The sequence below is a fragment of the Actinopolymorpha sp. B11F2 genome (assembly GCF_040195635.1).
In the GTDB taxonomy this organism is placed as follows: Bacteria; Actinomycetota; Actinomycetes; order Propionibacteriales; family Actinopolymorphaceae; genus Thermasporomyces.
In genome coordinates this window covers 111,341-169,011 of the sequence record NZ_JBEFTX010000015.1, presented here as the reverse complement: position 1 = coordinate 169,011, position 57,671 = coordinate 111,341, and the positions used below count along the sequence as shown (strand labels likewise).

Genomic DNA, 57,671 nt, shown 5'->3' with positions numbered 1-57,671 from the left:
GGTGTGCCGTACATCGACCGCGCGGTGCGGGCGCCCGACTCCGCGACCTCGTGGATCATGTCGAAGAGTGGCTCGTAGCATTCGAGCAGGTTGGCGGGTCCCGCCGGCCAGTAGTTCATCTCGCAGTTGATGTTGAGCGTGTACTTCGACTGCCAGGGCGCGAGCATGTCCTGGTTCCACAGCCCTTGCAGGTTGGCGGCCTGCCCTGGCGTGCGCGACGACGAGATCAGCAGGTAGCGACCGAACTGGAAATAGAGCGCGGAAAACTGCGGATCGTTGCCGTTCTTGACCAGCTCGAGGCGTTCGTCGGTGGGCAGGTTGATCGAGTCCGAGGTGCCAAGGTCGATGTGGGTCCGGCCGAACAGCCGGCGGTAGTCGGCGACATGGGCGCTGCGGAGCAGGCCGTACGCCTTGGCGCTCGCGGCTTCGAGGGGTTCGGCCGCCCGCGCCTTCTCGTCTGCACTGACGTCGAGGTAGGTGCGGTAGCTGCTGCCCATCGAGATGAGCAGTGTCACCGCGTCCGCGCCGTCGACCGTGAGCTCACCGTTCGCGACACTGACCCGGCCGCCCTCAGGGAGGGCGCGTACCAGTGCCCGGAACCGCACGGCGCCACTGATGCCCTCGGCGTCGCCGGTCACGCCGTCCAGGGCGATGGTGCGTTCGTCGACGTCGACGAGCGACGACTTCTGAGGGGTGGTGAACGTCGCGGAGAACGACACCGCTCCAGGCTGGTCCGCTCCCAGACGCAGCACGATCACCTGGTCGGGGTGGCTGGCGAACATCTCGCGGGTGCGGCGTACGCCGGCACTGACGTACGTCACGCGTGTCACGGCATCGGTGAGGTCGAGCTCGCGATAGTAGTCGGTGGGCGTGCCCGGATCTGGGAACGTCAACGACAGGTCGCCCACCGGTTGGTACGACTGTTGTTCGGTGGGCGTCCCCATGAAACGGGCCTGGGCGAGGTCCTGGGCCTCCTTCCACTTCTCCTCGAAGATCAGCCGGCGAATGTCGTCGATCACCTCCAGGCCACCGGGATCGGCGTAGTCGTGCGGGCCGCCGGCCCAGACCGTGTCCTCGTTCAGCTGGAGGCGTTCGACAGGGACGCCACCGAACACCATGGCGCCGATCCGGCCGTTGCCGACCGGCAGGGCCTGGAGCCACTCCTCAGCCGGCCTCTGGTACCACAGTTTCATCGGATTGGGATCTTCTGGTGGCGTCGCCGCCTCAGCACCAGGCATCCGGAGTGGAACCACTCCGAGCGATCCGGCGGCGACAGCGGCGCTCGCCTTGAGGACTCCGCGACGGGACATGTGGGTCTCTGCCATGGCTGTCAACCTTTCGTTGCACCGGCCGTCAGGCCGCCGACGATGGAGCGCTGCATGACGACGAAGAAGAGCAGGATGGGAGCAATAGCCAACAAGAGCGTGGGAAAGACGACGGTGTAGTCGGTGGTGTACTGCCCGACCGCGGCGTAGATCCCGGTGGTGATGGTGTAGAGCCCACTGCCGGGTCCGAGGATCACCTGTGGGTTGACGAAGTCGTTCCACACCGAGAACGTGTTGAGGATGACCATCGTGGCGACGACCGGTCTCATCAGCGGGAAGATCACCTGCCAGAACGTCCGCAGCCGGCCGGCCCCGTCGAGTGCGGCGGCCTCGTCCAGGTCGGCCGGGATGGTCCGGATGTAGGCGGTGTAGAGAAAGATCGAGAACGGCAGGGTGAGCGTGGTCTCGAACAGCACAAAGCCGCGCACCGTTCCCATGAGCCCCAGCAGCTTCAGGACGTAGACGACGGGGATGACGAGCACCTGGCTGGGGATGAACGTGCCCGCGACGAAGAACACCAGCAGCAGGTGGTGCCGGACCGACCCGCCGCGGGCGATGACGTACGACACCGGACCGGCGAGCAGCACCGAGAGCGCATTGACGCACACCACGAAGAACACGGTCACCGCATAACCACGCACGATGCTGAAGTCCGGGTTGTGCCACGCCTGCTCCAGATAGCGGAGCGTCAGCTGGTCGAACGCGGGAGAGAACGGGCGAGCGGCAATCTCCTGCTGTGGCTTGAACGCGTTGACCACCAGCACGTACATCGGAGCGAGCATCACCACCGCAAGGGCCGTGAGCGCCGTCGCCCGTACCGCCGACCACGGCCTCATCGGTACGCCGCCATGTCACTGCGGGCCCGCAGCCGCATGACCGACAGGGCGAGCGCCGCGGTCACCACCATGAGGAGCACCGACTGGGCGGAGCCGAAGCCGAGCTCGCTTGCGTGGAAGGAGTCCCACAGGATGAGGTAGGCAACCGTCTGCGTGGCGCCCGCCGGCCCACCTCCGGTGAGCGAGACCACCAGGTCGTACGTCTTGAGCAGGGTGATGAGGCAGAGCACGAGGTTGAGCGTGACGACCGGACGCAGGGCCGGCAGCGTGACGTTGCGGAACACCTGCCAGCGATCGGCGCCGTCGATCCGCGCCGCCTCGACCAGCTCGGCCGGCACCGACTGGAGCCCGGCGAGGTAGAGCACGACGTTGACGCCGAACCCGGCCCAGACCAGGACCGCGATCATGGTGCCGACCGCCCACTCCGGATCGGACAGAAAGGGCAGCACCTCCGCGCCGCGAGATGTCAGGTAGGAGTTGACGGCACCGTTCGTCCCGAGGATCGCGCTCCACAGGAAACCGACGGCAAGCACACTCAGCACGTGCGGGTAGAAGAACACGAGCCGCAGGAACGTGTGGAACCGGCTCGCCGCAGCGACCAGGACGGCGAGTGCCAGCCCGAGCAGGTTGAGGGCCGCGGTCCCGGCGGCAGCGACGACAAACGTCACTGCCGCCGCGCGGACCACCTCGGGGTCGGCGAAGACGCGTACGTAGTTCGCGAGACCCACGAGTCCCGGATCGGCACTGTAGCCGTCCCAGTCGGTGAGGCTGAGATATCCCGCGACACCGATCGGGACGACGAGCAGGGCCGTGTAGGCCGTGACCGCCGGTACGGTCATCAGCCAGGTGGCGAGTACGGTGCCGGCCGGCTCCCGCGATGGCGCTCTAGGCATTCGCCCGCATCCACGCGTCGAGGTCGCCGGCCACCTTCTCCGGCGTACGACCGACGTAGAGACCCTGGACGGCCTTGCCGAACTCGGTGTTGAAGCCGACTGGCAGCGTTTGGCTGCCGTAGCCCTCTCCCTGCGGCGTGGTGGACGGCGCCTCGGCCAGGAGTGTGCTGACGGCCGATCCGACGCCGCCACCGCTCCAGTCGTAGCCGGCCCGGAAGTTGCCGTCCTGCTCGAGCTGGGTGAGGATCGCCTTCTTGTCGGTGGCGAGCCATTTGACCAGCTCGATCGCCTGGTCGCGGTTCGGGCTGTTCTTGAAGACCATGTAGGGCATCGCCATGGTGGCGCCCATCGGTCCGGGATACGGCTGCCCGGCCTGGGTGGGCGCGGAGAAGACGCCGACCTCGAAGTCCTTCTCGGTCGTCGCCTCCGTGGAGACCAGCCAGCTCCCCATGATGTACATCGCGGACTTCCCGGAGAAGAACGCGGTCTGTGCGTCGACGTCCTTCAGGCCGAGGGCGTTCTTGTCGAGATATCCGCGGTCCAGCCAGCTTGCGTACAGCTCGAGGTACGGCAGCAGGCTCTCGCCCGCCTGGATCTTTCCGGCCGCGACGTCGGCGTACCAGCTGGGGTTGCCGCCGATCACCGAGGGCCAGGCGAGCTGCAGCAGTTGCAAGCCGGTGACGTAGTCGCCCGCGGTCTGCAGCGGGAGATACCCCGCCTCTTCGAGTTTCCCCATCACCTGGGTCAGCTCGTCGAAGTGCTCGGGAGTGCCGGTGACGCCAGCTTTGGCGAAGGCCGCCTTGTTGTAGAAGACGAGCGACTGCGCCTGCATGCCGACGCCGACCGTGTAGACGGAGCCGTCCAAGGCGGCCTGCTCGACGAGGGGGGTGTCGGCCACCCACGTCTCACCGGTGAGCTCATGCATGTGCGGGGCGAGCGTCGCGTCCGCCATCAGCGTCTCGACGACGTCGGGCGGGTTCCCGGCGGCGAGCAGCTGCGGCAAGGTGTCCTTGACGCCCTCCCCCGTGGGCGCCTCGATCGTCACGGTTACGTTGTTGGCCTTCTCGAACGGCGCCACCAGCTCGCGCCAGAACGTCTTCGTGAGGTTGGGGGTGATGTTGACCAGCATCCGGAGCGTCGGCTTCGCGGTCGCGCCGGATCCCGATCCCCGCTTGTTGTCGGACTCGGCGGAGGTGAAGCCGCCGCCTCCGCAGCCGGCCGCTGCGAGGGTGGCGCCGGCAGCGGCGAGGAGCGCCCGCCGCGACATGGTGGAAGATGCCATGACCCTTCGACCTTCACTCGTGTGGTCTCAATGGAACGGGGGAGGACGTGTTGCGCCGGTGCGGGCGCGCGGCGACAACTTGGTGACGCGACGCCCGCACCGACGGCCATCTGTTACTCGGGAAGGGGATAGGGGAAGTCGGCGGAGACGCCGATCTTGTCGTACTCCATCTTGGATTTGTCGAAGCCGGGGTCCCAGCTGTTGTTCTCCAGGGTGTTGCAGTTTCGGCTGCCCTTGAACGTCCGGCCCTGCACGTTCGTCACTTCGATGTTGGCGAAGTGGAAGCTGCAGCCGCCGAAGTCCATGTGCACCCCGTGGCCCGCCGGGTCGAACATCTCCGGATCTGTGGGGTTCACATCGTCGATGGTGATCTGGTTCATCACGTTCGTCGTGGGCAGCGTCGGATCGTGGTTGCGCACGCCGTAGGCGTAGAGCGCGCCCATGTCGTTGCTGTCCTTGCCCACGTGAGCGATCCGGAGGTATTCCAGCCGGTTGTGATGGGTGTAGTTGTCCTCGTTGGTCACTTCGGGCCGGGTTTCGAGGCTGACGCCATAGCGCGCGCTGTGTTCGATGACGCTGTGGCTGACCTCGTTGTGGCCGCTGCTGAGGATCTCCACGCCGGCGGCGTCGCCCGGAACGAGTTCGCCGTAGTGGTGGATGTAGTTGTTAGTGAAGGTGTTGTGGTGTGCCACGTCGCCCTCACCGGGGTATGGTCCTTCGACCTTGATCCCGTCACCGCCGAGGTTTTCCAGCAGGCTGTCGGAGACCCGGTTGTGGTCGTTGGCGAACAGCATGTAGACGGCGGTGTAGCCGGTGTTGGAGATGTGCATCCGGCGCAGTTCGATGTTGCGCGAGTTGGTCATCGTAATGGTGCCGAACCGGTTCCTCGGCAGCTCGATCTGCCGGTCGTACTGCGGGTACTTGTGCACCTCACCGGAGTCGCCGTCCTGGTTCCATGCGTAGCGGTACCAGTCGACGAAGTCGGAGTACTCCACCGCGAGACCGCGAGGTGCACATCGTGCACACGGTCCGCCGGTGAGTCCCCGGAGAAGTCGAAGACCGTCTTCACGGTGGGCGCCCAGACCGTGGAGTTGGAAAGTGATCCCGAACGCGGCCAGTAGTAGAGCGACCCGTCCTTCCAGTCCAGGTAGTACTCGCCCGGCTGGTCGAGGAAGTGCAGGGAGTTCTGGATGAAGTAGCGCGACCCACCCTCGTCGGATGTCATGGGATACCTCGTCGCGTACCGCAGCGTGGTCATGTTGTTGCCCCACGACATGTTCTGGATCGGCACGGTGTCGGTGAACCACACCCAGTCGTTGCCAGACCAGACGACGACCTGTGCATCAGACAGATCGCCCCACTCTGGTTCCCACTCCGGGTCCCAGTCGCCGGGCTCGAAGGTCAACCACTTGGGCGTGTTCCATCGCGCCGGGTCGGGATTGGTGGAGACGAAGTACGGCGCCCACTCGTCCTCGGCCTGCCGGTTGGGTGTCCGTGCTGTCGTCGCCCGTTGGTGGTCTTCGAAGAGCGTGTAGAACAACTCGTCCTTGTCTACCTGGGTTCGGTAGATGTTGCCGTCGTACTTCTTCCAGCCAGTGACCGGCTTGGCCCCGAGGAACCGGGCTTCGCCGGGACCGTCGTAGCTGCGGTAGACGATCGAGTGTCCGCCAGTGCCGGAGTCGGCCGCGCCGAACTCGATGGTCTCCTCTACGACGTAATCACCGGCCCGCAGGTTCACGGTGATGTCGCAGAGCATCCGTCCGTGGTTCAGACCCTCCTCCCTGATGTGGTCACGCGCCCGTTCGATTGTCTGCCACGGATCGCGTTCTGTGCCGGAGGCTTGGTCGTCACCAGCTGGCGACACGAAGAACTCCTGGCATCCGGGCCCACCAGTGTCGGCGAGCGAGTTCGTCGCAGCGGTCGTGGCGATAAGCGCCAGGACCGAGCCGGCAGTCACCCCCACGAGCCGTCGACGCGATGTGCCGAACATGCATCCCTCCTTCATCGACGACCACCCCTCGGCAACGCGGGGTCGTCAAGCGCTTCGGACCGTAGACTCACGCGATCCCAGTGGTCAAGAGGTTCATCCGATGAAGGCCAATGTTCATCAGATGAAGATGTGGCCCTGGTTCAGGAGGCTCCGGTACGCTGCGGTGGCGGAAGCCCCGGGCTAGCCCGCGGGAGCATCATGAGGAGGAGCTTTGGTCACGCGCGCATTCGCCGAGAGCGCCCGGCACAGCCAGGTCGTCCAGACGCTGGGCGAGCAGATCGTCCGTGGTCGCCGCGAGCCTGGCAGTCCGGTGCCCACTGAGGAACGCCTCGTCGCCGAGCTCGGCGTCGGCCGGTCCGCCGTACGGGAGGGCGTCAAGGTCCTGGTGGGCAAGGGCCTCCTCGAGACCCGCACCAGCGCTGGCACCCTGGTCCGCGCCCCGGACTCGTGGAGCCTGCTCGACCCCGACGTCCTCCGCTGGCGGTTCCTGCCGGACCCCGAGCCGCGGGACATCCAGCTCCTCGCCGACCTGCGGGTCGCGCTCGAGCCGGGCGCCGCCAGGGTCGCCGCCGAACGCGCGGACGCGTCCGGCAACCAACGGATCGCCGAGGCACTGGCCGCCCTGCACGCGACCGCCGACGACCTCCAGGCGTTCATCGAGGCCGACCTGGCGTTCCACCGGGCAATCTTCGCGGCGAGCGGCAACGACCTGCTGCTCTATCTCTACGAGGTGATCAGCATCGCGCTGCGATCCGTACGCCAGGTCCACACCGGCTCCATCGACCACAACAAGGAGACCCTGCCCAACCACGAGCGGGTGGCCGTGGCGATCCGGCGAGGTCACCATCGCCGCGCCGAGGACGTGATGCGCGAGATCGTCGAGGTGGCGCGCACCGACGCCGAGAGCCAGCTGTTCTGCTGCGGTGGGTCGGCTGACCCGGCCACTCGCGGGCGAAAGGCGAGCGTCAATGACCGGCGACGGTGAGATCCTGGTGGAGCGGCACGGTCAGGTAGCGGTCGTCCGGGTGTACCGGCCCGAGAAGTTAAACGCCGTCACCCCGCACATGGCGTCCCGGCTCCGCGACCATGTGTGCCGCCTGGACACCGACCCGGAGGTCCGCGCGCTCGTCCTCACCGGAACGGGCGACCGGGCGTTCTGCGTGGGTAGCGACATCGAGTCGCTCCGCGACTATGACACGCCGTGGGACTTCCGCAACCGCGACGACTATGCCGATGCGATCCGCCACGTGCGTACGCCTGTCGTCGCGGCCGTCAACGGCTATTCCTACGGTGGAGGGCTCGAGCTTGCCCTGGCCTGTGACATCCGGCTGGCGGCCGCCACCGCGACGTTCGCCGCACCGGAGATCAAGCTGGGTTGGATCGGTGGAGCAGGGCAGGCGGTGGGGCTGGCGCACAGCATCGGTCCGAGCAACGCCGCGCTGATGCTCCTCACAGGCGACCCGATCGACGCGCGCACCGCACTGGAGTGGGGCTTGGTGAGCCAGGTGGTCCCACCGGCGGAGCTACTGTCGACGGCAATCGAGCTGGCTGGACGGATCGCCGCCCGTGCACCGATCGCGGCCGAGACCGCGAAGGTCAACCTGCGAGCTGCGTACGCCATGGCACCGGAGCAGGCGGTGCGCTACGAACGCGACCTTCAGGCTGTCTGCATGGCGACGGAGGACGCGAGGGAAGGACGGCGGGCGTTCTCCGAACGGCGCGAGCCGAAGTTCCACGGCCGGTGATCCCCATCGACGATCCCGGCAAGAGTGGTAGAGGGTGGAGGGCAAGCGTGGGTGTACTCGACGGTTATCGGGTTGTGGACTGCTCGGTGGCGATGGCCGGGCCGCTCGCGGCCATGCGGTTGGGCGACCTCGGCGCCGATGTGATCAAGGTGGAGCCGATCACCGGCGAATGGCAGCGACACGCCCCCGCCGGGGGTGCGGTGGGGCGCGAGGTCAACGCGTCGTTCCTCGCTCTGAACCGCAACAAGCGCAGCCTTGCCGTCGACCTCAAGTCCGAGAAGGGGCGCGACATCGTCCACCGGCTGGTGGCGACCGCGGATGTGTTCTTGCAGAACTACCGGCCCGGCGTGGCGGCCCGCCTCGGCGTCGACTACGACTCCATCCGGGGCCTCAACCCACGCATCGTGTACGTCTCGATGTCCGGCTACGGCGAGACCGGGCCGTACGCCAGCCGGGCCGGACAGGATCTGCTACTGCAGGCGATGAGCGGGGCGATGTTCAGCGTGGGTCGCGAATCGGACCCGCCGGTGCCATCCGGCACGTACGCCATTGACGCCGTCGCCGCGTACTCCGCGTTCGAGGGGGCGCTCGCCGCCCTCCTGCACCGCGCGCGCACGGGCGAGGGCCAGCTGGTGACGGTGAACATGCTCGACGCGGCCGTTGCCGTCCAGATGCAGGAACTGTCCATCTACACCGTGGGCGGGGTGCCCCAGAAGCGCAGTGGCGAGCCGCACGCGCACGTTTACATCCGCGCCCCGTACGGCGTTTTCGCCACCAGCGACGGGTACCTCGCCTTGGCCATGCCGCCGCTCGAGGCGCTCGCGCAGGCATTGCAGGTTCCCGAACTCGCCGATTTCGACACCGACGTCGACGGTCACCGCCAGCGCGACCGGATCACCGCACTGGTCCAGGACCGGCTGCCTCATCGCACCACGGCGGAGTGGCTGGAGGTGTTCGAGGAGCACGGGATCTGGTCCGGTCCGGTGTATTCGTACGCCGACCTCCTCGACGACCCACAGGTCAAGCACAACGGGTCGTTCGTTACCTACGACCACCCCTCGGAGGGGACGGTGACCACGCCGGGATTCCCGTTCCGGCTCAGCGCCACACCGCCCGAGGTACGCCGACCCGCGCCCCGGGCGGGCGAACAGACTCGGGAGGTCCTGGCCGATCTCGGTTACTCGAACGACGACCAGGCTGCCCTTGTGGAGGCTGGAGTGGTGGCGCCTTACCAGGAGAGGGAGGAGCCGGCATGACGACCGCTCTGGTGACCGGCGCGGCTGGAGCTCTCGGCAGGGCGATCGCACTCCGACTCGCCGCCGACGGCCACCCGGTAGCTGCCGTCGACGTCGACAAGGTGGGGTTGACAGACACCTGCGGCATGGTCACGTCGGCCGGTGGGCAGTGTGCCGCGCTTGCCTGCGATCTGCGCGAAGCGTCTGCGGTGACTGCCGCTTTCGACCAGGCGGCGGCCGGCTTGGGACCGGTCCGGATCCTCGTCAACAACGCCGCGATCTACCCGAGCCGACCGTTTCTCGACGTGCCGGTGGACGAGTACGACGATGTCGTCGCCGTCAACCAGCGGGCTTACTGGCTCGCCGCACAGGCGGCCGCCCGGCAGATGACCACCTCGGGGGGCGGGTCGATCGTCAACATCGCCTCCATCACCATGCATGGCGGGTGGGCCGATCTCGCGGCGTACGTCTCGACCAAGGGCGCGGCGCTCGCCCTCACCCGGTCCCTCGCCCGCGAGCTCGGCCCTCACAACGTCCGTGTCAATTGCGTGTCGCCAGGCGCGTTTCCCACCGCGGCGGAGGCGATCCACCCCGACCCAGGGGCGTACAACGCCTTTGTCCTCGAACGCCAGGCCCTGAAACGCCGAGGCACACCCGAGGAGCTCGCGGCCGTGGTGGCGTTCCTGGTGGGCGAGGACGCGTCGTTCGTCACCGGGCAGTGCATCGAGGTGAACGGCGGATGGGTGATGACGTGAGGGCTCTGAGCCTTTCGGGCACGCAAGGAGTGAGGGCATGAGACTGCACGGACAACCGATGTCGGCAGCGCGAATTGCGCGCGTCGCCGGTGACCTGTCGGCCGCTGGTGGGGTGCGCGCAGTCGTGCTCGATGATGGTGCCGAGCGTGGCGTGCGAGCGCTCGAGTTCCGCACGGGCAGTGGCCTCGCCTTTGATGTCCTGGTCGACCGGGCTATGGACATAGGGCCGGCGGAGTACCGCGGCGCGAGCTTCGGCTGGCGGTCCGCGACGGGGTTTCGCCATCCGGGCCTTCATGAGTACGCCGACGAGGGCGGGCTGTCGTGGCTCCGCAGCTTCTCCGGCCTGCTGGTGACCGCCGGACTTGACCACACGTTGTTCACCGCCGAGCAGGATGCCGCGCACTTCCACTATCCGCACCGGCGTACGACCTGGAACGGACTGCACGGCCGCGTCGCCAACATCCCCGCACGGTTACTGGGCTACGGCGAACGCCTCGATGACGACGGTGAGACCTGTGTTCTGTGGGCCGAGGGCGAGGTCCGCCAGGCGGCCGTGTTCGGCGAGCACCTGCGGCTCCGGCGGCGGATCGAGGCCAACCTTGGTGGCGAGGAGATCCGGCTGATCGACACCGTGACCAACGCCGGTTTCGACCGGACGCCGCACATGTACCTCTACCACATCAACATCGGCTGGCCGTTCCTTGACGAGGGCACGCGGTTCGAGGCGCCAGTCGACCGAACACTCTGGCAGTCCGACAGCGTGGCGGAGCAGGGCGTGTCGAACGTCGTACTGCCAGGACCTCAGCAGGCCTTCGTGGAGCAGGTCTACGAGCACGAGCTCCGGCCGGACGCCGAAGGTCTAGTCAAGGTTCGCTTGACGAACGACCGACTGGGCGTCTACTTCGAGATGGCGTACCGCAGCGAGGAGTTCCCGGCGTTCTTCCAGTGGCTGCACCTCCGCGAAGGTGCGTACGCCGTCGGCCTGGAACCCTCGACGAACCACGTCGCCGGCGCTCCGGCCGCCCGTGAGGACGGATCGCTGGTCTGGCTCGACGCGGGAGAGTCGCGCAGTTACCACACGACATTCGCCGTTGGCCAGGTCGCCGCGCGACGAGACACCTAGGGGTGTCACTCGTCCCGCATGTGACTCCCGCATAGTCGCGGCGGTCGAGGCCGCCCCTCACTCGGCCCGACCGCCGTGATGTCCTGTCATGCCTTGATGGCGTACTGCTCCGGGCTCGTCGGACCGGGTAGGGGATAGACCCAGCCGTACAGCAGTTCGTCAGGCACGTTGTGGAAGTGGTTCTTCACCAAGCCGTAAGCGCCTGCCGGCAGCACGGTGCCGATGACGTAGAACTGCTCCGCGGAAATCTCCAGAAGCTGCCGGAAGAGTTCGTCGCGCCCCGCCGGCGACACCGTACGCATGAGCTCGGTGTAGAGGTCCATCTGCTCCCGCACCGGCGCGGGCGGCTCCTCGCCTTCGGCTCCGCCGGTTTCGTACCACGCGCCCCAAGCAGGTGCGAACCCGGTGTCGCCCCTCGAGGGGAAGTACCAGTTCGGGTACAGCACACCGTCCTTCATGCCGTAGAACGCGGTGTCGACCATCGCGTCGTACTCGTTGGCCTGCTGGCGAGTGATCTTGAGGTCGCCACTGACGTTGGAGATCTGCAGGTCGACGCCGACCTCCCGCCACTGTCCCTTGATCAGTTCGATGGTCGACACCGACTCCGGAGAGTCCGGAGTGACCAGGATGCCGAACGACAGGTTCTCGCCGTTCGCCAGCAGCCGGATACCCGAGGAGTCCCGCTCGCCCAGACCGGCCCGGTCGAGGTGGTCGTTCGCCAGTGCCGTGTCGTACGCGGTGTACTGCGTACCGAACGTCGGAACATCGAAGCCGGACTCCCTGCGGGGGGCGACCTGCCAGGGCTCGCCCTGCCGCTGGAACACCGCATCGATGATCTCCTGGCGGTTGATCGCGTGGGAGAGACCGATCCGGAAGTCCTTGTTCTGGAACAGCTCCCGCAGCACGGGCTCGCGATGGTTGAGGTTCAGCTGGATGACGACCCAGTTGCTGCGGCTGTCGATGACGTCGACGAAGTCGTAGTCGCCGCGGTCACGGTTGCGGGCGAGAACGGGCTTGTTCCGCAAGGACACGAAGTTGTACGGGTTGGCGTCGAAATCGACCTCGCCGTTGGTGGCCTTGAGCAGCATAGTCTCCGGGTTGTTGACCAGATCGAAGGTCACCCTGTCGATGTAGGGCAGCTGCCGCCCGTCGGAGTCGACTTTCCAGTAGTACGGATTGCGTTCCAGCTCAAGCTGGCCCTTGCTCGTAAGCGGTGAGACGACCCGCCAGGGAAATAGCGTGGGAATCTCAGGATTGCTCCAGTACTCCACGGCGATCGTCCCGCCGCCGCCCTTGGACAGGAAGTAGTCACGCCAGTCGTCGAAGCCTTCGCTCCGGGCGGTTTCCCCGACGCCGGAGGTGTACTTCGGGTGGAATTGGTCGAAGTAGTGGCGCGGCATGATGATGCGGGACGTCGCGAACCCCGGAGAGGCGAGCCGGTCCATGAAGAGACCGTTGGGTTCGGCGAACGTGAACTTCACCGTGTGGTCGTCGATCTGCTCGAACTCCGCCAGCGAGTCGCCGGTGACGAACTCTTTGGTCGACACGGGTGTCAGGTCCGTATCGGCGATGATGCCCTCGTAGGCGAAGGCGATGTCGTCGGCGGTGAACGGATGGCCGTCGGACCACTTGATGCCCTTGCGCAGATGGAAGGTGTACTCCGTGCCGTCGGCATTGACATCCCAAGACGCTGCGACGTTTGGAATCACCTTGCGCCACTGGACGTCCCATCGCACCAGGGTGTCATAGGCCAGATGACGGTAGAGGTCCGTGCCGTTCTGACCGAACAGCAGGGCGCGCCAGGTCCCGCCGTAGGTCGTGACACCGTCGACGGGCTCGAGGGTCAGAGGGTCGTCGGGCAGCCGTTTCGCTAACGGTGGCAGCCTTCCGGCCTTGACCTGCGTAGTGAGCATCGGCGCTTCGCGAGCGGCTGCATCGCCAGGGCGTGACTTGGCGTCTCCACCCGGGTCGGTGGAAAGCAGCTCGCACGAGGTGACGGCGAAAAGGCCGGCCGCGGCCGCGCCACCTAGAACGAAGTCACGCCGAGAAGGATGGGTGCCTGCCGAGTGCTTAGAAGGGCGTGGAGTGCGGTTCATCGTTGCCTCGTTCACCGGGACCTGGCATGGCGCCGGGGGAAGTCCGGGCATGCTTGAGCGGGGTGGTTGGATTCGCCGAATCGAGGAGCGCCGATGTTCGAACGAACAATTAGTTCGAGACTAGATGTGCCGTTGGTACGTGTCAAGGATCCTGCCTACGTTGGCTGTAGGTCAGCACAGGCGTACGGGCGCATCAAGAAAGTGGTCTAGGCGGAAAGCATGAAGGCGTTCGACCGAACAGCTCCTTACCGGGTGGCGCGTCCGCGACCATGGACCTCAACTATGCCGGCACGGAGAGCGTCCTGATAGACCCAGAGATCGCCGCCGTAGGCAATCAAGGAGAAGCCGCGTTCGACAAGCATGTGCGCCTCCGCAGGGCTGCCAGCCATGAATCCGGCGTACTTCCCGTGAGAGTTCGCGGCCGCTGCCACCTGATCGAGGGCTGCACGATAGTCGGGATGGTCGAACTGGCCGGGGATTCCCATGCTGTTGGTCAAGTCATAGTGGCCAACCCAGAGCACGTCGACGCCAGCGACCGCGGCGATCGCATCAACTGCGGCTAGTCCGCGTGTGGTTTCGATCTGGGTGAGGATGAGCGGCTCGGTGTTGGCCCAGCGCATGTACGCGATGTTGTCGGACCGCACATATCCGTCGTGCGCCATGCCGAAGGCAGCCCCGCGGACGCCATCCGGCGGGTACTTCGCCCAGGAGACGATCGCTTCGGCCTGCTCGGTCGATTCGACCATGGGCACCATGATTCCCCGCGCACCAATATCCAGAGCTCGGGAAATCGCCGATCGGCCGGTCTCTGGAACCCTGACGTAGGGTTCCGCCCCGTGGGTGGTGGCGACGAGAGTCCGGAGCGTCTCATAGCTCCAGCCGGTGTGCTCGGCGTCGTAGATGACGAACTCGGCTCCAGCGCCCGAGGCGAGACGGCCGATGCCCGGAGTAGCGAACTCGAAGACAAAGGTCCCCACCACGAGCTTGCCACGCTCCATTGCCTGTCTGACAGGGCTCCGGTCGCGTGGTGGCTGGTCATGACTGGTGATGCTCATTAGCGGACCTCGCTTTCAACATGGACAGCTTCGGATGCCGGAGGGCCCCCGGATTGACCGGGTATGCCGGGACCACCCCGGTCGCCACGTCGAGGACGGCACGGATAGCGCTACTGCCGTTCCCGAACGCGAGTTGATCTGTCCAGGCGATTGCATGCGGCGCGAGCAGGACGTTGTCGAGGCCCAGAAGCGGGTGGTTTGGATCTGGAGGTTCGGACTCGAAGACGTCAAGTGCCGCGCCTGCGATGTGACGGTTGGCGAGCACGGCGGTGAGGGCCTCCTCGTCGACGATGGGGCCTCGGGCGACGTTGACCAGGAAGGCTGAACGCTTCATGGCGGCGAGCCGGTCGGCATTCACCAGGTGATGGGTCTCTGGAGTCAGGGCACAGGTGACGATGATGATGTCGGACTCTGCGAACAGTCGGTCGATGCTGCAGAGCTGCACCGCTGCTGCTGCCGCCGTGGTGGGGTCGGCATACGGGTCCGTCGCGAGCTGTCGCATGCCCAGAGGGGCGCATAGGGTGGTGATTTCGCGGCCGATGTTGCCCCATCCGAGGAGCCCCAGGGCACGCCCAGTTGGACTCGTCCCCATGTAGTCGAGTTTGTCGTGCCACCGGCCGTTGCGTACGAGCAGGTCCTTGTTGCGGATGCGGTGCGTGAGGGCAAGCATCATGCTCACGGCGGCGACCGCGACAGGGCGGCGAACGCCATCCGGGGTGATGGTGAGGAGGACGCCGGCCGTCGTGCAGGCCGCTACGTCGATGTTGTCGTAGCCGACTCCGAATCGCGCAACGACCTTCAATCGGTCCGCTGCGCTGAGGGTCGTCGCACTGACAGTCGGAGACAATACGATGAGCGCGTCGTAGTCCATCCCGACACTTGGTGGCAACTCCGTGGTCTCGGAAGTGAGGAACTCCCAGCTCACTCCTGTAGTCGAGGTGAGGGCGTCAAGGCCGATCTCGCCCCAACCAATCCGGCCATCCGCGGTCAAGAAGTCTCGGGTTAGCGCCACTCGAAACGCGCCAGCCATATCGGTACCTCCTGGAGGTCGCTGCCTCAGATGGACGACCGCAATGCCTCATGGCAGCACGATCTGTACGTTGTGACGGTCACACGCCTCGCGGATCGGCTCCGGTGGCCGTCGATCGGTCACGAGGATGTCCACCTCGGCCAACGGCGCGAGCACGACGGTCTCGTTGTGGTCGAACTTGGAGTGATCCATCACGACGACGATGCGATCGGCGATATCCAGCATCGCCCGCCGCACCTCTGTCTCCTCGATGTCGAAGAAGGTGAGCCCGCGGTCGGGGGTGAGTCCGCCGCAGCCGAGGATCAAGGTGGTCAGGTGGAGCCGCCGCAGCGCTGCCGTCGCGAAGGAACCCACCGTGCAAAGTTCGCCGCCGAGGAAGCCACCGAGCAACAACACCTTGTTGGAGGTTCCCCGGAACTCCACCGCGACGTTGACCGAGTTTGTCACCACGACCAGGGACCGGTCGCGTATTGCGCGTGCCACCGCGTGCGCGGTGGTGCCGATGTCGATGCCGACAGTCTCGTTGTCGCCGATGAGTCCGGCGGCCCGCTGCGCGATGCGGCGCTTTTCCTCGGCGTGGTGGACGGTCCGCGTTTCGAACGGCGAACGCTCCGCGCGGACGGCACCTCCGTGGATACGACGGAGAACGCCTTCTTCAGCCAACTTCGCCAGGTCTCGACGGATCGTCATCTCCGAAACGTCGAACCGTTCCCTCAGTTCGGCGACGTCAAGCCTGTCCGACTCCGCGAGCAGCCTGAGGATCGCGTGTCGCCGCTGCACCCCACTGTCGGTTCCTGAGGTCATTGCGTCATCACCGACTTTTTCCACGTCCACGCGAGGCGGACATCCTCCGTCATGTCCCGCACGGCGGCGCCGGTGCGTACCCTTTCGAACAGATCCGGCGGCCCTATCTGGCCACCTTTCAGCAGGATCGTCATGCCGTTGATCATTGGATCTGGTGACTGGAGCCTGCACAGCACAGCACCGGGGCCGAGGATGTGCTGGACTTCTGCCGCCTGAGCGTCGATCTGACGCATGACACGTCCGGAGGTGTCGCCACCTGCAGAGATGATCCGCCGAACCCCGGCGTGCGCGACTGCCTCCTGAACGGCGTGACCCAGGACCGTCCCGATCGATGCGAGTTGATCGACAGCTCTGCTGACGCCATCGACGGCGGGCCTCGGGGTAGGTGCTCGGGCGTAGACCACGACCCCGCGACCGGGCCGCAGTGCGGCCAGCAGACGATCGCGTAGCCGTCTGAGAGCGGGTCGGCTGGTGTCGGCCCCACGGGCGCTGTCGACTTCGATCCGGATCTCCTGCCAGCCTCGTGCGACGGCATGAGAGATCTGCGTGCCCGTCATCCCGGAGCAGCTGCCTGAGACGGCGAGGGTTGCGGCCTCATCAGTGAGCCCAGTCGGGTCGGCCTGATCAGGGGGGTGTCGAGTGCTCAGCTGGCAGCCCAGAGCGTAGCTCAGACCGCCTGAACCGAGTGCGTAGAGGGGGTCGACGCCAGCAGTCGAGATCATCAGGTCGGCGGCCTGCGACAGATGGTGTTTCGTGACTGCGTCGAAGATGATGACGCCCGGCTTCTGATCGACAAGTTGGCGGTACCGGGCCAGTGCCTGCTCACTTGGCAGTTCGTAGGCGGTCACGTCTACCCCGACCACAGGCAGTGACGTCTGGTGTTGCACGTGGATCCGCAGGTCCGATTCAGTCATGGGTGTGGTGGGGTGGTGTGACATCGTGGGTTGCCGGTCCAGACGATGGACGACGCCATCCTCCACAGCGAAGTGGTGCCCGAAGACGGTGTAGCGACCCAGCTCCGGTTGGGCGGCGAGTACCGGAACCGGCCGCGCACCGAAGATGGTGCGGCCGACCTCGACGGCCCGTCCCAGACTGCCAACCTGTGACGAGGAGTCCGCGGTGGAGCACATCTTGTATTGCACCACGCGTGGACTTGCTGCAGAGAGTGCCTCGAGAGCAGGGCCGATCTCAGCGTCCATACGCTTCGTGGGAAGGGACCGTGCCACCCCGGCAATCCCGATGACGTCGTAGTTGTCGGCCAACCCACGAACCTTGGAGGCGTCCGGGATGTCGAAGAGTAGGACGGTACGCAAGCCGCAGCGGTGGAACTGTCCGAGGGCATCACTCGCGCCGGTGAAGTCGTCACCGTAAAAGGCCGCAATCAGATGGTCAGCCACGAGACCCGTATCCGAAGGTGTCGAGCGATCGCCGCAATGGGCCGTTTTGTACGGCAGCCTCGGCAAGATCGCTCCCGCGGATGGCGCAGGACCAGGCCTCGCGCATCGCCTCGACGCCCGCCGCAGGTCCGTCGGGATGGCCGTGGATACCGCCACCTGCCAGGATCAGGAGGTCGGTCGTACCGAGAAGTTCGAACGTCTGTGGCGCGAGCCCGGGCACCTGCCCGGACGACAGGACGGGAAGCGTGAAATACCCACCCCACAGAGGCTGCTGCACGGCCTGGATCGAGGTCATGACGTCCTGATCGCTTTCGTAGAACTTGTTACCGATGCCATTGGTATGTAGGTGATCCACTCCAGCAAGCCGGGCCAGCTTCTGGAAGGCTACGAAGTCGATGCCCAGTTGTGGGTCACGAGTGTAGAGGCCGACCATTGCTCTGTGTCCGTGGATCGGTAGCTCGCTGTGGCGACGTAGGTGGGCCAGCCCCGCCAGGCCAATGAGGTTCACGCAGACCATGACAGCGGTTCCGCCCGAGTTCGCGACGAGGTCGTGGTTGGCGACCAGCCGGTCTATGTCGTCGGTGATGTTGAACGCATACATGGCTTTGCGGCCGGTGTGCTGCGCGACCCGGTCGAGCTCCTCACTGACGGCAGCCACCCGTGCTGCAAACGGTGCGTGCGGCGGGTTGGCCGTCAACTCATCGTCCTTGATGAAGTCGATATCGGCGAGCGCGAGCTCCCGCACGACGGCGCGCAGCCGGTCCAGAGGCAATCCGATGCTCGGCTTGATGATCGTGCCCAGCAGTACTCCAGACGCCCTGCCCATCAACTGCCTAGTGCCGCTGATTCCGAACTGCGGGCCGGGGTAGCGTTCGGCGAAGGCGCTCGGAAGGTCGAGATCGAGGAGGCGTACGGCAGCGAGTTCGCGCAACTCGAAGAGGTTGCCCGCGACCGCCGCCAGGAGGTTCGGCAGGGATGGCCCGAAGTTGTGGAGGGGAAATGCAATTCGGACGATGCCGCGCGACGGACGGTCTGTCGGGCTCGTGGAGTAGCCGGCGCCCGGCAGCGGGGGTCGGTCACCGGGCGGCAGCGACTGGACGTCAAGGACGCGCGCGGCGAAGGACTGCCGCAGGGCGTGGGTCTCGTTGGCGAGGGGCACGAACGTACCCGTCGATTGTTCGTTCGCGAGCGCCTCGGCGGCCTTCCGGATCGGGAGGAAGCTTTCGATGAGGTAGCTGGCGACCACGACCTCGTCCATGTACCTCCTTGCTGACGTAAGAATTAACCTGCGGGATCGATCACCATCTTGCCAACAGAGGCGTCGGACTCCAACAGCTCGAACGCCGCCTGGGTTCGGTCCAGCGGTACGACGTCCTCCAGAAGAGGTCGCACGTCCAGCTCCCGGCGAGCGATCAGATCAACCGCGGCGCGGAAGTCGGACGGCAGATAGATCGTCGAGCCGCGTATCACCACCTCCCGGAGGACAGCAGGATTGAGGTTCACCGCCAGCGGTCGTTCGAACATCGGCAGCACGACGATCGTGCCGCGCGGTCGACACAGGGCAAGAGCTTCGTTCATGCACGAATCGTGTCCTGAGGCGATGACCACGGTGTCGAAACCGGTGCCGCATGTGAGCTCCATGCCCTCACTGACCACGTCGGTGCGCGAAGTGTTGCAGGTATGCGCTCTCGTGAGGTCGCGAGCTGTGCGAAGGTTGGCGTCTTTCACATCGCTGACCAGGAGCGTGCCGACGTGGTGGAGTCGGCCGACGCACGCCACCAGTGTGCCGATCGAACCTGCTCCGAGCACGGCCAGCGACTGGCCATGCGACACACCGCCGATACCGATCGTGTGCCAGGCGACCGCCACCGGTTCTATCATTGCTCCCTCGCCATAGCTGATCTCAGGTGCGAGTGGAAACAGCACGCGCTCCGGTGCTACGAGGTATTCCGCGAGCATTCCCTGCCACCCCATGCCCGGGACCCGCTTCCGCTCACACAAGTGCGGTAGGCCTCCTTCGCAGTGGCAGCACTCCCAGCACGAGAGGACGGGCATGATCGCTACCCGGTCACCTTTGCGAAGCCGCCCTCCTGGCCCCGCCTGGGCAACAATCCTTCCTGCGCCTTCGTGCCCCAGGACGACGGGAGGATGGCGGAACGGATGTACTCCGCGGAAGGCGTGCCGGTCAGAGCCGCAGATACCGACGGCGCGCATCTGCACAAGCACTTCGTCGGGGCCGGCTGAGGGTGTGGGGACGTCCGTGATTCGGATCTGGCCAACGCTGTCCAAGACTGCCGCTCGCACGTCTCTGTCCTCCCGTGAGCCTGGCGCTCGTTCGTTCGTACGCATGCTGGCCTGATCCACGCTCCTGTTCGATCGAACATGAGTGTGCAGGTGTCGGGCTCACAGCGTCAAGATGAGCGCGTGCGTTATGGTCAGGTGCCGGCCATGGACGGATCTTGACCAGGGCTGAAGGCTCGCCCTAACCTCGAGACGAGAAGCGTTCGATCGAACATCTCCCTACCGCGGAGGATAGCGTGGGCCCAAGGTTGGCAGCGATCACCGGTGCCAGCAGCGGCATTGGTGCGGCTACGGCGCGTCGCCTGGACGCGCTGGGGTTCGATGTTCTGATCGGCGCGAGGCGTCTGGACCGGCTCCGGCAGCTGAGTGAGGCGCTGTCCGACCGTGCTCGCAGCCAGGCGCTCGATGTCACCGAGGAGTCCTCCGTCGCGGCGTTCGCCAAGGCGGCACCGGACTGCTCCACGCTCGTGTGCTGTGCCGGCGGTGCGATTGGGGCCGACCCGGTCGCGGAGGCGAACCCGGACGAGTGGCGGTGGATGTGGGAGACGAACGTTCTGGGCGTTGTCCGCACGGTTCGGCATTTCCTTCCCGCCCTCATCCGCTCCGGCAATGGCAGTGTCGTGGTCGTCACGAGTCTGGCGGCGCATCAGACCTACCCAGGCGGTGCTGGATACTCCTCAGCCAAGCATGCGGCCGCCGCGGTCATGGACACCCTCCGGTTGGAGCTGGTTGGTCAACCGGTGCGGGTCTGTGAAGTCGCTCCCGGAATGGTGGAGTCGGAGTTCTCGCTCGTGCGGTTCGGCGGGGACACGGCACGGGCCGAAGCGGTATATCGGGGCATGAAGCCCCTGTCGCCGGCCGATGTGGCGGAGGCCGTCGCCTGGGTCGTGTCGCGCCCCGCACATGTCAACGTTCCGCGCCTCGACATCTACCCCGCCGACCAGGCGACCGCGACGGCTGTCCATCGGCACTAGCAGCGGAATCCCGCGGCCCATCGAGGAGGAGGATCGGCGAGCGTGACCACTATTCCCACGACACTACTGCTCGAGGAGCGAGCGGCACTAGCCATGAACGCTGTCGTCGGTCTGGCTGACGTCGAGCATGGCCACCTGCCCTTCTTTAGCGCGAACCTGCTCGCCAAACCGGCGTACCTGCGTTACGGCGACTGGGCATATGGCTCCAGCCACGGGCGCCTTCTCGACGCCGCCATCCTCGCTCGGCACATGACTGGCCAGAGCCGATGGAGGCAGACCGAGGAGCAGTACAAGAAGGGATTGTTGAGCTTCTTCGGCGAAGACGGCCTGAGCTATCGCCAGAGACATCCCAAGGGATCCTGGGAGCCCAACGCCAACCTCATTGACCAGCGTGCGGTCATCCTGGCCTTAACGACGTCGTACCTCGACACGCAGGATCCCGCCGTGAAGGCAGCCGCTGACCGACACGTCGCGGCCCTGCGGAGAATCGCTGTGAAGGAACGCGACGCGTGGTTCTATCCGGCCTCGGAGTACACGCCGCGAGGCTGGCCGTCTGCGAACGCCGCCAAGCTGCATCTGGCTCCCGATCCGGCGTCGTTCAGCGGACGCCTCATCATGCCGCTCCTGCGCTATCACCAGGCCACTGGGAACTCCGACGCGCTCGAGCTGTGTGAGTGGTTCACCAAACTCCTTGTGGATAAGAGCGGCGTCTTCAACTCGGACGGCAGCTTCAACGCCGCACTGGCGTACCGCAACGGGCACCTGCACACCCGGCTGGGGACACTTGACGGCATCGCCAAGTTTGCCGAACACACCGGAAACCACGCATTGACAGCGTTCGTCGAGCGTGGATTCACGTGGGCGCTCACCCAGGCAACCGCGTTCGGCTGGACGCCAGGCGACTTGACCGAGCAGCGGTTTGAGCACGAAACGTGTTCCCTTGTAGACCTCATCGGGATTGCGGTCACCCTGGCCCGCATGGGCTACACAGACAACTGGACGGTCGTTGAGCGATTCGTACGCAATCACCTGGTGGAGTCCCAGCTCGACGACCTCGAGTGGGTGGAATCGGCGCCGGACCGCTCCCGCGACGAGCCGGGATGGGTGACCTACTATGACGTCGGTCGACGGGTCCGAGGAGCGTTCGCAGGTTACGGTGCTCCGAACGACTACGTTGCCGACGTGGCGCTCGGCCGCGGCCACACCGCCGACGTTCAGGCCTGTTGTGTCGGTTCCGGTGTACGCGGGCTGTTCACCGCCTGGAACGCGATCGTCACCGGCGCCGAAGATCTCATTCGGGTGAACCTCCTGCTCACTCGACGAGCCCGGTTGGTGGAAGTCGTGAGCCATTTGCCGTACCAAGGTCGCGTCGATCTCACCATCCGTGGTGACTGTCGGGAGCTCCGGGTCCGGACACCGCCGTGGGCTGGCTACGCGAAGTTGACCGTCGAGCGTACGACACCTGCGGGCGAAACGGCGACGACGTCTGGACACACGCCAGAGCTGTGGGCTCCCGATGGCTACCTCAGGATCCTCACGCCGAGGGTCGGTGAGCGGATCAGTATCTCTTTCCCCATGTCCGTACGGAATAGTGTGGAACGTGCGGCGGGCCAGGAATTCCTGACCACGTGGCGCGGCGACGACGTCACGGCTATCCGGCCCCGTGGTACGTTCCGCCCGATGTATGAGGACAGACCGACCGGTGGCGCTGCGCCGTTGCGTCAGTGCGATCTGGCTTGCGCCACGGCTGACTGGGTTTGGTGACCGTTCGGCGCATCCAATGGCTCGGAGCTTCTTCGATGGTGCCGTGGTGTTCAGCGCTGTGTTGGCGTTCCGATCTCGAAGGTCGGATCGCCGGTCAGAAGGCGCCACAGGTGCGTCCGGCTGATCAGTTCATGGCGTGCCGGGGCGAGTTCGTACCAGTCGAACCGTTGGCCGAGAATCTTTGCTACCTCAGGATCGTCGATGTCGTCGATATCCCACAGTCGTACCTGTGCAACGGTGGGGTGAATCCTTACCCGGAACATGTAGCGGGGCTGGTCACCGTCGTTGCGACGGCCACAGTGCCAGATGCCATGGTGGAGCATCATGACCGTGCCGGCGGGGCACACCGTGGGCACTTGGCCGACGAGATTCTGGTAACGGCCGATGTCCGCGCCCTGGATGCGACGGAGGTGACTCCCGGGCACGACCAGCGTGCCGCCCATGTCCAGCGTCACCTCGTTGGGGTAGTACATCACCGTGAGGTCGAAGCCGCTGTGTCCATCACGGGATGGGCGCAGGTCGGCAATCTGGTCGGCGTGGAGGGGCTGTGCTCTCCCTTGGTCGGGCGGCCGTACGTGCGTGTCGTGGTTGTGCGCGAACGCGTCTCGGCCGACGAGGCTGCGAATCGCGCCCGCGACGACCGGCGTAGCCAACATGTGGCGGAATGGGGAGCTATCGGGATAGACGTCATCGAACGGACGGCCCGCCGCAGGTAGCGGTCGACCGCTGTCGAGTTCACGTGTTGCTGCTTCACACACAGCGGGGTCGACGACCCCGTCGAATCGTAGGAACCCTGCCGCGACGAACTGAGCCATCTGCTTCGAGTTCAGAAGTGGTGCCTGATCAGCCATCGTCTCGTCTCCCGCTGTGGTGGGACTCGGCAGGTGTTCGTTCGAACATCGTAGGCAGATCAGGCGTCTCCGGGAAGTGGCGAGTGAGCGCCTAAGCGCGGTGCAGCGCCGGTGGCGGGCAGAGGTTGGCCGTCGATACGTACTGGACTGCGGGTGGTCCTGAAGGTGCGGTCCGTTTCGCCGCAGGTGACGACGACGCTCAGGGTGTCGAGGGCACCCGACTTTTCGAGAGCTGGCCAGTCCAGGACCTCTGCGCACCAGTAGCCCGCTGGTTCTAAGATCGCGGTCCACTCCTGCGTTGTACGCCCGATCAGGACGTCGGCGAGCCGGCGTTTGATGTCGTCCCGGTCCGTGAATGGCGTCCCTGCGATTTCCATCGGGTCACCGGGGATGCCGACGAGTTGGACGAGTTGGTGGAGTGGACCCATAGCGAGGGCGAGCCAGCCATCGCTGGTCTGGTAGATGCCATAGGGCGCTCCAATGTCGGGATGCCCGGCCGAGACAGCGCTGCGATGCGGTGTTCCACCGTGGTTGAGGTAGCCGGTGAAGACCTCGAACTGCAGGTCCATGGCTGCCTCAAGCAGACTGACTTGGACCAGGCCGCCTTTGTCAGTGGTGTTGCGGCGAAAGAGGCAGGCAAGGATGCCCTGGACGAGCAACGCGCCGGCAAGGTGGTCGACAACGGACAGCGCCATTGGTGCGGGAGGGTCGTCGCTGCGACCGTTCAGCCAGGTCAGCCCGGTGCGGGCCTGCACGAGAAGATCCTGCCCAGGGTTCTGGGCCCAGCGTCCTTGCTCGCCGTATCCGGTGACGTGAGCGTAGACGAGGCGAGGATTGATCGCGGCCGCCGTGTCATAGTCCAGCGAGTAGCGCTCCAGCGCACCAGGGCGGAAGCTGTGGATGAGGACATCAGTGTGGCGGATCAGGTCGACCAAGCGTGCATGGTCCTTCGGGTCACGAAGGTCGATCGTCAAGCTTTCCTTGCCACGGTTGATGGTGTGGAACAACAGGCTGTCGCCATCCAATTGACGATCGCGCAGGCGCATCTGTCGAGACCCGTCGCCGCTGCCTGGTCGTTCAACCTTGATGACGCGGGCGCCAAGGTCGGCCAGTCGGAGGGCGGCCGACGGCCCGGCGAGGTACTGCGCGAGGTCGAGGACGACGAGGCCGTCGAGTGGAAGCATCATACGTTCACCTCCGAGCCGGCAGTGAATGGTGAGGCGACTTCGGTGACCGCGACACGCCGGCCCTCCTCAGCCGACCGGTATGCCGCCAGGACCGCTCGAAGCGTCTTCAGGTTGTCGCGGCCGCTTGTCAGCGGTGCCCTGCCTTCGGCCACGGCCGACTGGAGGTCCACCATGGGCCCGACGAACGCATCCGGAATCCAGCGCTCGGTGAAAGTCCGCTGGAACGTGTGATCGGGATGGGCACTCCGCGACCAGAACTCGAAGGTATCCGGGCGCCCCACGGGGTAGTCGTACAGCACACCGAGGGTGCCTTCGGACTGGCCCTCAGTCCCCTGGCAGCGCACCAGCGCACGCGGCCGGTGTGACCAGTTGTTGTGGTTGGCGAGTACGGTGACGGAGAGCTCGTTGGAAAACTCGTAGACGGTACAGGTCCGGGTCTCCCCGGCAGCCGCCTGGCCCGGGTAGCGCGTGGTCGAGGCAACGATGCTCGCGGGTTCGCCGAAGACGTGGCGGATCGCGTCGACGTAGTGGATCGAGTGGTAGAAGTATTCCAGTCGCGGCTTGTCGAGCATCCACGGCCACAGGCTCCAGTCGGTACGAACGTCGACATCAAACAGACCGGAGGTGAGCTGGCCGTACCAGCCGCTTTCCACCAGCGCTCGCATGCAGGCGATCACCTGGTCCCACCGCATCTGCTGGTTGACGGCAAGCAGGGTGCCTGCCCGCTCGGCCGCCTCAGTGCGGTGATCAGATCCATCTCCGGTGCGGCCACGTGGCGAAGGAAGTTCCAGGCCAGCTCGGGCTGGCGACAACCGCTGGGAATCGTGAGTACCCAGTAGACCGACAGCGACACGTGGCGCCCGCGAGGTCCATCCCCTCGGGGGATGAGGCTCAGCCGGTTGCGGCCGCGGATCGCCGAGTCCGGCATGTCGGCCACGACCGCGAAGCCGCTCCAGTTCCACATCATGGCGCCGCGCCCGCTGGCGTAGTAGTCGCCAGAGCGTACGCTCTCGTACCCGCGAGGGTCGGGTTGGGTGACCTGGTGCACGCAGACCAGCTCGTGAAGGAACTGCAACGCCTGGTGGCCTTTCCCGGCGAAGGCCGCACGCCGCCCGTCGAGCAATTGGCCGCCCCGGCTCCAGAGTTGAATGAGGAAGTCGTACACGCTGTTGTGACCGTCCGGCAGGGCGGCAAGTACGCAGCCGGAGAGCTCGTCGTCCGGTCGGGTGAAGAACCTCGCGACGTCCAGGAACTGCGACCAGGTCTCGGGCGGAGCCAGGGGATAGCCGTAGGTCGTTGCGAACCTCGCCTGCTCGACTGGCTCGTCGAACAGGTCGCCGCGATACATGAACATTTCGGGACCGTCGTGGTATGGAATTCCGTAACAGGCACCATCGGGACCGGTCTGCAGACCGCGCAGCGAGGGGCTCCATCCATCCGGCCAGTCCGCCGGTGGACGCTTCCGCAGGAATGGCTCGAGGGACAGCAGATCGCCACGCCGCAACAGAGGTGGCAGCCAGTCGGTATTGCACAAGAAGAGGTCCCATTCACCCGACGTGCAACCGCCGGCCTCCACCATCCCGCGGTAGAGCGTGGGCAGGTCATAGGCGACAATCTCGATGTCGACGTCGGAATGGGCTTCGCGAAACGCCGAGATCTGCCGCCGGAAGGCGCTCTCGAATCCACTGAACTCCCGATAGGCAAGGCGAAGCTTCGTCGACACGACTACCTCCGATCCATGGGTTGGCAGTTGCGGCCCTATCGCTTACTCATGCGGGGCTCATGGCGGGCTGGTTGCTGCGGACTCGAAGGTCTGCCGATACCCGCGGTCGAGGTGGTCGATCGCCGCACCAGGTGGCACGGAGCCGAGCAGCGTGTCGCGAAGAACGTGTGCGGCGTTGGTCTGGAATTCGGGGAAGGATGGATGCCTGGGCCGCAGGTAGGCTGCGTCAATCGTGGCCCGGGTGGACCGGAAGAAGTCTCCAGTCAACGCGTTGGCGAGCGGGTCGTCCCACGCCGCCGCAGCCGCCGGCTGGCCACCTGCGCACACATACTCCGTACGTTGTGTCGTTGCATTGGAAACCCACTGGGCATACGCGAGGGCGAGATCCCGCTGCCCTGATGAGGCCGACACCGCGATGCCGGCCCCACCCAGGCACGACCCGCGGGGACCTTCGCCCTCAATGGACGGGATGTCGTGGAAGCTGAGCCGGCGGGGTGCGTACCCCTCCCTGCTGTAGTTGGTGTAGCCGAAGAGGAGCGGGCAGTAGAGGATCTCGTCGGTCGTGACCATCCGGTTCAGCGTGGCGATGGGGTTGGCCGAGCGGCACGGCTCATCGACCAGGCCCGCGAGTTCCCGCAACATCGACAGGGCGTCCAGCCCGGTCTCGCGACAAAGGCCGTCCGGCTCGTGGCGCAGCGGTCCGCCCAGGTGTGCACACAGTGTCAGGAACGCACTGAGCACGTCGATCGGGTTCAGTGGGAGCGCGACTCGACGGGTTCGGCGAGCTAGATCGACTACGGCGCTCCACGTGGTGGGCACATCCTCGCCGGCGGCATCGAGCAGGTCCGGCCGCGCGACGGCGACCTGACACGCGGCGTCGACCGCAAGCGCGTAGTCATGCCCGTCGTAGTGGTACGACTCCTGCGAACGGCCGACCGCGCCCTCTCGAATCCGCGCCATGACAGCGGGCGGGAGCTGTTCGTCCAGGGGCAGCAGTGCGCCGGCCTGCACAGCCGTCCCGATCATGGGATGGTCAATCACCAGCAGGTCGTACGCCGCCACCAGCGCATCGAGAGACTCCTCTCCGAACGCCCACAGAGAGCGCCGATCCCACTCGATCCGTACGTCAGGTAGCCGATCGGCGAAGATCTGGGCGGTGACCGCCATCGGCGCGTAGCCGCGAGTGTGGTTCCAGGTGATCCCACGCAAGACTCCCATTCGCCGCTCCTTGAATGTGCTTGTCGCGTCCCCGCTAGCTGGCCGTTCGCCTGGGCCCCCGGTGGCGGTGCCGCTTCGGCGTGGACGGTGCTGGGGCCGTTGAACCCCGTTCGACGAGTTGGGGCATCGGATCGGTGATGGCGATGTCGACCGGGCCCGTCGGCTGCTCGTCACACACAAGCAGGTCGGCAGCCCGCTCACCCATGGTAATCAGCGGCAGTCGCACCACGGTCAGCGCAGGCATCAGGCGTTCGGCAAACCACAAGTCATGGATCGCCACGACGGACAGTTCATCCGGGACCCGCACGCCGGCTTCGTACGCCGCAGTCACCACCCCCGTGGCAACGAGCGCGTTGGTCGCAAGGACGGCAGTGGGCCTGGTATCCCGACGCAGAAGTCCGGCGGCCGCCCTATGCCCGCTCCCGGAGTCCCATCCGCCCTCGACCTCCCAAGCAGCGCGCCGGCGGATGCCCGCCTCGGCAAGGCTCGCGCGGTACGCCGCCCGGCGACGCTCGGACACGTCGGAGCCGGGCGCTCCTGAGACGAACCCGATCCGCTCATGGCCAAGATCGAACAGGTGACCCATCGCCATCCGAGTCGCACCCTCGTCGTCCAGATGTACGCCGGGTAGATCATGTTCGGCACGCGAGTTCACCAGAACGACCGGAACATACCGGGCCGCGACATGTACCGCATGGTCGAGACCCGCGTGCCCGGCCATCTGCCAGAGCAAGCCGTCCACCCGACCGCCACCGGCGACGCCGAGCAGCGCCACCTCATCGGTGACCACCTCCGCGTCAATCAACAGAAGGACACTGCCGGCACGGGTCACAGCCTTCTGCGCACCCCGGATGATCTCGGCGTAGATCGGATTGCTGATCTCGTGCACGATGAGCCCGATCGCACCCGCGCGCGACATCCGCAGGTGACGGGCAAGCAGATGCGGGACATAACCCACCTCTTCCGCCACCGCAAGCACCCGCCGGCGAGTCTCCTCACGTACCCGGACACTGTCATCGCCGCGCAACAACCGCGACACCAGGGATGGCGAGACACGAGCGCGCTCGGCGACGTCGGCGAGACTGGGAGAGCGGCTCCGCGAACGCGATCTCGGCATGATCAATCCCCGCCCGGCGGTGGCGTGTCGTCCGGCGGGGCTGGCGACTTTCGCTCGACGAGATAGATGTGCACCAGGGAGAGCACAACGTCTCCACGCTGGTTGGTCACCATCACCTGCTCATCAACGAAGCCCTGATTCGCACGGCGCGGGTGATCGCGTGTGCCCGCGATTCTCGCCGTCACCGTGATCGTGTCGCCGATGAAGATCGGTCGGATGAAGCGGATTCGGTCGTAACCGTAGCTGAACGCCACAGGATTGATCTCGCTGGCTGTCATTCCGATCGCGACCGAGAGAATGAGTGTGCCGTGTGCGATGCGCTGGCCGAAGTCCTGGGTAGCGCACCACTCGGCGTCCACATGATGCGGGAACCAGTCACCCGTCTGGCCAGCGTGCAGAACGATGTCGGCCTCGGTGAGCGTACGTCCGGTCGTCCGGCGTTCGGCGCCAACGATGTAGTCCTCGAAGTACCGCGAAACCTTCAGCACTCGCGCCGCCGTTCATTCGTACTCAATCGATTTACCAGAATATAGCGGCGCTCCATGATTCGGTCAAAGGGTTCGCGTTTGCAGCTCGGCCATGGTGCCTCCTCACCAGCACCGTGGAAAGCTCGCAGCGTAGACCGTTTCCGGAAGCAGTGCGTGGGCGGCCAGCTCGCAGCGTCGTAGTATCGCGGCATGGCCGTGCAAGGGTGCTTCGACCCGGCGATCATGAACGCGCGATCGACTTGACATGGCCAAGATCACAAATGTCCGGCTGACGCCGATCAACGTTCCACGGACGAGTGGCCTTGTGTGCGGGCATGTGATCGTCGAACTCCACACAGATGCCGACGGTCTCGTCGGTCTCGGCGAGATGTCGGACTTCCAGCATCTTCCTCGATACCACGTCGATGTCGTCGACCTGGAACTCACGCTAACCGCAATGCTCGGCGACCTAGTCCCCTTGAACCTCAACGAGGTTGTCCGGCGACTGGAGGGAAGTTTCCCACCGGCGGGCACGTTGTACGACAAGGGCGGCGTCATCAGGTGCGGTGTCGACATCGCCATCTGGGATCTCATCGGCAAGGTTTTGGGTCGCAGCGTCAGCGACCTGCTGGGTGGGCGCGTGAGGGAGCGAGTACCTATCGCGTATCCGATATTTCGACAGCGTACGGCGCAGGATGTGGAGGAGAACCTCGAGCTGATGGCCGCGAAGCTGGCGGCAGGCTTCTCCCGTTTCCGGGTCTATGTGGGTCATGACCTCCGCCTCGACGAGCAGCTTCTGCTTCGGGCGCGGGATCGGTTCAGCGACGCGTTGACCATCAAGTCCCTGGACTTCTCCAACCTTCTGGATGCGCGCGAGGCGTGCGCCTTCATCGAACGGACCCGAGACGTTGGCTATGAGCTGGTCGAGGCGCCAGCACGATCCGGCGATGCTGCTGGGCTGGCGTACGTGCGGGATCGCGCCGTCCTCCCGGTGTCCGAGCACGTCTACAGCGGCCCCTGGGCACTCGAGTTGGTGACGTCCCACGCCGTTGACGTCCTCAACATCGGGTTGTTCGCTCTGGGTGGGATAACGCCGGCACGTCGAGTTCTCGCCATCGCGGAGGCGGCTGGGCTGTGCTGCCTCATGGGTACGACACAGGAGTTGTCCATCGGCACCGCTGCGGCCGCGCACGTGGGAGCGTCTGCCCCTGTTGCGACGGTGGCGAGTGATCCGGTTGGTCCGCTGCTGTACCTCGACGATGTTGTTCGTGAGAGTGTGAGCTACGACGGTGGCGAGATGGTCGTTCCCACCGGTCCCGGCCTGGGCGTCGAGCTCGACCGCACGCGCCTTGATGCGGTGACCGGTCCGCTGTCCTGGTCGGGTGACCGTGTCATGGACGTCATCGACCGGATCGGAGCACCCGCCCATGAATAGCGGACTCTGGCCCAGCCGGTTCGTCGAGGAAGGCGCGAAGGTCGTGGTCGACGGCATAGTGCTGGCGCGGCTCTCACTCTCGTTGGTCCGGTGAGGACTCAGGGTCCCGGTGTCAGATCCGGGGTCGCCAGGGTGGAATTCAGCTCGCGGTACTGGCTGGGCGTCATACCCTCGAGACGACGGAAGGCGCGGCTGAAGTATGCGGGGTCGGCGAAACCTACGCGGCGACCTACGTGAGCAACCACGAGGTCGGTAGTCTCCAGAAGGTTCCTGGCACGCCGCATCCGGTAGCGCTGGAGATACTGGAACGGAGATAGCCCGACGGCGTCGCGGAAGAGGTGGCAGAGGTGCGTCGGGGTCACTCCGGCGACCAACCCAAGCTCAGCCAGGGTGATCGGGCTGGAGAAGTGATCCGCGATGTAGGCGAGAACTGGCGACAATCTGGTATGTCCGGGCAACGTTGGTGAGCCATCTCCACGACGGCGGAGCGCCGACTCCACCGACCACAGGAGGCCAAACAACCGCGTGATGGCCGCATTCGCGAGGAGAACGTGGTTTGGAGAACGCTGGCCCACCTCGTAACACATTGTGGCTGCGGCCGCTAGGAGTTCCTTCATGACCTCCGGTTCCGGCCACAGCAGCGGCGGGAGCGCCGCCAGGGCGCCTGGCGCGTGTGCTCCGAGCACTCTGGCCTCGAAATGCAGCACGTAGCACTGAAGTGGCGACCGAGGGTCGTGTTCTGCCCAGTGAGGTACGGCTTGGGGTACCAATGCGACGGCTCCGCTCTGCAAGAGGTGATCGGTACCTGCGACGGTGAGGCAGCCGGATCCGGACACGATGAGCCAGACTTGATGGTTCGGCCGGACACGTGGCTCGAGGCGCCACGTCGGATCGCACACGTGGAGACTGCCGCGGAGCGCGACCAAGGCGATATCGGACCAGAAGTCCTCTCCACTGTTGGTGTCGATTGCCCTCGACGCACCGCGGACCAGTGAACTATGCATTCCCCTTCAAGACCTTCCGTGTGGCGCCCTCCTCGGCGTCTGGCGCACTCCGCGGAGAAGACGACGCAAGATTGTCCTAGCACGTAGCAAAGCAGTCTCTGGCCGGTGTGTGAGCAGCTTTCCTAATGTGGCAACACGTCGCGTACGTCCGTTCGGGCACGGCTCGGAACTAGCTCCGGCCCGGCTGGCAGACCGCGAGATCTCGTGAGGAGGACAAGCATGGTGTCATTGTCTCGATCGACCCGGCGCGCCTTCCTTGTATCGACGGGAACGCTTCTCGCCGCCTCAGGTGTGACGGGTTGCCAGATGCTCGACACCCGCCCGTCTGACCGGCCCGCGCAGCGCACCGATGGTGCAAGCAAGGAAGCGCCGGTGCTGGCCAAGCGCGTCAAGAAGGGCACATTGCCCCACCTGCGGGAGAGGCTGCCGGGGAGTCCTCTTGTCGTGCGTACGACCGAGCGGCCAGGTGTGTATGGAGGCACCTGGAACTCCGCCATTCTGGGACCCGATGACCAGACGTGGCTTGACCGAACTGTGGGCTACCAGCCGCTCGTCCGGTGGGATCTGGAGTTCACGAAGGTTGTTCCTAACGTTGCGGAAGGCTTCGAGGTCAACTCGGATGCGACCGCGTATGTCTTCCACTTGCGACGTGGCCTTCGATGGTCCGATGGCGAGCCGTTCACCGCAGACGACATCGTTTTCGCTCAGAACGATCTGCTCGCCAACGAGGAACTCGGTGGAACAGATCCCATCCGCGCCGAAAGGATCGACGAGCACACGGTGCGTCTCGTACTGCCAAAGTCGAACGCTCTGTTGATCAAGGAACTCGCGTCGAGCTTCGGCATGCGTCTGATCAAGCCTAGGCACTACCTGAGCACATTCCACCTCAAATACAATCCCGAGGCCAACTCGCTCGCTGCCGAAGAAGGGCTCGAGGACTGGGTGGCGCTCATCGGCGAGAAGGACGAAGGGTGGGAGAACCCCGAGCTTCCGACGCTCAATCCGTGGGTCACCGCCGAGTCGACTCAGGATCGGATCGTCCTCGAGCGTAACCCCTACTTCTGGAAGGTAGATCAAGACGGTCGGCAACTGCCGTATATCGATCGTGCCGTCTTCACCATGATCAACAGCGCGGAAGCCATGCTGCTCAAGGCGTTGCACGGCGACATCGACATGCAGGTGCGGACCTTCAACACTCCGAGCAACAAGCCCGTCCTCGCCAGAGAGCGAGAAAGCGGGGACTACCGGTTCTTCGACGCACCCTCGACGTGGATGAACACCCTCATGGTCGCGTTCAACCTCACCGTTGAGGATCCCATCAAGCGTCAGGTCTTCAACAACAGGGACTTCCGCATCGGTATGTCGCACGCCATCGATCGACAGGACATCATCAACGCTGTCTACCAGCGACAGGGCAAGCCGTGGCAGGGCGCTCCTCGCCCGGAGTCGAGCCTCTATCACGAGCAACTCGCCGCGCAGTACACGGAGTACGACCCGGAGCTGGCGGCCCGGCACCTTGACCGCGCCGGGCTGAACCGTCGCGACGGCGCCGGATTCCGACTCGGGCCGGACGGGCAGCGACTCACGGCGACGATCCTGGTCAAGGCGGAGGAGCCGCAGATGGTCAGTGCGTTGAACTTCGCCAAGGACTACTGGAGCGAGGTCGGTGTCGACATCAAGGTGGGTTCCGTCGACGGTGGACTGAAGTTCACCAGGGTCATCTCCAACCAGCATGAAGGGAGCGCGGACTCAGGCGACGGCGGGGCGGAGGACGCGTGGCTGGACCCGCGGTGGTACCTACCCGTCAACGAGAGCGCATCAGCGTTCGCGACTCCGTGGGCGACGTGGTACCTGAATGGCGGCAACGATGGCATGGAGCCCGATGCGTCCACACCCGCGGGGACGGCGGCCAAGCAGCAATTCGCGCTCTACGATCAGATCAAGCGGACGCCGGATGAGTCGGCGCGACGGGCACTCATGAAGCGCATCCTTGACATCGCGGCCGAGACATTCTGGGCAATCGGGATAAGCCTGCCGGTCGGCGGCTACGGGATCGTGAAGAACAACGTTCACAACGTTCCGGACTCCATGCCCGACTCCTTCATCTATCCCACGCCAGGTCCCACAAACCCGGAGCAGTACTTCATGACGTCGTAGCTCGGCGGTCGGCGCAAAGGGAGCTCAGCCATGGCCAACGTGACGATCGGCTATCTATCAGATGCGGCTCCGTGCGTGAGGTTCGGGGTTGAGCTCCTCGCGAAGGCGCTGGTGGATGGTGGACTTAAGGTCAGTATCACGGAGGCGTCCTGGCGGGCAGGAGATCGGATGCCGGGCACGGGCCTTCGAGTCTTCGTCGGCTCACGATCGTCTGGGTTGGTGGCCGAGCTTGAAGCGGACGAGACGCTGCTGTACCACTCCGGAGCGCCGTCGGATGACGGGTACTATCTGGCAGCGTTGCCCGGGCGGATCGTCGCGGTCACGGGCGGCAATGACAGGGGAGTGCTGTACGGTTGCCAGGAGCTGGCGCGGATCGTGCGCGAGCGAGGCGAGATTCCGCGGAACCTGGCGATCGGGGAGACGCCCGACTTCGCGCTTCGTGGGCCCGCAGTGGGATTGCAGAAGATGCTTATCGAGCCGCCTCGCCAAACCTACGAATATCCCGTCACTCGTGAGCGCTTCCCATGGTTCTACGACCGGGCCGGATGGTTGGAGTTTCTCGACATCCTGCTGGAGCATCGTGCCAATGTCCTGTACATCTGGAGCGGCCATCCGTTCTCGTCGTTCGTCAGCCTGCAGGAGTATCCTGAAGCCCTGGAAGTCACTCCTGCTGAGCTGCAGGACAATCGCGCCCACCTGCGCTGGCTGGCTGCGGAGGCCGATCGGCGCGGCATTGGCGTGATACTGAAGTTCTACAACATCCACATTCCGCTACCGTTCGCCGAGCAGCACGGCTTGCCCCTCCTCCAGAACCGGCCGAGCCCGATGGTGAGTGACTATACGAGGAAGTCGCTCGCGGCCTTCGTGAGGGCATTTCCTCAGGTCGGTCTCATGGTGTGTCTCGGGGAAACGCTCCACGGCGATCTCTACGGTGCGGAGTGGTTCGTGGACACGATCCTTGCCGGCATCAACGACGGCTTGGCTGCTGCCGAGATCAACGACCCCCCGCCAATCATTCTGCGCGCGCATGCCATCGATCTCCAGCCAGTTCTGGAGCAGGCACGAAACTTGTATCCTCGCCTGTGGACAATGGCGAAATACAACGGCGAGTCCCTCACCACTTGGACTCCCCGCGGTCGCTGGCAACAGCGGCATCGTGCCCTGAGCGCGAGAACTGACATCCACATCGTCAACGTTCACATTCTCGCCAACCTTGAGCCCTTTCGGTACGGCGCGGTGTCGTTCATTCAGCGCTGCGTGCAGGCGATGCGACATCGTTTGAGTGCACGGGGTCTTCACCTGTATCCGCTGTTCTACTGGGACTGGCCAGATGCTCCTGACCGCGCCGATCCACGGCTACAACAGATCGATCGTGACTGGATCTGGTTTGCCGCGTGGCATCGATACGCATGGAAGTGTGATCGTGACGTTGCGGCGGAACATGCGTACTGGGTTGGCGAGCTCGTCGGACGGTTCGCAGATACGGAAGCCGCCACGGGTGTGCTCGACGCGTTGGAGGCCATCGGGAACATCGCGCCGCTGTTGGTTCGGCGTGTCGGGATTACGGAGGGAAATCGGCAGACGCTCAGCCTTGGCATGACCATGAGCCAGCTGACCAACGCCCGGCGGTACCGTCCGTGGAACGACTTGTGGGAGTCGCATGCGCCAAACGGTGAGCGCGTCGAACACTATGTCGAGCGCGAGCTTCGTGGGGATGAACACTCGGGCGAGACTCCGCTCGATGTGGCTGAGGACGTGGTGTACTACGCCGAGCAGGCGGTGGCATGCATCGACCGCGGAAGTGGACGGTGCGTCAAGGGAACAGCGGAGTATGCGGCGATCTCGCGCGACGTCCGCGCCATCGCGGAGCTCGCGTACTTCTACGCGCACCGAATCCGAGCGGCTGTGCAGGTACGCCTATATCATGAGGCACCTGTTGGCTCCATTTTTAGGAACGTCGATGCACTGCGTTCGGCGGTGGCCGAGGTGAAGGCGAGTGTGGAACGATTTAGGAAACTGGCCGCGATCACCGAGACGACCTACCTGTACGCCAACAGCATGCAGACGCGCGCGCGCAAGGTGCCGTTTCCGGATGGTGCGATGTACCGCCACTGGAGGGACTGCCTGCCGCTGTACGAACGTGAGCTGGCAAACTTTTCCCGTAACGTCGAGCTGCTCGCATCGGGGTCCATCCCTATCGGTCGTGGTGACCGGACGACGACGCCGGAGTGCTTCCGACCGGCGGAGTTCAGGGTCGTATCGACTCATGCCGAAGCCTTCACGGTGGCTGAGAACTCATCGGTCTTCGCGGCCGCCGACACACGAGTGCGGCGTGTCGCCGGGGAGCTACGCGGGCTGTCGGGTATACGCATTGAGCGGGAGGAGGCGATCAAACGCGGCGTCGGCATCGAGGTCGAGCTTCTCGAGCCCGCCCAGGTCCTGATCGCATATTTCCAGTCCTCAGAAGACGTATGGCTCCAGCCACCAAGCCTGGAGGTCGCCAGCCACGCCGATGACAGAGGAGGCGTTGAACCGGTTCTGAGCAACGCTGTTGTTGTCGACTTCCATCCGGGCGTGAACGTCCATGCGATTCGGTTCGATGCAGGCAGGCACTACCTTGATCTGGGCAAGGGTGCCTACTTCATCGCGGGAGTCGTTCGATCGGACCAGCAGTTCGCTCCACGCACGGTTGTGCACGGCGATGACAGCGTGGATACGATGGACTGGTTGTTCGAGGACTTTGAAGAGTGGGGGTCAACTGACGGGTGAGGACTTATCCCCGCTGCACGTCCCTGCCGTCGAGCGATTAGGTCCTTGAAGGGGCAAACCGTCCGCTCGATGCAGGGGACGATCTTCCGACGAGTCGAAGGCCGGAAACACCTGGGCGGTACCGCCAGTGGCCTATGCGTGCCAGAGCACGTGGCTGGGAAGGGGTGGGCATTGCCTGCTGCTGCCAGTTCTGCGCATTGCGCTTGGTCTTCTCTGACGATTTCCCACACTGACCTCGATGTGTGGCAGAGCAGGATGCGAACACGTACCGCCAAGAAGATCGCCGAGCAGGCCGGCGAACCTGACGGATCCGGGAAGCACTTCACGCTCCGGGCGCGGATGCGGCAGCCTGCGGTCCGGTTCTCGGCGTGAGGTTGGCCGCCTGAACCGTCCCGGTTTCCGGCGCGTCTTTCAGCTTGCGAACATCCGTTACGGAATCCTCTTCGAACGAACCACCGGAAGCTCTGGTTCGACCGTACTGACGCCACCCAAAAGGCTCGCCCCTGACTGCGGGTTGATGTCGATGTTTGGATGCCTCGGCTTCGGGCTCACGCAGCGTAATGGCCACGCTGGCATCGTCATGCGCCCGAAGGGCTGATTGCCTGCCGCCCGGAGAGCAAACAGCTAAGCGTGGCGGCGTATGCGCGGCGAAGATCGGACCTCACTGAGGTGCTCGCAGGTCAGACGGCACCTGGCGCCATTCTGTACAACCGCCGCTGCAAGCTACGTTGGTTCGAATCCAACACCTGCCACGATGCGAAAGCCCAGGTCACACCCGGTTTGGTTGGGAGCCATCCCGTCGGAGTGGGCAACGGTGGGCGGACCGTCGCCTTCTGGTCGTTGTTCGGTGTTTGCCCTGGTCAGGGAAGTGTCGCGTAGTGCGTCGCTGGTGCGGTTGGGATCGGGGTGGCGTATATGCGGCGAAGTTCGGAGTGCGTTGGGCAGGAGGCGGGTTCGTGCTCGGTCTCCAGTTCAAGATCTGGGACGCCGTGTGTCACTGGATGCCGCCTCGTGTGCCGGGCTTCCGCACGGCACCGCCTTTTCACCAAGACACGGTCGACAACCTGGGCCGTCAAAGGTCGGTGTCGCGGGCTGTCTCGAGGACGTCGAACAGCACAAGGTGACCCGGATGGGTCACGGCGAACTCGGCAGCGCATCGAGGTTGGGTGTACCGCTGCTGTAGGGCGGCGAAGTCCAGCGGCCGGTCCTGCCATCTCACGATTGCGAACGCCGGGTTGAAGGTCACCTCGCTGGTCGCGAACATGGCCGCTGCGGCGGACAGCATCGATGACATGGCGCTGCTGCGCCACGGTGGCATGGGCCGGGTCTTCGACGGCTGCTATGCGCCGTCGACGCTGGGCTCGTTCCTGCGGGCGTTCGCGTTCGGGCACGTGCGTCAGCTCGACGCGGTCGCCTCGCGGTTGCTGCGTGCGCTGTCGGCTGCGACGCCGCTGCTGGCCGGCGTCGACGATCAGGTACTGCTCGATATCGATGACACAGCCTTGGTCTATTGCACGGGGCGGACCAGGCGCGGAGTGGTGGGAGCCGTACCACGCGGAAGCGCGAATCGCCTCACGGCCGAGCAGCGGGCCCGGCCTGGATGTGTTGGAACAGCAGGAGCGGAGCTGGGACGAGGACGTCGAGTACCGCACGCTGTGCTGGCTACCCGACGACGGCGATCCGTCGAGGGCCGAGGCCTGGGCACGGGCCGCTGCGTCTGTCCCCGTTCGAGATCAGCTGGCGGGCAAACCGGGAACCGATGGGCTCCTCCGGCTGGAAGGGAACCGGCCACCTGCGGGGAGCGGGAGTAAGATGTGCGGCGCTTCGGAGGTTGTCGCTTTCGAGGCGCCCCCATTTTCACGAGAGAAGAGGGCCGTCGCAGCATGAAGATCACGCACGTCGAACAGTTCGCTCCGAAACACCGCACCCGGCTGATCCGCATCGGCACCGACGCGGGAATCGACGGATGGGCGGAGAGCACGCTGGAGGGCAAGCCGAAGTCGGTCCCGGCGGTCATCGACGAATATGCGCAGTACCTGATCGGCAAGGATCCTCTTCGTATCGAGCATCATTGGCAGCAGATCTACAGGTCGGCCTTCTTCAGGGGCGGCGCACACAACATGAGCGCTTTGGCAGCAGTCGATGCAGCGTTGTGGGACATCGCCGGCAAGCACTACGGGGTGCCCAGCTACAAGCTGATGGGCGGCGCCGTGCGGGACAGGATCAGGGTGTATGCGCACTGGGGCATCCGCGACCTGTCCGACGAGGGACTCGAGGCCTCTCGCAAGCGGCTCGACATGCTTCAGAAGAAGGGCTACACGGCGTACAAGGCCGGTCCAGCCGGCGTCTGGCGCGCCCACGAGCCGCCGTCGAGGATCGACCAGTTTGTCGAGGCGGCCTACAAGATGCGTGAGTGGGTCGGCCCGGACGTGGAGCTGTGCTTCGACTTCCACGCCAAGATGACGCCGGCGCTGGCGATCGAAGTGTGCAACGAGATCAAGGGCATGCGGCCGATGTTCGTCGAGGAGCCGGTGCCGCAGGAAAACACCGACGCGTTGAAGCTGGTCTCGGATCACGTCCCGTTCCCGATCGCCACGGGCGAGAGGCTTCTGAGCCGGTGGGAGTTCCGCGAGGTGATCGAGAAGCAGTGCGTCGCGCTGCTGCAACCGGATGTGGCGCACTGCGGCGGACCGAGCGAATTGAAGAAGATCGCCAACTACGCGGAGGTGTACTACCAGCACATCATGCCGCACTGCGCGATCGGCCCGCTTGCACTGGGCGCGTGCATGCTCGTCGATGCCGTCGTCCCGAACTTCCTGATCCAGGAGCAGGTCGACGCCGGGCTCGGCAACGGCCTGCTGAAGAAGGACTGGGAGGTGATCGACGGGCATATCCCCTTGTGGGAGACGCCCGGCCTTGGCGTGGACGTGGACGAGGCGGAGGCCACGAAGGAGTTCACGGGCGAGTCGTACGGGTACCACGCCGAGCTAGGCGGAGAGACGTATCACGAGAACGACGGCTCGGTAGCGGATTGGTAGGCGCGGTTGCCAATCCCACACACACTGTGGCGGGTTTACTCCCCTCTCCCAGCGGGAGAGCGGGTGCCCGCTTGCGTGGCGCGGAGAGGGAGACACTGCCGTTGGGATCGGCTCCACTGCGGGCGACCTCATATCGCCGCCTAAGGACACGTACTGCGGAACCATTGGATATGAGCTCGCACATGTGACCCTAAGGAAAAGAGCTGGCTGCAGCAGGCGATAGAGTCCGGGGGCATTCACCGCAAGTACGACGAGCGATGCAAAGGCCGTCTTGTCTCCGAGGCGCGCACGCGCGACCAACTCGACGTCAGTCCGTCCGTCACCTGTCCGGGAGGTGGCCACACCCTATAGTGCAGGTACGCTCATCACGGGTTAGCTTCCTCGCACCATTCTGCCGATCGGCAGACAAGCAGGATGAGCGCGGGTCTGCGGTCGTCGACTCAGGTGTCCAAACGGTCGCGATTCGAAAGTGCCCTTGCATCGATCACCGGACGCCGCCGATGCGAGGCGTGGTCCGCTGGGCCATGATCAGAACCCCTTGCAAGCGCCACGCCTCAAGGCCGCACGTCGTGGTGTCTCGTTATTAGCCGGTGCTCCTTGCGGAAGGCGTCAAGATATGCCTTCGTGATGCGATCCATCGTCCCCCAGTTCGTCTCCTTGAGACTACAGCCGGAAGTTCGTCTGCGATGGGTTTTGGGGCACACATGGCCCGAGCCACGAAGTTTGGTAAAGCGCGAGACGGCGCTGGCGAGGCGACGGCTACGGCTAGCAGTCGGTCCGAAAAGGACCGCAGTCGGCGGGGCGGTGTGACGCAGGCGCAATCGGTTACGCAGCGAGGGTCTGGGCCGCCTGGCGATAGCTCTACCACCGAGCTTATGCAACATGCCTTGCAGGTCGCGACTTCGCCGCCTTGGGTGTCAAGCGTTCGGCCGCAAGTGTGCACCTGCTGGACCGACTACCCGGCCACTAGTCGACCTGACGGCGGAGCGCTGATACAGAGCGCCGGAGCCACGTGGTGGGGTAATGACGGTGCCAACGCGGGTGAAGCCGAGGTGTTCGTAGTAGCGCTGGAGTTCGCGGTTGTGGCGGTGGACGTCGAGGCGGAGCCAACTGCGTCCGCCGCGCTCGGCCTGGTCGCCAGCCCAGACGACCGCCGGGCCACACGTGGACCCGACGACGCCACTCCAGCCGCCACTACGTGTGAAGGCGGCAGGCAGCGTCGGCTGCTGGCATGGATCCGCCGTCACTGAGCGGTGTAGCCGCCGTCGACGGGGAGAGCGATTCCGGTGACGAAGCTCGCTCCTGGGCTGCATAGCCAGAGGACGGCGGCTGCGATCTCGTCGGGCCGGCCGAGGCGCCCGATGGGCTGGTTCGCGATCGCCTCGTCGTGGTCGAGCTCGCCTTTGGCGATCATGTCGTCGACCATGGGGGTGGCGAAGGTGCCGGGACAGACGGCGTTGATGCGGATGCCGCGGGGCGCGTATTCGAGGGCTGCGCTCGTGGTTAGTCCGATGACCCCGTGCTTGGAGGCGTGGTAGGCAGCACGGCCGGGCAGGCCGACCAGGCCGCCGAGGGATGAGCAGTTGACGATCGCGCCGCTGCCCCGGGTGCGCATCGCGGCCAACTCGTGTTTCATGTACGCCCAGACGCCTCGTAGGTTGACGGCATTGACCCGATCGAAGACCTCGGCCGCCTCGTCGGCAGCGTCGGTGGGCGGTACCTGGATGCCGGCATTGTTGAATGCCATGTCGAGACGCCCGTAGGTGTCGACCGCGGTTCGGACGACGGCGGCGACACTGGCCTCGTCTACGACGTCACACGTCACGGGCAGGACGCGGTGACCGGCAGCGGTGAGGGCGTCGGCGTGCTGGGTCAGTGCGGCGGTGTTGATATCAGCCATCACTACGGCCGCGCCGGCGGCGGCGAAGGCTTGGCTGGTGGCCAGGCCCATGCCGGAGCTGGCGCCGGTGATCAGGGCGACCTGCCCGGCGAAGTCGTACGTCGGATTCACTGCGTCCTCCTGCAAGACGTGATTCTGCTGCTGGGATGGGCCGACGTGTCAGTTGTCGAAAGTTGCGACGGTGGCGGTGATCGGGCCGTCCATGTCCGCGATGCGCTCGGCCGCGTCATCGTGCATGTGGCCCAGGACGACGATGCCGTTGTAGTAGGACTGGTCGCCGTAGTAGAGGACTAGATCGTTGCCGGGGGCGTAGTAGCCGACGTCACCGACATCGGGGTCCGCACCGGCCGGCTGACCCTCCAGGGACAACGGGGAGGGCAGCGGCCCTGTCTTTTCCACCGAACCGTGGTCGGTCATCTCGACGGTGAGCGGCAGTTGCGCAGCCAAATCGCGCACGGCGGCGCTGTCGTCGAGGGTGGCTTGGAAGTGCTGATCACGAATGGTGATTTGAATTCTCATTGCGTCCTCCTGAGTGCGGCGCGTCGGCCGTGAGCTGGGCCTAGCTGTTTCGCGACCGCCTGATGGTCCGGTGGTGGTGGTCGCCGTGGGTTGACCGGTGTGACCTGGGTCGTCGGGGGTGGTGCTTGGTCCACAGGCAGCGAGGATTAGCGCGGCGCACAAGGTCAGCACGACCGTGGCGGTACGGCGGACGGCTTTCATTGGTTCTCTCCGCCAGGTCGAGGTCGGATCGGTCAGACGGTGAGAAGGACTTTGGTGGCGGTGCGCTGGTCCATGGCTTGGTAGCCCTCGGCTGCCCGCTCCAGCGGCAGCGTGAGGTCGAAGACCTTGCCGGGGTCGATCTTGCGGTCCCAGATGAGCTGGATGAGTTCGGGCAGGTACTGCCGCACCGGGGCCGGGCCGCCGTGGACGTGGACTCCGGCCATGAACAGCTCATCACCAGCAATGGTGACGTCGTGAGAGACGCCGACGAACCCGACGTGACCGCCCGGCCTGGTGGAGTGAATGGCCTGCATCATGGCTTCCTGGGTGCCAACGGCTTCGATGACCGAGTGGGCACCGAGGCCATCGGTGAAGTCCTTGACCCGGGCAACACCGGCGTCCCCACGTTCTTCGACGATCTCGGTGGCGCCGAACTCCCGGGCGAGGGCCTGTCTGTCGGCGTGGCGGCTGAAGGCGATGGTCCGCTCGGCGCCGAGCTGCTTGGCTGCAAGAATGCCGAGCAGCCCGACGGCGCCGTCGCCAACGACCGCCACCGTCTTGCCCGGGCCGGCCTCAGCGGCGACGGCGGCGAACCAGCCGGTGCCGAGCACGTCGGATGCCGCCATCAGCGACGGGATCAGGTCGGGGTCGGGCGTTCCGGGGGTGGCGACCAGGGTGCCGTCGGCTAGCGGGATGCGGGCTCGCTCGGACTGGGTGCCGATGGTGCCCATCAGGACGCGGTTCACGCAGTAGGCCTGGTAGCCGGCTCGGCAGATCTCGCAGGTGTTGTCGGAGGCCCAGAAGGAACCGACGACGAAATCGCCGACCTTGATGTTGCGCACCTGTGGACCTACTTCCTCGACGACGCCGACGTACTCGTGGCCCATCACCTGGTGGTCAACGGGCTCGGCGCCTCGGTAGGGCCACAGATCGCTGCCGCAGATGCAGGTCGCCGACAAGCGGATGATCGCGTCGGTCGGCTCGATGATCTTCGGGTCCTCGCGGTCTTCCACCTGCACGTCCCCGGGCTTGTGCATGACTACTTGGTGCATCGTGCGCTCCTCTTAGGCGTGACGTCGTAACCCCGTGATCGGGCTACTGGGGTTGGCTGGCACCGGTGAAGGGCCACGTCTCGAGTGAACGTGGCCGTTCGCCGCGGTGGAAGTCCCTGTCGATGGGTGTACCCACAGGGCACCCTTCGCGATGACCGCCAGCAGACCGGTCGGATGCCTCGACTACGGAGTGGCGCGAGCCTGCGGGGCGATAGCGGTCCAGGAGGCAAGGAGATCGAGGGCGCGGGCAGTGCATGAGGCGGGCTCGGCGACGTAGAGCGTGAGAGTCAGGCCAGGGTCGGAGATCAGGTCGACGCTTTCGTAGGCGAGTTCGAGGTCGCCGACGTCGCGGTGATGGAAGTGTTTGGTGCCGGCGCCGTGGTAGCGGACGTCGTGGCTGCTCCAGCGGCGGCGGAACTCCTCACTGCGGGTAGACAGTTCACCAACGAGGTCGTGGAGATCTTTGTCGTGGGGATCGCGGCCGGACTCGGTGCGCAAGATGGCGACGCAGGTGTCGGCGGCACCGTCCCAGTCGGGGTAGAAGTCGTGGGCGGCATCGAGGTCGAGGAAGGTAAACCGGGCGAAGTTGGGCCGTTCTACTGCACCACGGCCCCCATTGGGACCTGCGACCGTGGTGTCGTAAAGGGAGGCGTGCATGGCGCGGCCGAGGTGGTTGCAGGCGAGCAGATCCATGCGGCCGTTGCGGACGATCGCGGGCGCTGTGAACCTGTCGAGTACCCATTGCAGGCTCGGGCGTGGCGTCCAGCGCTTGCCGGCGCGGCGGCGGGGACGCATCCCGGCGCTGGTGCCGTCGGCGGCGTGGGCCAGGTGGAACAGGTGGGCGCGTTCGGCGTCGTCGAGTTGCAGGGCGCGGGCGATAGCGTCCAGGACGGAGGCGGATACGCCGCCGAGCGCGCCGCGTTCGAGCTTGGCGTAGTACTCGACGCTGACCCCGGCGAGCGCGGCGACCTCGGCGCGGCGTAGACCGGGCACCCGGCGGGTGCCGACGTCGGGCATACCTGCCTGCTGGGGTGTGATCTTGGCTCGCCGCGAGACTAGGAACTCACGGACCTCGGCACGGTTATCCACAGCACCGACCGTACGACGCGCCCCGGCCGGCTGGGATGCCCTATCAGTACGCCCCTCGACAGAGACTCCCTCATCGGTTCCGCGCGGCGTTGACTGTGACCGGTCGAGCCGCCGACGGATCCCGCTCGACCGCCGCTGCCGGCTACCAAGCCATTCGACACCCGACAAAGCGGATTTATCCCTCATCACTCAATACCGTGAAGAAGTAAAGGACCCGACCGTGACGACAAAGTCAAAGATCGCCTCGCTTGCACTAGGACTTGCACTACCGCTTGCCCTCCTGACTTCTGCACCATCGTTCGCCCAGCAGAGCATGGCTTCTCAGGGCACGGCTCCCCTCGTTGGCGCGTGGCGAATGACCTCATTGGAGGTCGGCACCGAAGGGAAGCTCGAACCTGTGCCGTACTCCGGCCAGATCGTCTTCACCAAGTCCGGCACCATGTCGGTTCAGGCCATGAACCCCGAGCCCGACGCTCCGGACACGCCGTACACGTTGAACGGCTACGAAGCCTTCTACGGGACCGTCTCTGTCGACCGATCCGCCGGCACGTTCGCCGTGACTGTCGAGTCGTCACTGGTGCGCGACCTGATCGGGCAGCGCCTGACCCGCGTCTTCGAAGTGTCAGGCGACACCCTGGTCCTCACGCCGCCAGATCCAGCAGAAGGCTGGCGAGCCACATACGAGCGCATCTGACCGGAACGGCGCCGCTCACCAGCGGGCGGCCGACCGGCGCTGCCCTTCCCGATCGCCTGCCCAGAAATGGTCAGGCAAACGCACGCACGAGCAGCCCAACCCGTCACTGTCCCGAATGCGCCCCGAGACGCTGCGTCGTGGAGACGTTCGTGCAGGTCAGGCGTGGTCTGACCGTATCCCTGTAAAACCGTCGGCTTCGCCTACACTGGTTCGAACCCAGTACCTGCCACACCAGCTAAAATGTGCCCTTGACCTGCGGAAACGTGGTCGAGGGCACCTTCTGTTGTGTCCGGTTGTGTTCGACTTGGTGCGGCTCTCTACGCTTGATCGTTCCCAATGCGTTCCCACGGGAACAGTGCCGGGTTGCATCGCCGGATGCGACGTAAGGTTCCCGCTCCGCACGCCGTGCGTAGAGGCGCGCCGACATCGAGGGCGTCACATGTCTGCAGCGTTGCCGCACCGACCACTTGTAGATCAAGGCGCCGCTGACGCGGCGCAACGCCGGGCCGCCCTGCGGGCGGCGCCGGGGCGCCGTCCTCGGGCGCCCCGGCGCACATCAGATGAACATCCGCTCCATCCAGCGGCAGATCACATTGCCTGCCTATCGGTCGCGGTTCATGACCCTAAGGTTGATGCCCTAACTGTCGACGGTTTCACCGAGCCCGTTTGCGCGGGCGGTCGCCTCGACGTCGCGATACAGACTGCGTCGGGTTTCCGGATCGCCGTCGCTCAGGATGCGTTAGACCCGGCCGAGCAGGTGTGCTGCGTCCCATCGTTCGTTGTCGAATGGGTGACGTTCAAGTTCCCAGCGCAGGTACTTGTTCGGCGGCCGTATCCGCTCGTGCATCGCGAAGATCACCCACAGCGCCAAGGCGATACTTCCACGGCGTCGAGGTGAGCCTCTAACGGGCGGCCGTCCCGCCAACTCTTCAGAGAGCGATAAAGAGAGTTCATATACGCGTCGAGAGCGGAGGAGAAGCTCGATAGGCTGCCGATGCTGGTGTGCCCACGCAACGTGGAATCGCCCCATCGGAAAGGGGGCTGTGCTCCAAGTCTTCCAATGTCGGTTGCGTCCTGCAAGTGGTCCGTGTACACCGTTGGATGCTCACCATTCTGCGACGGGAGCCGCCATGACTGAGCATCGGCTTGAGTTCAGGATCTCCGAGAATCCTTGGGCACCCACAGCTGCAGTGGTCGAGATCAACGAGCGCTGCGGGGTCGGACTGGAGCTCGTTGGCTTGGCCGAGCAAGAGGGAGGCGTGAGCAGTGCGGCGTTCGTTCGCTGGCCCGATGGCCGCGAGGGTGTGATCAGCAGGTCCAAGCTGCCGTTGGCCCGGATGCGTCAGACGGCTGAAGCGGTGAACCTTGCCAAGGCGGCTGGGCTGCCGGTTGCTCGACATGAGCTTGTCGTGGAGCTCTCCGACGGCCTTGTGGCCATTGTTCAGGAGCGCCTTCCCGGCAGGCACGCAACTCGGATCGACGCACGTGTGATTGACGCGGTGGTGGAGATGAATGAGCGGTTTGCACATCTGCTTGCGGACCGGCTCGACATACCGACGTCTGCCGCCTTTCCGACGCCGGATGGTGGCGGCGAGCGATGGGAGGAGACGCTCGGCCAGTACAGCGACCGCACGAGACGCGCACTCAAGCGGCTCTATGAGATCGATGGTGGTGAGCTCTACGCCATGACCGGCGAGGATCTCATCCACACCGACTATTCCCTGGGCAACCTGCTCTTCGACGAGCAAGGAGCGATCAGCGCATCGTGGACTGGAACTTCGGAGCAGATCGCGGCGACCGACGTTACGCGCTACTCGGGATGCGCGGCTACCTCGCCGGCGATGGGCGTTGGCACGAGGGACACCACGCGGCGTCCGATCGGCTCGAGGAGGTGCTCGCCACCATGATCGAACCGGCATTGCTACGAACCTACCTTGCGCACAGGGCGGTTCACGGCCTGCACGGATCGATCGAAAACTTCCCACACAGACCCGACCGCATCGAGCGAGATCTCCGCGCCGCAGAGAAGCAGCTTTCATAGGCCCTGCGCCCGGCCGCGCCGTAACGGCTGACGGCCATGGATGCCACGGCAGCCCTTGGCGACCACCGCCGAACTATCGCTGTACCTTCGGGCCACGCGTACCTCCTGACTGCCGGCGGATGGTGGCATCCTTGCCACGTGACGCGCGACCTGATGGCCAGCGATCACCCCGGGTGGGCGGCGGTGGTCGCCGAGACCGTGCCTGGTGCCTCGGTACGCGGGGTCTGCCGCATCGGTGGTGGCATGGCCGCCGAAACCTTCGCGATCGAGACCACCGACGGGTCAGTCGTCGTCAAGCGGTTCCGGCGTCGGCGTCACAATGCAGTTCGGTTCGAGTGGGAGCGGCTTCGCTTCGCGCAGCGGATCGACGCTCCGGTGCCGCGGCCGCTCGCCCTCGACACCGAGGGCCGCTGGCTCGACATGCCGGCACTTGCCATGACCCGCCTCCCTGGGTACCTGAACCTCCGTCCCCAAGACGTCGACGGGTGGCTCCAGCAACTCGCGTACGCACTCGTCGCCATCCACGCCACCGACACCACCGGCGCGGAGGGCCCGCTCCTGCGCCCGTCGTGGGTCCGGACCTGGCGGCCGCCCAAGCTACGGCAGCCGAGCCCGTTGACCGGCCGTACCGTCGCGGCGATCCAGCGCCACCTGCCCGGCGTGTCCTGGCAGCCGGTCCTGATCCACGGCGACTTCCACCCCGGCAACACCCTGTGGTCCCGTGGCCAGCTCACCGGCATCGCGGACTGGTGCGAGTCCCGGCTCGGCCCGGCCTCGTGCGAGCTCGCCACTTCTCGGGTGGACATGGCCCTCCTCCTCGGGCCCGCCGCCGCCGACCGGCTGACCCACCACTACGCCGCCATCGCTGGTGCGGAACCGGCCGACCTCCCAGTCTTCGACCTCATCTTGGGGCTCGACGCCCTCCGCAAAATGACACGGGTGCTCAGGGGCTACCGACAGCAAGGAGTCATCGTCAATCCGGAGCAGTTCACAGACCGCGCGACCGTCTTCCTACACCACGCGCTCGCCGAGCTGGGAGCATCCTGACCGGACGTTCGCTACGTCACACCGCTCCATTGTTTCTGGGCCCTCTGCGGCTCGATCCTGCGCGAAGACGCGCCATTTATCGCAGGAGACACCACCCGAAGCACGTCCGGTAGGGGAAGGTCAACCGTCGACACCATGGGGAGCACGACGGCGACCATGCGGGTGTCCGCAAGGGATCCACAATCGGACGCCTCCAAGTGGTGTTTGGTGCCCGGCGATCACGCGTCAGGGTCGCCTGACCGGGCACCGATTGGGGGAGGTGCGCAGGTCGGCGTTCGTGCGGGTAATGGTTGACACCGCGGTGTGGTCTCTATCAGGATTTGCCGTGGCGTTGACCCGACGCCGAGCCTGCGAGGACTTGCCCCAGCCGGTACCTCGGGATGGCGAAGGGGAATCTGCCCTCACGGTCGTTGCCGGTTCAGGCCTGTTCGAGTGTCACGTTGCTGGGGAACGACGACACGTCGAGGAGGCTTGTCATGACCAAGCAGGGCAGTTTCAAGCGCGCGGCACGGGAGCGAGCCCGCGCAACCGGGCAGCGGTACACCCAGGCACGGGCCGATCTGGAATTGGCGAATCGGCAAGAGTTCATCCATTCCCGCCCGTTCGAAGAGGTGCCGCTGAAGGCCCATCTTGAACAGCAGTACGGGATCGAGATCAACTCGATCCTGCCGATCGATGACGATCCGGCTACGCGTCCAGACGGCTCCTGGCCTGGTCACTATCCCTCGACTCTGGTCGTCAAGCACGTCGACGGTCAGCAGTGGATAGCCCGGATCTTCTCCTCATCAGCCGACCGGGTCAGCCGCGTACAAGGTGACGCCGAGATCCTGCAGTTCCTTGCCGCGCACGACTTCCCGGCCGAACGGATCGCCCGCGATGATCCCGTAACCGTGCTTGACGGCAAGGGGATCATCGTCACCACGTTCATCGACGGCGGACGCCCGAGCGCCGGCTCCCCCGCCGTCTGGCATGAACTTGGTGATCTTTTGGGTCGGCTGCACACGCTTCCCGCGGCTGGTGGCGCTGTCGCCAGGGATGGCGGTGCCGAAGAGACCGACGGCGGCTTCCATGTGGGGCGGCCGAAAGAGGATCTGGCGGCTGCGATGAGCTTCCTGGTCAGCGTCGAGAACGAGGTGAACGCCGCGGCTCGGGAGAAGTTCGAGTGGCTGCGCCTTCAGGTCGAGAACGCCGACGACGCCGAAGGCCTGCCTGAGGCGCTGACCCACGGCAACTATCATCCCTGGGCCGCCGTCGGCACACCCGGCAACCTCTCGATCGTTGGCTGGGCAGGATCCGGGCGCGGCCCCCGCCTGCCCGCACTGGCCTGGCTTCTGCGCACCGCAGCCGAACACAACGCCGCCGAGAATATTGCCGCGGTCATGCATGGCTACTCCAAGCACGTCCGACTCAGCGATGACGAACGCCACCGGCTCCCCGCGATCCTCAACATGCGGGCGCTCTGGCTGGAATGTCTCGGCTTCCGGATGACCGTCAACGACGGTCGCGTCCCGGCCATGGACGAGGGATGGATGCAGCCGAAGAGCCATGAGCATGCCGAACGTGTGGCGGCACAGGCGATCGCCGCAGTGCGGAACTGAACCCCGTGGCCCGGCGACGCAGCCGACCAGCGGCCGGCAAGGCTGGCGTGGTGGACCGCCACGTCCTCGCAGACAGAGCAGTCCAGCGCTCCCGTGGAACGAAGCGGCGCCAGCCGGATCGGACTCTTCGGGTGCAGGGCGCCGCTGAGCACAAGGCGCACCGACGGTTTGTCGAGGCGTTGGCCCTGGGTGGGACCCGGACACGGGTGCCGGCTGCTCAGGTCCGTTGGATCGATGGGCTGGGGCCGGCGGTCGCAGTTGCCCAGAATGTGCTCAACCGGAACCCGGCCTCGACGGTTGCCAGTTCGGTCGGGTTGCATCCGTTCCTGCGGATTCTGTACTCACGGTTTGCCGAGGTCGAATGTCCCCGGTGTCACGTGCCGGTCCGAGCACTCTCCAGCGAGGAACGGCTCACCACGGCACTGGATCTGCTGGCCGGGCCAGGATGAGGTCGAGGTCGCGATCGTCCGCCACCTGTCAGGCAGTCACGACCCGTCCACTCGCGGGTGTCCGCGGCAAGTTCGCTCAGGTGATGGTCGACGGCCGCCGCTGGGCGGCGACGCCGAGGAGTCGTGTCCCTCGCCTCGACCCAGCATTACCGCATGACGTCGTTGTTCGCGTGGGTACCTTGCGGGCTGGCATGTCGGCGGCCGAGGTCCGGGCGGGGTTGGAGCGGGCCGACGGGCTGGGCAGAGCTGAGATCTTGCTCGGCGGCCTTCCGTGGCGAGACCGACACCTCCTCGCACCGGATCGCCGGCGTCACGCTCCAGCGGTTGCTGGGCCGATCGGTGATGGAGGTTCTCGATTTCGTGGAGCGGCTCCCGGTCGGGACGCGTGCTCGCCGGATTCGGGAGGAGTTGTTACGTCGGCTGGGGCTACTGGAGCAGTTGGGTCTTGGCCATCTCACGCTCGACCGGTCGATGCCGACCCTTTCGCGCGGTGAGGCGCAACGTACCCGGCTCGCGGTCGTGCAGTCGGGACGCCCGGAGGATCTGCTGCATGTCCTGGACGAACCGACGATCGGGTTGCATCACGGCGATCTGAGTCGGCTGCTGGATGTGATCGCGACGCTGCCCGGCCCGGTGGCCCGCAGGCCGGCTCCGAGCACGCGGACCGCAGAGCGCGGGTACCACTCTCAGCAACTTGTCGCTTCGGCCCCATCTTCGGGAAGGCGGAGGGCTCGAGTCAGTCGGCCGCACTCCCGGGGACCGTCCGCGAATGCGCCCGTACGCCACAGGTTTCTCACCATCGCAAATCAGTGAGCCGGTCGGAGGGGTACGGCGACGAACGTGGTCACGCTCTGGGCGGGTAGGTCGGCGGTGAAGGTGCCGTCCGGAGCGTCGATGGCGGCTTGGGGTCGGAGGTTCCGGCTCTCGTCGGTCAGCCAGGACGAGACCCGGGACGCGGGGGCGTTCTGAAGGGTGAAGGTCTGACTCACAGATGAGGTCTTCTTGTTGACCGCGACGACTACGACCTTGCCTCGATCGCCGGTGTACGCGGAGGTGAACACCTCGGGCTGGGGGGTGGCGGTGGCGTCGAGCCGCACGTAGCCGGGTCGGACGAACTTCGAGAAGTGCGCCATGTTGTAGCCGCGCTTGCTGATCGTGCCGTCGTCCTTGATCGGGCCGTAGAACCTGCGGATGTACCACCACACGTACGTCTGGAACTCCGCGTCCACCATGGCGTGGTGGATGTGCTGGGCCACGTCGAGCGCCTCGGGCCAGAGGTCGGCCGAGCTGGAGCTGTTGGGGTGGTAGACCTCGGTCATCCAGAGTTCCTCGCCGGATCCCTTCTGCTTGAACAGTGGGTACGGGAAATCCGCGACCTTGGTGCCGTAGAGGTGTGCCCCGAGGATGTCCAGGTTGGCGAGGGCTTCCGGGTCGTTCAGGATCGGGTCGGAGACATCCTTCACGTACTGGAAGGACTCCGGTGCGATCACCCTGGTGTCGATGGATCCCGCGTTCTCCTTCATGAACCGGAGGATCTCCTCGTTACTCCACCACGTCCAGTCGTGGGCGAAGTCCGGCTCGTTCTGGATCGACAGGGCGTAGAGGTCCACCCCCTGACTTCGCATGAACGCGTTGAAGTCGTTCAGATGCCCCGCGTAGGCGTCGTACCTATCGTGTCGAAGCCGCCGCCCGTCAGGGTCCTCGATGAGCCCGGCGGCATTCAGACTGTCGATGTTGGGTCCTCCGGTACCCGTGGTGACCACCTTCACGGTGGCCGTGCCGGCCGTCATGGGCACCTGGATCGACTTCCTGGCCCAGGTCGACCAGCTGCCCGTGGATTCGAACGCGACGTCGCTTTCCACCTTCGCCCCGTCGACGTAGACGTCCAGGTGTCGCGTGCCCGACTCCAGGGAGTAGCGGAACTCGAGGTTCTTCCTCCCGGTGCTGCCGATGATGACGCCGTTCCACTGCAGGCTCGCCCCCGTGGCCGCGTGGAACTCGACGAATCCGCTCCCGGTGAAGCCTTCCGCGGAGGTGGCGACGACGGCATCGGCCAACGTGGTTTCCGTCTCCGCTTCGTACGTGGTGCCGTTGCCCTGCTTTCTGGTCACGGGGACGGTCTCGACCATATCGGTGGGGGGATTCCACGGCGAGGCGAAAACGATTGCACCGTGCTCGATCGCGCGTCTGGCCGTCTCCACTCCACGGCTCCAGTCCGTCCTGTTCTCGCTGATGAAGATGCGCAGGACGGAGAATCCCAACTGATTGAAGCCGTTCCCGAACGCGGTCTCCCGCTGGGAAGGCGTCAGATCGTCGATCCAGACCGGATGGTTGATGCCCCCGAAACCTCGAATCGTCTGCCGCTCCGCCGACAGGTCGACCACGACATCACCAGCAGTGGCGGCGGATGCGACCACGTCCACTGCCGTGGCGGCCAGCATCGGCGCCGCCCCCATCATTGCGAGAAAGGATCTCCGACTCGGAAAGTCCGGACCTGTGAATATCGAACGATGCGGATGTGTCATCCTTCCCCCTTCATCGTGGCTACAGAAGCGCAGACTATAAACACGGACCGCCCTTGTGAATTGATTGCGTACGACCCAATGCGGCCGAAAGTTCCAGAACCCGATGTGCTGTTGGGTTCAGAGTGCGTCGAGGATCCCGCCGCGTTTGGTCGAGCAGGGCTAGGGCGCAGGCTTTGGCCCACGCCTGATAGGGATCCTCTAGCGGACATACGTTGGTCGCTAGTCGGTCGCCTAGCAGCCACCTTCCGTCGTGCCCGCCCGACTTACTCGATCGGGTAGGCGACGTCACACACCTGGTCGTCGAGATGAGCAGTGTTGATGTCCACGCCGGGGATGTAGACCTCTCGGCCGGGTCCTGTGCGGGTCAGTCCGTGGTCGTTGATCCATCGCTGGACGGCTTCATAGGCGGACAGGATCAGTGGCAGGTCGAACTGCGCTTTGGTGATGGTTGTGTACGCCTCGCGGTGGGCGGGTTCGCGACGGGTCGCCGCATCGTGGGCTGCCGCGGCGGGGTGGATCGGGACGCACACTTCGACGGGTCCGTCGCTGTTTTTGGTGACGGGTCCGTGGTAGACGATAAACAGCTCCGCGCTCGGCCCTCCGTAGGCCCACGCCGTGCTGGTCAGCCGCTGCTTGACCTCGTTCGCCCAACCCTCCAGTTCCTCTCGCGGCACCCGGGAGCGCTCGGTGAGTACGAGTTGGTCTGCCACGTGGCGCACGTGGACCTGGTCCCGCGCGAAGCTGCTTTTGCCTCCGAGGAGGCTGGTCCGGAGGAGGTTCACGAGTTCGCGCTGGCCCGCGATGCGCCGTTCGACGCCGTCCCAGTAGGTCTGGAGAATATCCGCGCCATGCTCGCCCGGCGTGGACAGGATCTCTGCGATATCGGTGAGCGGCATGTCGAGCCAGCGCAACATCTCGATCAGCCGTGCCGTGAACAGCTGGCTGGAGTGGTAGCGGCGGTACCCGTTGTTCGGGTCGACGTCGGCGGGCTTGAGCAGCCCACACCGGTCATACAGCCGTAGCGCCCTCATCGACAATCCTGACCGGCGGGCAAACGCTCCGATAGTGAGCAGCTCGTCGCCAGACCTATCAGCAGACCTGTCAGAGCCCCCACGCGCCCGTATGCTCACCCGCCCATCTTCGCCGCGACCGCACGCTCCCGTCCAACCTGTTGATCATCCGGGCACGGCAGGTCGCCGGGAGCTGGACGTCCAGGCTCGGACCGGGCACCGGTCGTTGTCACCGAGAGCACGTGGGTCGACCAGGCGTACGCCTCGACTGCTTGACCTTGTCCCTGGGGCAAGGGCGAGCTTTGGGGTCACCGCTCGCCATCACAGAACGGAGGCCACTGTGCTCACCACGGACCCAGCAACGCTTGACTTCTACCGGAAACCGGGCGTGATGACCTCGCCCGGCCGCTACCAGGAGCTGTTCGACGGGCTGCCTAGCGACATCGGCGCCCTGGCCAAGGTCGGGCACGGCTTGCTTGTCCACGAACACATCGCCCCTGCCTACGGGATCACGCTGACCGATGAACAGCGCAGCCCGGTGCACATTCGACCCGTGGAGCGGCTGGTTGAGCGGCTGCTGACCGACAACGACAGCTTGCTTACCGTCCCACGTCCGCCCGAGAAGCGGCTCGCGGGCAACTGCCGGCACTTTACGGTGCTGATGGTTGCCATGTTGCGCCACCAGGGTGTGCCGGCGCGGGCGCGGTGCGGGTTCGGCGGGTACTTCCCGACTGAGGCGTACGAAGATCATTGGGTGTGCGAGTACTGGCACGTCGCAGACGAGCGGTGGGTGCTAATCGACGCCCAGATCGATGAGCTGCAGCGCGGGGTCTTCTCCATCGACTTCGACGTCACCGACGTGCCACGCGACCGTTTCCTGACCGCGGGTGACGCGTGGGCGAAGTGCCGCGCGGGTGAGGCCGACCCGGGCAGGTTCGGTCTGTCTGGGCTGAGTGAGTTCGGCTCTTGGTGGATCGCGGGCAACCTCGTACGAGACGTCGCGGCCCTGAACAACCTGGAAATGCTGCCCTGGGACGTCTGGGGCGCCATGCCCGAACCGGATGAACAGATCCCGAGCGACTGGATCGCTCTGTACGACCGACTCGCCACACTGACCGGCGCGCCCGATGCCGGGTTCGACGACCTCCTGCCGCTCTATCGAAGCGACGATCGGCTACGGGTCCCGCCGACCGTCCACAACGCCGTCCTGAACCGAAACGAGACGCTGTGAACGGCGCCGCGTGACCAGGGTGGCCCAGAGCTGCAAGATCGGCTGAACCGATCTTGCGCGTGGCTCGTGTGAGTGGGCGATATGCGCCAGATCTGTCAAATGTGGGATCTAGGCGGAGTCCACCTGGATGGTCCGCGGCCTGTGGGCGGATGACCGTGAACGCGTCGAAGCGAGAACAAGTGGAGGGGTCACTCGTGTTTCATCGGCATGCTCTGCGGTCGGTTGTCGGAGCGGTCGCAGCGGCAGGTGCCCTCCTGCTGGTGTCGATCGCCTCGACCGGCTCCCCGGCTGAGTCGGAGATCGATCCGGCCTCCCCGCAGGTATCGGCGGCGGCTGGCAAGCCGCGCGAGGTGGCCACAACAGTCAGTTAGGAAACGGGTCAGACGCGACCGACCAACTCGCGACACCAATACTCACTGTCCGGAAAGTAGGTCCCCGAGCGCAACTTGGGGATCGCCACATCGAGGGCGATACTGGGGCTTTGCGGTCATCGCGTTGATCTCCTTGGACTTGAGCGGGAACTCAGTTCGAAGGATCACGCGATGACCGCTTCCTACGCGTCTGCGACACGCCCATCACCGAGCGCCTGCCGTACACCACTCTGCTGGACGCCATCTTGATGGCCGTCGGCGCGATCTCCGTCGTGGCCACACTCGTCATGCTCACCCAACGCAGACGAAACCAACACCGCTTCCTGGATCGGCGCCCCGACCCCCACTACGACCGGCCCGCCCCCTACCGACCGGCCCGCCCCCTACCCACCCAACCGCTACTAATCAAACGCGCGGAGTGGACGCCGGCCATGCGGCACGTTCGCAGGGGTTCCAGCACTGACTGGAAGGGGGCATCTTGACGTGAACAGAGACCGCTGGCAGTCTCGGGGTGCGGAGGTCATCCTCAGGCGCCACCAGCTCATCGGCAGCCGGCGCCGTTAATCCCTGGGCGTGGGATAGTCACCGTGCGGATGGCTGCGGAAGCGGGCGGCCTTCGCCGCATCCTTATCGGAAATGACCGCAAGATCAGACCGCAAGATCGGGCCACCCTCATCGGACTCGGGAGGCTCGACCAGCCGACCGTTCACCGTGCGGCGGCCGCTTGCCAAGCGTCGCCGCCCGATGATCACCCCCACTGTCGCGATCAGCGTGAGGACGCCTGCGCTGACGAATGCACTTCCGAGTACATAGGCGGCGGCGTGAGGTAACTCGACGCGGACGGCCACGGCCAGTATGGCGCCCGCGGCAATCAACAACAGGCCGATGGTCGTACCCACCTCCGGCCGGTCGACCTTTGTGATCACCGCCATGACGATGACGACAAGGCCGGCCAGCTGCAGTATCAATCCGAGTGCGTCGTCGTTGACGTGGGGCAGATCAACATCGGCGGCATACAGGATCGCACCCAAAACCAGCAGGACAACCCCGATACCGATGCGCATGAGCACCTCCTCGATCCATGCCCGGACCCGGCGAGCCTACCTTCGCCCTATCGTCGGCTAATAGACCCAGATCACACGCCAGACACTACTGCCCGCGTCCGGTAACGATCATTCGCGATACGCCTCGGCGAGCTGAGCGTCTCCGCAGGTGAGCCGTATAACCCACGCCGGGTCCGCGCCTCGTCACGCTGTCGGCGGTTTCCGATCAGGAGGGAGCCCCGTCCGCAAGAGGAACCTCCCGCGCAGGGATAGGGATCCCTCACCGGACACCGTGTTGCCCGCGACGTGATCAGACGAGTCGTCCAACCGACGGTTTCCTGAGCCTCGCCCCTGCCTGGCCTCCGGGCCGGACGAACTCCGAAGCAAACCAGATCGGAACCGTCTCGCGCACGGACGCCCCGACGCCCGTCCAGCGCTGGCTCGCCGTTCCTTGGCTGGTGGGACAGGTCGGGTCGACCGACCCGATGGACAGTGCACGCCCGAGCAACGTCGACGGTGCAGGGGGATACCGCTGCTTGTGCAAACGGTGCTCCACTACGGTTGCCGCCTCACACAACGTCACCAGCAAGCTCGGCGACAAGGGTTCGGCTCCATCGCCTGTCAGCGGACTCGCGATCCGGACCGTGGACTATGAACGGATTGCGCGGCGGAGTCGGGACCCCAGCCGAGCTCATCCGATGCGACAAAAGGCCGAATCTGCATCCCCTGCACCGCACCGCGGGGCATCACGGTCGCCCTCGCGGATGGTGAAGGCGACGTGTCCGTAAGAGGATCGGCGGATCCCTTACCGGACAGCCGGGTCGGGCCGTTGGAGGTCAGGGCGGAACGAGTCGCCGGCGGCTGTCACGTGCCGACACTTACGGGTTGCCGTTGATGCCCGCGAGCCAGTCGAACGCGTGGTCGAGCCGGTCCTCGAGGCCACCTGAGCCGACGACACCGATACTGCCGCGACTCCGGGAGTCGCGGCAGTATCAGCAACCTCCAGCGGGCTGCTTCTTACTTGGGTCATTCCCAAATCGGCCGGATCTCGACGCAGCCCCGATGCGTCCAGGGATGTCCAGCGGCGATCTCGATCGCCTCGTCCAGGTCGGCGCACTCGAGGATCACGATGCCCCCCACCAGGTCCTTGGTTTCTGCGAATGGCCCGTCAGAGACCAGGGTCTCGCCGTTGCGGACCCGAACGGTCGTGGCATCGGCACTCGGACGCAACCGCGCTCCGAAGCGCTCGGCGCCGCGGCGTTCCAGATCCTCGCCCCACGCCCGAAACACCGGATCGGCCTCGAGCTCCTCCGTGCTCGGTGAGATCGAC

47 protein-coding genes and 1 pseudogene (2 of these 48 running past the window's edge) are annotated in these 57,671 nt (G+C 65.5%); 17 read left to right on the top strand and 31 right to left on the bottom strand.

Features of this window, described 5'->3' with window-relative positions:
• The 6 genes from ABN034_RS24995 to ABN034_RS24970 form a co-directional block, all read right to left on the bottom strand.
• Positions 1–1,325, bottom strand: partial view of a glycosyl hydrolase family 95 catalytic domain-containing protein gene (locus tag ABN034_RS24995; protein ID WP_349693413.1) — the 5' portion only. It extends 1,105 nt beyond the left edge of the window; the window shows 1,325 of its 2,430 coding nt (coding positions 1–1,325); it begins with the start codon at positions 1,323–1,325; the stop codon falls past the left edge of the window.
• 5 nt (positions 1,326–1,330) lie between these two features.
• Complete coding sequence (locus ABN034_RS24990) at positions 1,331–2,161, bottom strand: carbohydrate ABC transporter permease (RefSeq protein WP_349693412.1); 831 nt, start codon at positions 2,159–2,161, stop codon at positions 1,331–1,333.
• Positions 2,158–3,054, bottom strand: coding sequence for a carbohydrate ABC transporter permease (locus tag ABN034_RS24985; RefSeq protein WP_349693411.1), 897 nt, complete (start codon positions 3,052–3,054; stop codon positions 2,158–2,160). Before ABN034_RS24985 ends, ABN034_RS24990 begins: the two co-directional genes overlap by 4 nt.
• Positions 3,047–4,336 (bottom strand): ABC transporter substrate-binding protein, encoded by a 1,290-nt coding sequence (locus ABN034_RS24980; RefSeq protein WP_349693410.1) that lies wholly within the window; start codon positions 4,334–4,336, stop codon positions 3,047–3,049. Before ABN034_RS24980 ends, ABN034_RS24985 begins: the two co-directional genes overlap by 8 nt.
• 113 nt (positions 4,337–4,449) lie before the next feature.
• The gene (locus tag ABN034_RS24975) at positions 4,450–5,199 is read right to left on the bottom strand and encodes a right-handed parallel beta-helix repeat-containing protein (RefSeq protein WP_349693409.1); all 750 of its coding nucleotides are present in this window, start codon (positions 5,197–5,199) and stop codon (positions 4,450–4,452) included.
• Positions 5,196–6,326 carry a hypothetical protein gene (locus ABN034_RS24970; RefSeq protein ID WP_349693408.1) on the bottom strand — a complete coding sequence of 377 codons (1,131 nt, stop codon included), beginning with the start codon at positions 6,324–6,326 and terminating at the stop codon, positions 5,196–5,198. The genes ABN034_RS24975 and ABN034_RS24970 overlap by 4 nt, the downstream gene beginning before the upstream one ends.
• A 211-nt stretch (positions 6,327–6,537) precedes the next feature.
• On the opposite strand from ABN034_RS24970, the gene ABN034_RS24965 reads away from it, so the two are divergent.
• The 5 genes from ABN034_RS24965 to ABN034_RS24945 are packed head-to-tail and all read left to right on the top strand — an operon-like array spanning position 6,538 to position 11,184.
• Positions 6,538–7,311 carry a FadR/GntR family transcriptional regulator gene (locus ABN034_RS24965; RefSeq protein WP_349693407.1) on the top strand — a complete coding sequence of 258 codons (774 nt, stop codon included), beginning with the start codon at positions 6,538–6,540 and terminating at the stop codon, positions 7,309–7,311.
• Positions 7,295–8,071 (top strand): enoyl-CoA hydratase/isomerase family protein, encoded by a 777-nt coding sequence (locus ABN034_RS24960; protein ID WP_349693406.1) that lies wholly within the window; start codon positions 7,295–7,297, stop codon positions 8,069–8,071. The genes ABN034_RS24965 and ABN034_RS24960 overlap by 17 nt, the downstream gene beginning before the upstream one ends.
• 47 nt (positions 8,072–8,118) lie before the next feature.
• Positions 8,119–9,327 (top strand): CaiB/BaiF CoA transferase family protein, encoded by a 1,209-nt coding sequence (locus ABN034_RS24955; RefSeq protein ID WP_349693405.1) that lies wholly within the window; start codon positions 8,119–8,121, stop codon positions 9,325–9,327.
• On the top strand, positions 9,324–10,061 hold the full coding sequence (locus ABN034_RS24950; protein ID WP_349693404.1) for an SDR family NAD(P)-dependent oxidoreductase: 738 nt from the start codon (positions 9,324–9,326) through the stop codon (positions 10,059–10,061). The genes ABN034_RS24955 and ABN034_RS24950 overlap by 4 nt, the downstream gene beginning before the upstream one ends.
• Before the next feature lie 37 nt (positions 10,062–10,098).
• Entirely contained in the window at positions 10,099–11,184 is a 1,086-nt protein-coding gene (locus ABN034_RS24945; protein WP_349693403.1) for an aldose 1-epimerase family protein, read from the top strand.
• Between the two features lie 86 nt (positions 11,185–11,270).
• Here the strand turns inward: ABN034_RS24945 and ABN034_RS24940 are convergent, their stop codons facing one another.
• The 7 genes from ABN034_RS24940 to ABN034_RS24910 all read right to left on the bottom strand — a co-directional run bounded on the left by ABN034_RS24940 (position 11,271) and on the right by ABN034_RS24910 (position 19,780).
• Positions 11,271–13,280, bottom strand: a complete 2,010-nt coding sequence (locus ABN034_RS24940) for an ABC transporter substrate-binding protein (protein WP_349693402.1) — start codon at positions 13,278–13,280, stop codon at positions 11,271–11,273.
• Between the two features lie 245 nt (positions 13,281–13,525).
• Positions 13,526–14,335 (bottom strand): HpcH/HpaI aldolase family protein, encoded by an 810-nt coding sequence (locus tag ABN034_RS24935; protein ID WP_349693401.1) that lies wholly within the window; start codon positions 14,333–14,335, stop codon positions 13,526–13,528.
• A complete protein-coding gene (locus tag ABN034_RS24930; RefSeq protein WP_349693400.1) occupies positions 14,316–15,365 on the bottom strand; it encodes an NAD(P)-dependent oxidoreductase in 1,050 nt (349 codons plus the stop codon). The genes ABN034_RS24935 and ABN034_RS24930 overlap by 20 nt, the downstream gene beginning before the upstream one ends.
• Positions 15,366–15,413: 48 nt before the next feature.
• Positions 15,414–16,169, bottom strand: a complete 756-nt coding sequence (locus tag ABN034_RS24925; protein ID WP_349693399.1) for a DeoR/GlpR family DNA-binding transcription regulator — start codon at positions 16,167–16,169, stop codon at positions 15,414–15,416.
• Complete coding sequence (locus ABN034_RS24920) at positions 16,166–17,566, bottom strand: four-carbon acid sugar kinase family protein (RefSeq protein WP_349693398.1); 1,401 nt, start codon at positions 17,564–17,566, stop codon at positions 16,166–16,168. Before ABN034_RS24920 ends, ABN034_RS24925 begins: the two co-directional genes overlap by 4 nt.
• Complete coding sequence (locus ABN034_RS24915; RefSeq protein ID WP_349693397.1) at positions 17,559–18,824, bottom strand: RuBisCO large subunit C-terminal-like domain-containing protein; 1,266 nt, start codon at positions 18,822–18,824, stop codon at positions 17,559–17,561. Before ABN034_RS24915 ends, ABN034_RS24920 begins: the two co-directional genes overlap by 8 nt.
• A gap of 23 nt (positions 18,825–18,847) precedes the next feature.
• Entirely contained in the window at positions 18,848–19,780 is a 933-nt protein-coding gene (locus tag ABN034_RS24910; protein ID WP_349693443.1) for a zinc-dependent alcohol dehydrogenase, read from the bottom strand.
• Positions 19,781–20,103: 323 nt separating this feature from the next.
• On the opposite strand from ABN034_RS24910, the gene ABN034_RS24905 reads away from it, so the two are divergent.
• The gene (locus ABN034_RS24905) at positions 20,104–20,841 is read left to right on the top strand and encodes an SDR family NAD(P)-dependent oxidoreductase (RefSeq protein WP_349693396.1); all 738 of its coding nucleotides are present in this window, start codon (positions 20,104–20,106) and stop codon (positions 20,839–20,841) included.
• Positions 20,842–20,883: 42 nt separating this feature from the next.
• Positions 20,884–22,605, top strand: a complete 1,722-nt coding sequence (locus ABN034_RS24900; protein WP_349693395.1) for a glycoside hydrolase family protein — start codon at positions 20,884–20,886, stop codon at positions 22,603–22,605.
• Between the two features lie 50 nt (positions 22,606–22,655).
• Here the strand turns inward: ABN034_RS24900 and ABN034_RS24895 are convergent, their stop codons facing one another.
• The 7 genes from ABN034_RS24895 to ABN034_RS24865 all read right to left on the bottom strand — a co-directional run bounded on the left by ABN034_RS24895 (position 22,656) and on the right by ABN034_RS24865 (position 29,189).
• Positions 22,656–23,420, bottom strand: coding sequence for a phytanoyl-CoA dioxygenase family protein (locus tag ABN034_RS24895; RefSeq protein ID WP_349693442.1), 765 nt, complete (start codon positions 23,418–23,420; stop codon positions 22,656–22,658).
• Between the two features lie 95 nt (positions 23,421–23,515).
• Positions 23,516–24,643 (bottom strand): CaiB/BaiF CoA transferase family protein, encoded by a 1,128-nt coding sequence (locus tag ABN034_RS24890; protein WP_349693394.1) that lies wholly within the window; start codon positions 24,641–24,643, stop codon positions 23,516–23,518.
• Positions 24,640–25,308, bottom strand: a complete 669-nt coding sequence (locus ABN034_RS24885) for a Gfo/Idh/MocA family protein (RefSeq protein ID WP_349693393.1) — start codon at positions 25,306–25,308, stop codon at positions 24,640–24,642. The genes ABN034_RS24890 and ABN034_RS24885 overlap by 4 nt, the downstream gene beginning before the upstream one ends.
• Positions 25,309–25,316: 8 nt before the next feature.
• Complete coding sequence (locus tag ABN034_RS24880) at positions 25,317–26,366, bottom strand: extracellular solute-binding protein (protein ID WP_349693392.1); 1,050 nt, start codon at positions 26,364–26,366, stop codon at positions 25,317–25,319.
• A gap of 57 nt (positions 26,367–26,423) precedes the next feature.
• A complete protein-coding gene (locus tag ABN034_RS24875; protein ID WP_349693391.1) occupies positions 26,424–27,584 on the bottom strand; it encodes an ABC transporter substrate-binding protein in 1,161 nt (386 codons plus the stop codon).
• 34 nt (positions 27,585–27,618) lie between these two features.
• The gene (locus ABN034_RS24870) at positions 27,619–28,701 is read right to left on the bottom strand and encodes a LacI family DNA-binding transcriptional regulator (RefSeq protein ID WP_349693390.1); all 1,083 of its coding nucleotides are present in this window, start codon (positions 28,699–28,701) and stop codon (positions 27,619–27,621) included.
• Positions 28,702–28,703: 2 nt separating this feature from the next.
• A complete protein-coding gene (locus tag ABN034_RS24865) occupies positions 28,704–29,189 on the bottom strand; it encodes a MaoC family dehydratase (protein WP_349693389.1) in 486 nt (161 codons plus the stop codon).
• A gap of 244 nt (positions 29,190–29,433) precedes the next feature.
• On the opposite strand from ABN034_RS24865, the gene ABN034_RS24860 reads away from it, so the two are divergent.
• Positions 29,434–30,603, top strand: coding sequence for a mandelate racemase/muconate lactonizing enzyme family protein (locus ABN034_RS24860; RefSeq protein ID WP_349693388.1), 1,170 nt, complete (start codon positions 29,434–29,436; stop codon positions 30,601–30,603).
• Positions 30,604–30,701: 98 nt separating this feature from the next.
• Here the strand turns inward: ABN034_RS24860 and ABN034_RS34575 are convergent, their stop codons facing one another.
• A complete protein-coding gene (locus ABN034_RS34575) occupies positions 30,702–31,607 on the bottom strand; it encodes a helix-turn-helix domain-containing protein (protein WP_502879093.1) in 906 nt (301 codons plus the stop codon).
• 219 nt (positions 31,608–31,826) lie between these two features.
• Between ABN034_RS34575 and ABN034_RS24855 the strand changes: the two genes are divergently transcribed.
• Complete coding sequence (locus ABN034_RS24855) at positions 31,827–33,764, top strand: ABC transporter substrate-binding protein (RefSeq protein ID WP_349693387.1); 1,938 nt, start codon at positions 31,827–31,829, stop codon at positions 33,762–33,764.
• A 30-nt stretch (positions 33,765–33,794) separates the two neighbouring features.
• Entirely contained in the window at positions 33,795–36,533 is a 2,739-nt protein-coding gene (locus tag ABN034_RS24850; RefSeq protein WP_349693386.1) for a hypothetical protein, read from the top strand.
• A 1,072-nt stretch (positions 36,534–37,605) separates the two neighbouring features.
• Here the strand turns inward: ABN034_RS24850 and ABN034_RS24845 are convergent.
• Positions 37,606–37,818: a DNA ligase-like domain-containing protein gene (locus ABN034_RS24845; RefSeq protein ID WP_349693445.1), complete on the bottom strand. Its 213-nt coding sequence runs from the start codon at positions 37,816–37,818 to the stop codon at positions 37,606–37,608.
• Here ABN034_RS24845 and ABN034_RS24840 point away from each other — a divergent pair.
• Together ABN034_RS24840 and dgoD are read left to right on the top strand one after the other, a co-directional pair.
• Positions 37,757–37,964: pseudogene (locus ABN034_RS24840) on the top strand (IS1380 family transposase); the annotation flags it as partial. The gene ABN034_RS24845 and the pseudogene ABN034_RS24840 sit on opposite strands and share 62 nt — an antisense overlap.
• Positions 37,965–38,416: 452 nt before the next feature.
• Entirely contained in the window at positions 38,417–39,571 is a 1,155-nt protein-coding gene (gene dgoD / locus ABN034_RS24835; RefSeq protein ID WP_349693385.1) for a galactonate dehydratase, read from the top strand.
• Between the two features lie 1,243 nt (positions 39,572–40,814).
• Here the strand turns inward: dgoD and ABN034_RS24830 are convergent.
• The 4 genes from ABN034_RS24830 to ABN034_RS24815 all read right to left on the bottom strand — a co-directional run bounded on the left by ABN034_RS24830 (position 40,815) and on the right by ABN034_RS24815 (position 44,332).
• On the bottom strand, positions 40,815–41,597 hold the full coding sequence (locus ABN034_RS24830; RefSeq protein ID WP_349693384.1) for a glucose 1-dehydrogenase: 783 nt from the start codon (positions 41,595–41,597) through the stop codon (positions 40,815–40,817).
• A gap of 33 nt (positions 41,598–41,630) precedes the next feature.
• The gene (locus tag ABN034_RS24825; protein ID WP_349693383.1) at positions 41,631–41,990 is read right to left on the bottom strand and encodes a cyclophilin-like fold protein; all 360 of its coding nucleotides are present in this window, start codon (positions 41,988–41,990) and stop codon (positions 41,631–41,633) included.
• A gap of 233 nt (positions 41,991–42,223) precedes the next feature.
• Positions 42,224–43,243, bottom strand: a complete 1,020-nt coding sequence (locus ABN034_RS24820; RefSeq protein WP_349693382.1) for a zinc-dependent alcohol dehydrogenase family protein — start codon at positions 43,241–43,243, stop codon at positions 42,224–42,226.
• A 183-nt stretch (positions 43,244–43,426) separates the two neighbouring features.
• Complete coding sequence (locus tag ABN034_RS24815; protein ID WP_349693381.1) at positions 43,427–44,332, bottom strand: helix-turn-helix transcriptional regulator; 906 nt, start codon at positions 44,330–44,332, stop codon at positions 43,427–43,429.
• A 355-nt stretch (positions 44,333–44,687) separates the two neighbouring features.
• Between ABN034_RS24815 and ABN034_RS24810 the strand changes: the two genes are divergently transcribed.
• From ABN034_RS24810 to ABN034_RS24795, 4 genes are all read left to right on the top strand, one after another.
• Entirely contained in the window at positions 44,688–45,026 is a 339-nt protein-coding gene (locus ABN034_RS24810) for a lipocalin-like domain-containing protein (protein ID WP_502879092.1), read from the top strand.
• Between the two features lie 1,097 nt (positions 45,027–46,123).
• Positions 46,124–46,933 (top strand): phosphotransferase, encoded by an 810-nt coding sequence (locus ABN034_RS24805; RefSeq protein ID WP_349693380.1) that lies wholly within the window; start codon positions 46,124–46,126, stop codon positions 46,931–46,933.
• A gap of 272 nt (positions 46,934–47,205) precedes the next feature.
• On the top strand, positions 47,206–48,114 hold the full coding sequence (locus tag ABN034_RS24800; protein ID WP_349693379.1) for a phosphotransferase family protein: 909 nt from the start codon (positions 47,206–47,208) through the stop codon (positions 48,112–48,114).
• A gap of 476 nt (positions 48,115–48,590) precedes the next feature.
• Positions 48,591–49,712, top strand: coding sequence for a phosphotransferase enzyme family protein (locus tag ABN034_RS24795; protein WP_349693378.1), 1,122 nt, complete (start codon positions 48,591–48,593; stop codon positions 49,710–49,712).
• Between the two features lie 875 nt (positions 49,713–50,587).
• On the opposite strand, the gene ABN034_RS24790 is transcribed toward ABN034_RS24795, so the two are convergent.
• The 3 genes from ABN034_RS24790 to ABN034_RS24780 all read right to left on the bottom strand — a co-directional run bounded on the left by ABN034_RS24790 (position 50,588) and on the right by ABN034_RS24780 (position 53,816).
• A complete protein-coding gene (locus ABN034_RS24790; protein WP_349693377.1) occupies positions 50,588–50,743 on the bottom strand; it encodes a hypothetical protein in 156 nt (51 codons plus the stop codon).
• Positions 50,744–50,967: 224 nt separating this feature from the next.
• Positions 50,968–52,620, bottom strand: coding sequence for a carbohydrate-binding protein (locus ABN034_RS24785; protein WP_349693376.1), 1,653 nt, complete (start codon positions 52,618–52,620; stop codon positions 50,968–50,970).
• A 329-nt stretch (positions 52,621–52,949) separates the two neighbouring features.
• Positions 52,950–53,816, bottom strand: coding sequence for a MerR family transcriptional regulator (locus ABN034_RS24780; RefSeq protein WP_349693375.1), 867 nt, complete (start codon positions 53,814–53,816; stop codon positions 52,950–52,952).
• Positions 53,817–54,036: 220 nt separating this feature from the next.
• On the opposite strand from ABN034_RS24780, the gene ABN034_RS24775 reads away from it, so the two are divergent.
• The gene (locus ABN034_RS24775) at positions 54,037–54,927 is read left to right on the top strand and encodes a transglutaminase-like domain-containing protein (RefSeq protein WP_349693374.1); all 891 of its coding nucleotides are present in this window, start codon (positions 54,037–54,039) and stop codon (positions 54,925–54,927) included.
• A 931-nt stretch (positions 54,928–55,858) separates the two neighbouring features.
• Here ABN034_RS24775 and ABN034_RS24770 read toward each other — a convergent pair.
• Together ABN034_RS24770 and ABN034_RS24765 are read right to left on the bottom strand one after the other, a co-directional pair.
• Complete coding sequence (locus ABN034_RS24770) at positions 55,859–56,362, bottom strand: hypothetical protein (protein WP_349693373.1); 504 nt, start codon at positions 56,360–56,362, stop codon at positions 55,859–55,861.
• A 1,005-nt stretch (positions 56,363–57,367) separates the two neighbouring features.
• On the bottom strand, positions 57,368–57,671 hold the 3' portion of the coding sequence (locus tag ABN034_RS24765) for a YciI family protein (protein WP_349693372.1). It continues 32 nt past the right edge of the window; the window shows 304 of its 336 coding nt (coding positions 33–336); its start codon lies beyond the right edge, outside the window; the stop codon is at positions 57,368–57,370.

Bases quoted from the DNA above. Each gene is read 5' to 3' on its own strand.
- ABN034_RS34575 (WP_502879093.1), bottom strand. From the start codon at position 31,607: ATGCATAGTTCACTGGTCCGCGGTGCGTCGAGGGCAATCGACACCAAC.
- ABN034_RS24850 (WP_349693386.1), top strand. From the start codon at position 33,795: ATGGCCAACGTGACGATCGGCTATCTATCAGATGCGGCTCCGTGCGTG.
- ABN034_RS24950 (WP_349693404.1), top strand. From the start codon at position 9,324: ATGACGACCGCTCTGGTGACCGGCGCGGCTGGAGCTCTCGGCAGGGCG.
- ABN034_RS24940 (WP_349693402.1), bottom strand. From the start codon at position 13,280: ATGAACCGCACTCCACGCCCTTCTAAGCACTCGGCAGGCACCCATCCT.
- ABN034_RS24845 (WP_349693445.1), bottom strand. From the start codon at position 37,818: ATGCTGTCCGCCGCAGCGGCCATGTTCGCGACCAGCGAGGTGACCTTC.
- ABN034_RS24785 (WP_349693376.1), bottom strand. From the start codon at position 52,620: ATGATGGGGGCGGCGCCGATGCTGGCCGCCACGGCAGTGGACGTGGTC.
- ABN034_RS24770 (WP_349693373.1), bottom strand. From the start codon at position 56,362: ATGCGCATCGGTATCGGGGTTGTCCTGCTGGTTTTGGGTGCGATCCTG.
- ABN034_RS24825 (WP_349693383.1), bottom strand. From the start codon at position 41,990: ATGAGAATTCAAATCACCATTCGTGATCAGCACTTCCAAGCCACCCTC.
- ABN034_RS24985 (WP_349693411.1), bottom strand. From the start codon at position 3,054: ATGCCTAGAGCGCCATCGCGGGAGCCGGCCGGCACCGTACTCGCCACC.
- ABN034_RS24810 (WP_502879092.1), top strand. From the start codon at position 44,688: ATGACCTCATTGGAGGTCGGCACCGAAGGGAAGCTCGAACCTGTGCCG.
- ABN034_RS24895 (WP_349693442.1), bottom strand. From the start codon at position 23,420: ATGGCTCAGTTCGTCGCGGCAGGGTTCCTACGATTCGACGGGGTCGTC.
- ABN034_RS24930 (WP_349693400.1), bottom strand. From the start codon at position 15,365: ATGGCTGGCGCGTTTCGAGTGGCGCTAACCCGAGACTTCTTGACCGCG.
- dgoD (WP_349693385.1), top strand. From the start codon at position 38,417: ATGAAGATCACGCACGTCGAACAGTTCGCTCCGAAACACCGCACCCGG.
- ABN034_RS24890 (WP_349693394.1), bottom strand. From the start codon at position 24,643: ATGATGCTTCCACTCGACGGCCTCGTCGTCCTCGACCTCGCGCAGTAC.
- ABN034_RS24885 (WP_349693393.1), bottom strand. From the start codon at position 25,308: ATGCGAGCGCTGGTGGAAAGCGGCTGGTACGGCCAGCTCACCTCCGGT.
- ABN034_RS24910 (WP_349693443.1), bottom strand. From the start codon at position 19,780: ATGCGCGCCGTCGGTATCTGCGGCTCTGACCGGCACGCCTTCCGCGGA.
- ABN034_RS24960 (WP_349693406.1), top strand. From the start codon at position 7,295: ATGACCGGCGACGGTGAGATCCTGGTGGAGCGGCACGGTCAGGTAGCG.
- ABN034_RS24795 (WP_349693378.1), top strand. From the start codon at position 48,591: ATGACCAAGCAGGGCAGTTTCAAGCGCGCGGCACGGGAGCGAGCCCGC.
- ABN034_RS24820 (WP_349693382.1), bottom strand. From the start codon at position 43,243: ATGCACCAAGTAGTCATGCACAAGCCCGGGGACGTGCAGGTGGAAGAC.
- ABN034_RS24990 (WP_349693412.1), bottom strand. From the start codon at position 2,161: ATGAGGCCGTGGTCGGCGGTACGGGCGACGGCGCTCACGGCCCTTGCG.
- ABN034_RS24855 (WP_349693387.1), top strand. From the start codon at position 31,827: ATGGTGTCATTGTCTCGATCGACCCGGCGCGCCTTCCTTGTATCGACG.
- ABN034_RS24925 (WP_349693399.1), bottom strand. From the start codon at position 16,169: ATGACCTCAGGAACCGACAGTGGGGTGCAGCGGCGACACGCGATCCTC.
- ABN034_RS24980 (WP_349693410.1), bottom strand. From the start codon at position 4,336: ATGGCATCTTCCACCATGTCGCGGCGGGCGCTCCTCGCCGCTGCCGGC.
- ABN034_RS24975 (WP_349693409.1), bottom strand. From the start codon at position 5,199: ATGACCAACTCGCGCAACATCGAACTGCGCCGGATGCACATCTCCAAC.
- ABN034_RS24970 (WP_349693408.1), bottom strand. From the start codon at position 6,326: ATGTTCGGCACATCGCGTCGACGGCTCGTGGGGGTGACTGCCGGCTCG.
- ABN034_RS24935 (WP_349693401.1), bottom strand. From the start codon at position 14,335: ATGAGCATCACCAGTCATGACCAGCCACCACGCGACCGGAGCCCTGTC.
- ABN034_RS24875 (WP_349693391.1), bottom strand. From the start codon at position 27,584: ATGGGAGTCTTGCGTGGGATCACCTGGAACCACACTCGCGGCTACGCG.
- ABN034_RS24860 (WP_349693388.1), top strand. From the start codon at position 29,434: ATGGCCAAGATCACAAATGTCCGGCTGACGCCGATCAACGTTCCACGG.
- ABN034_RS24870 (WP_349693390.1), bottom strand. From the start codon at position 28,701: ATGCCGAGATCGCGTTCGCGGAGCCGCTCTCCCAGTCTCGCCGACGTC.
- ABN034_RS24945 (WP_349693403.1), top strand. From the start codon at position 10,099: ATGAGACTGCACGGACAACCGATGTCGGCAGCGCGAATTGCGCGCGTC.
- ABN034_RS24915 (WP_349693397.1), bottom strand. From the start codon at position 18,824: ATGGACGAGGTCGTGGTCGCCAGCTACCTCATCGAAAGCTTCCTCCCG.
- ABN034_RS24790 (WP_349693377.1), bottom strand. From the start codon at position 50,743: ATGCAACCCGATCGTCGGTTCGTCCAGGACATGCAGCAGATCCTCCGG.